General features: G+C 59.6%; 62 protein-coding genes and 3 pseudogenes (1 of these 65 cut by a window edge). 50 read left to right on the top strand and 15 right to left on the bottom strand.

Features of this window, described 5'->3' with window-relative positions:
• Window positions 1-182, top strand: a 182-nt coding sequence (locus SM754_RS15870; RefSeq protein ID WP_323677226.1) for a hypothetical protein, incomplete at its 5' end; no start/stop codon positions are given.
• 508 nt (window positions 183-690) lie between these two features.
• Here the strand turns inward: SM754_RS15870 and SM754_RS20565 are convergent.
• From SM754_RS20565 to SM754_RS15900, 7 genes and pseudogenes are all read right to left on the bottom strand, one after another.
• A pseudogene (locus tag SM754_RS20565) lies at window positions 691-786 on the bottom strand (IS1096 element passenger TnpR family protein); the annotation flags it as partial.
• A complete protein-coding gene (locus SM754_RS15875) occupies window positions 783-1,754 on the bottom strand; it encodes a DUF7983 family protein (protein WP_323677227.1) in 972 nt (323 codons plus the stop codon). The pseudogene SM754_RS20565 and the gene SM754_RS15875, both read right to left, overlap by 4 nt.
• A gap of 284 nt (window positions 1,755-2,038) precedes the next feature.
• Complete coding sequence (locus SM754_RS15880) at window positions 2,039-2,506, bottom strand: hypothetical protein (RefSeq protein WP_323677228.1); 468 nt, start codon at window positions 2,504-2,506, stop codon at window positions 2,039-2,041.
• A gap of 14 nt (window positions 2,507-2,520) precedes the next feature.
• Complete coding sequence (locus tag SM754_RS15885) at window positions 2,521-2,688, bottom strand: hypothetical protein (protein WP_230892466.1); 168 nt, start codon at window positions 2,686-2,688, stop codon at window positions 2,521-2,523.
• A gap of 302 nt (window positions 2,689-2,990) precedes the next feature.
• Window positions 2,991-3,254 carry an AbrB/MazE/SpoVT family DNA-binding domain-containing protein gene (locus SM754_RS15890; RefSeq protein WP_059059218.1) on the bottom strand — a complete coding sequence of 88 codons (264 nt, stop codon included), beginning with the start codon at window positions 3,252-3,254 and terminating at the stop codon, window positions 2,991-2,993.
• A 102-nt stretch (window positions 3,255-3,356) separates the two neighbouring features.
• Window positions 3,357-4,649, bottom strand: coding sequence for an RNA-guided endonuclease InsQ/TnpB family protein (locus tag SM754_RS15895; protein ID WP_323677292.1), 1,293 nt, complete (start codon window positions 4,647-4,649; stop codon window positions 3,357-3,359).
• A gap of 311 nt (window positions 4,650-4,960) precedes the next feature.
• Complete coding sequence (locus SM754_RS15900; RefSeq protein WP_230892468.1) at window positions 4,961-6,214, bottom strand: Cdc6/Cdc18 family protein; 1,254 nt, start codon at window positions 6,212-6,214, stop codon at window positions 4,961-4,963.
• A 607-nt stretch (window positions 6,215-6,821) separates the two neighbouring features.
• Between SM754_RS15900 and SM754_RS15905 the strand changes: the two genes are divergently transcribed.
• Window positions 6,822-7,250: a zinc ribbon domain-containing protein gene (locus tag SM754_RS15905; RefSeq protein WP_323677293.1), complete on the top strand. Its 429-nt coding sequence runs from the start codon at window positions 6,822-6,824 to the stop codon at window positions 7,248-7,250.
• Here SM754_RS15905 and SM754_RS15910 read toward each other — a convergent pair.
• Window positions 7,177-7,812 (bottom strand): annotated as a pseudogene (locus SM754_RS15910) (IS6 family transposase). The gene SM754_RS15905 and the pseudogene SM754_RS15910 sit on opposite strands and share 74 nt — an antisense overlap.
• Before the next feature lie 101 nt (window positions 7,813-7,913).
• Here SM754_RS15910 and SM754_RS15915 point away from each other — a divergent pair.
• The 16 genes and pseudogenes from SM754_RS15915 (at window position 7,914) to SM754_RS15985 (ending at window position 26,397) form a co-directional block, all read left to right on the top strand.
• Window positions 7,914-8,135 carry a hypothetical protein gene (locus tag SM754_RS15915; protein ID WP_230892469.1) on the top strand — a complete coding sequence of 74 codons (222 nt, stop codon included), beginning with the start codon at window positions 7,914-7,916 and terminating at the stop codon, window positions 8,133-8,135.
• 444 nt (window positions 8,136-8,579) lie between these two features.
• Window positions 8,580-9,065 carry a pilin gene (locus SM754_RS15920; RefSeq protein ID WP_501993807.1) on the top strand — a complete coding sequence of 162 codons (486 nt, stop codon included), beginning with the start codon at window positions 8,580-8,582 and terminating at the stop codon, window positions 9,063-9,065.
• Between the two features lie 53 nt (window positions 9,066-9,118).
• Window positions 9,119-10,876 (top strand): DUF8186 domain-containing protein, encoded by a 1,758-nt coding sequence (locus SM754_RS15925; protein WP_501993808.1) that lies wholly within the window; start codon window positions 9,119-9,121, stop codon window positions 10,874-10,876.
• A 182-nt stretch (window positions 10,877-11,058) separates the two neighbouring features.
• Window positions 11,059-11,760: a hypothetical protein gene (locus SM754_RS15930; RefSeq protein WP_230892472.1), complete on the top strand. Its 702-nt coding sequence runs from the start codon at window positions 11,059-11,061 to the stop codon at window positions 11,758-11,760.
• Complete coding sequence (locus tag SM754_RS15935) at window positions 11,760-12,956, top strand: TrbL/VirB6 family protein (protein WP_323677230.1); 1,197 nt, start codon at window positions 11,760-11,762, stop codon at window positions 12,954-12,956. The genes SM754_RS15930 and SM754_RS15935 overlap by 1 nt, the downstream gene beginning before the upstream one ends.
• A 6-nt stretch (window positions 12,957-12,962) precedes the next feature.
• Complete coding sequence (locus tag SM754_RS15940; protein WP_323677231.1) at window positions 12,963-16,310, top strand: VirB4 family type IV secretion system protein; 3,348 nt, start codon at window positions 12,963-12,965, stop codon at window positions 16,308-16,310.
• On the top strand, window positions 16,303-17,430 hold the full coding sequence (locus tag SM754_RS15945) for a DUF8128 domain-containing protein (protein ID WP_323677232.1): 1,128 nt from the start codon (window positions 16,303-16,305) through the stop codon (window positions 17,428-17,430). The genes SM754_RS15940 and SM754_RS15945 overlap by 8 nt, the downstream gene beginning before the upstream one ends.
• Entirely contained in the window at window positions 17,390-20,467 is a 3,078-nt protein-coding gene (locus tag SM754_RS15950) for a TraM recognition domain-containing protein (RefSeq protein ID WP_323677233.1), read from the top strand. Before SM754_RS15945 ends, SM754_RS15950 begins: the two co-directional genes overlap by 41 nt.
• Window positions 20,468-20,824: 357 nt before the next feature.
• Window positions 20,825-22,102: a phage NrS-1 polymerase family protein gene (locus SM754_RS15955; RefSeq protein ID WP_323677234.1), complete on the top strand. Its 1,278-nt coding sequence runs from the start codon at window positions 20,825-20,827 to the stop codon at window positions 22,100-22,102.
• 73 nt (window positions 22,103-22,175) lie between these two features.
• Window positions 22,176-22,679 (top strand): DUF8030 family protein, encoded by a 504-nt coding sequence (locus SM754_RS20570; protein ID WP_501993809.1) that lies wholly within the window; start codon window positions 22,176-22,178, stop codon window positions 22,677-22,679.
• Between the two features lie 119 nt (window positions 22,680-22,798).
• Window positions 22,799-23,089 carry a DUF8069 family protein gene (locus SM754_RS15960; protein ID WP_323677235.1) on the top strand — a complete coding sequence of 97 codons (291 nt, stop codon included), beginning with the start codon at window positions 22,799-22,801 and terminating at the stop codon, window positions 23,087-23,089.
• Window positions 23,089-23,378, top strand: a pseudogene (locus SM754_RS15965) (DUF7558 family protein). Before SM754_RS15960 ends, SM754_RS15965 begins: the two are co-directional and overlap by 1 nt.
• A gap of 107 nt (window positions 23,379-23,485) precedes the next feature.
• The gene (locus SM754_RS15970) at window positions 23,486-23,788 is read left to right on the top strand and encodes a hypothetical protein (RefSeq protein WP_323677236.1); all 303 of its coding nucleotides are present in this window, start codon (window positions 23,486-23,488) and stop codon (window positions 23,786-23,788) included.
• Window positions 23,789-24,301, top strand: a complete 513-nt coding sequence (locus SM754_RS15975; RefSeq protein ID WP_323677237.1) for a PIN domain-containing protein — start codon at window positions 23,789-23,791, stop codon at window positions 24,299-24,301.
• Between the two features lie 31 nt (window positions 24,302-24,332).
• Window positions 24,333-24,662 (top strand): DUF8158 family protein, encoded by a 330-nt coding sequence (locus SM754_RS15980; protein WP_323677238.1) that lies wholly within the window; start codon window positions 24,333-24,335, stop codon window positions 24,660-24,662.
• A gap of 250 nt (window positions 24,663-24,912) precedes the next feature.
• Complete coding sequence (locus SM754_RS15985; RefSeq protein WP_323677239.1) at window positions 24,913-26,397, top strand: PAS domain-containing sensor histidine kinase; 1,485 nt, start codon at window positions 24,913-24,915, stop codon at window positions 26,395-26,397.
• 525 nt (window positions 26,398-26,922) lie between these two features.
• Here the strand turns inward: SM754_RS15985 and SM754_RS15990 are convergent.
• A complete protein-coding gene (locus SM754_RS15990) occupies window positions 26,923-27,051 on the bottom strand; it encodes a hypothetical protein (RefSeq protein WP_323677240.1) in 129 nt (42 codons plus the stop codon).
• 156 nt (window positions 27,052-27,207) lie between these two features.
• Window positions 27,208-27,567 (bottom strand): hypothetical protein, encoded by a 360-nt coding sequence (locus SM754_RS15995; protein WP_323677241.1) that lies wholly within the window; start codon window positions 27,565-27,567, stop codon window positions 27,208-27,210.
• A gap of 195 nt (window positions 27,568-27,762) precedes the next feature.
• On the opposite strand from SM754_RS15995, the gene SM754_RS16000 reads away from it, so the two are divergent.
• The 8 genes from SM754_RS16000 (at window position 27,763) to SM754_RS16035 (ending at window position 34,697) form a co-directional block, all read left to right on the top strand.
• Window positions 27,763-28,017 (top strand): hypothetical protein, encoded by a 255-nt coding sequence (locus SM754_RS16000; protein WP_323677242.1) that lies wholly within the window; start codon window positions 27,763-27,765, stop codon window positions 28,015-28,017.
• Window positions 28,018-28,053: 36 nt separating this feature from the next.
• On the top strand, window positions 28,054-28,449 hold the full coding sequence (locus SM754_RS16005) for a hypothetical protein (protein WP_323677243.1): 396 nt from the start codon (window positions 28,054-28,056) through the stop codon (window positions 28,447-28,449).
• A gap of 996 nt (window positions 28,450-29,445) precedes the next feature.
• A complete protein-coding gene (locus SM754_RS16010; RefSeq protein WP_323677244.1) occupies window positions 29,446-30,345 on the top strand; it encodes a DNA-binding protein in 900 nt (299 codons plus the stop codon).
• 299 nt (window positions 30,346-30,644) lie between these two features.
• Complete coding sequence (locus SM754_RS16015; protein WP_323677245.1) at window positions 30,645-31,268, top strand: hypothetical protein; 624 nt, start codon at window positions 30,645-30,647, stop codon at window positions 31,266-31,268.
• A 20-nt stretch (window positions 31,269-31,288) separates the two neighbouring features.
• The gene (locus tag SM754_RS16020) at window positions 31,289-32,551 is read left to right on the top strand and encodes a hypothetical protein (RefSeq protein ID WP_501993812.1); all 1,263 of its coding nucleotides are present in this window, start codon (window positions 31,289-31,291) and stop codon (window positions 32,549-32,551) included.
• Between the two features lie 186 nt (window positions 32,552-32,737).
• Window positions 32,738-33,658 carry a transcription initiation factor IIB gene (locus SM754_RS16025; protein WP_323677247.1) on the top strand — a complete coding sequence of 307 codons (921 nt, stop codon included), beginning with the start codon at window positions 32,738-32,740 and terminating at the stop codon, window positions 33,656-33,658.
• Window positions 33,659-33,735: 77 nt separating this feature from the next.
• Complete coding sequence (locus SM754_RS16030; protein WP_323677248.1) at window positions 33,736-34,248, top strand: winged helix-turn-helix domain-containing protein; 513 nt, start codon at window positions 33,736-33,738, stop codon at window positions 34,246-34,248.
• Window positions 34,245-34,697 carry a toxin-antitoxin system TumE family protein gene (locus tag SM754_RS16035; protein ID WP_323677249.1) on the top strand — a complete coding sequence of 151 codons (453 nt, stop codon included), beginning with the start codon at window positions 34,245-34,247 and terminating at the stop codon, window positions 34,695-34,697. The genes SM754_RS16030 and SM754_RS16035 overlap by 4 nt, the downstream gene beginning before the upstream one ends.
• A 521-nt stretch (window positions 34,698-35,218) precedes the next feature.
• Here SM754_RS16035 and SM754_RS20575 read toward each other — a convergent pair.
• Window positions 35,219-35,392, bottom strand: coding sequence for a DUF7563 family protein (locus SM754_RS20575; protein WP_501993810.1), 174 nt, complete (start codon window positions 35,390-35,392; stop codon window positions 35,219-35,221).
• Window positions 35,393-35,989: 597 nt separating this feature from the next.
• Here SM754_RS20575 and SM754_RS16045 point away from each other — a divergent pair.
• The 17 genes from SM754_RS16045 (at window position 35,990) to SM754_RS16115 (ending at window position 48,098) form a co-directional block, all read left to right on the top strand.
• Window positions 35,990-36,202 carry a hypothetical protein gene (locus SM754_RS16045; protein ID WP_323677250.1) on the top strand — a complete coding sequence of 71 codons (213 nt, stop codon included), beginning with the start codon at window positions 35,990-35,992 and terminating at the stop codon, window positions 36,200-36,202.
• 421 nt (window positions 36,203-36,623) lie between these two features.
• Complete coding sequence (locus SM754_RS16050) at window positions 36,624-36,776, top strand: DUF7837 family putative zinc-binding protein (RefSeq protein WP_260173143.1); 153 nt, start codon at window positions 36,624-36,626, stop codon at window positions 36,774-36,776.
• A gap of 53 nt (window positions 36,777-36,829) precedes the next feature.
• Complete coding sequence (locus SM754_RS16055) at window positions 36,830-37,240, top strand: TRAM domain-containing protein (RefSeq protein WP_323677294.1); 411 nt, start codon at window positions 36,830-36,832, stop codon at window positions 37,238-37,240.
• A 666-nt stretch (window positions 37,241-37,906) separates the two neighbouring features.
• On the top strand, window positions 37,907-38,239 hold the full coding sequence (locus SM754_RS20580) for a DUF8153 family protein (protein ID WP_049912073.1): 333 nt from the start codon (window positions 37,907-37,909) through the stop codon (window positions 38,237-38,239).
• A gap of 200 nt (window positions 38,240-38,439) precedes the next feature.
• The gene (locus tag SM754_RS16060) at window positions 38,440-39,327 is read left to right on the top strand and encodes a biosurfactant protein 1 (RefSeq protein WP_096396480.1); all 888 of its coding nucleotides are present in this window, start codon (window positions 38,440-38,442) and stop codon (window positions 39,325-39,327) included.
• Window positions 39,328-39,471: 144 nt separating this feature from the next.
• The gene (locus SM754_RS20585) at window positions 39,472-39,660 is read left to right on the top strand and encodes a DUF8012 family protein (RefSeq protein WP_096396460.1); all 189 of its coding nucleotides are present in this window, start codon (window positions 39,472-39,474) and stop codon (window positions 39,658-39,660) included.
• A gap of 106 nt (window positions 39,661-39,766) precedes the next feature.
• Window positions 39,767-40,147 carry a hypothetical protein gene (locus SM754_RS16065; RefSeq protein WP_006183452.1) on the top strand — a complete coding sequence of 127 codons (381 nt, stop codon included), beginning with the start codon at window positions 39,767-39,769 and terminating at the stop codon, window positions 40,145-40,147.
• A 68-nt stretch (window positions 40,148-40,215) separates the two neighbouring features.
• Window positions 40,216-40,878, top strand: coding sequence for a DUF6735 family protein (locus tag SM754_RS16070; RefSeq protein ID WP_006183451.1), 663 nt, complete (start codon window positions 40,216-40,218; stop codon window positions 40,876-40,878).
• 37 nt (window positions 40,879-40,915) lie between these two features.
• Window positions 40,916-41,200: a DUF7967 family protein gene (locus tag SM754_RS16075; protein ID WP_006183450.1), complete on the top strand. Its 285-nt coding sequence runs from the start codon at window positions 40,916-40,918 to the stop codon at window positions 41,198-41,200.
• A 61-nt stretch (window positions 41,201-41,261) separates the two neighbouring features.
• A complete protein-coding gene (locus SM754_RS16080; RefSeq protein WP_006183449.1) occupies window positions 41,262-42,011 on the top strand; it encodes a helix-turn-helix domain-containing protein in 750 nt (249 codons plus the stop codon).
• 60 nt (window positions 42,012-42,071) lie between these two features.
• Window positions 42,072-44,444 carry a heavy metal translocating P-type ATPase gene (locus SM754_RS16085; RefSeq protein ID WP_323677251.1) on the top strand — a complete coding sequence of 791 codons (2,373 nt, stop codon included), beginning with the start codon at window positions 42,072-42,074 and terminating at the stop codon, window positions 44,442-44,444.
• Window positions 44,445-44,564: 120 nt separating this feature from the next.
• Window positions 44,565-44,987, top strand: a complete 423-nt coding sequence (locus SM754_RS16090; RefSeq protein ID WP_011222452.1) for a DUF8025 family protein — start codon at window positions 44,565-44,567, stop codon at window positions 44,985-44,987.
• Window positions 44,988-45,095: 108 nt separating this feature from the next.
• Window positions 45,096-45,596 carry a DUF7995 family protein gene (locus SM754_RS16095; RefSeq protein ID WP_011222453.1) on the top strand — a complete coding sequence of 167 codons (501 nt, stop codon included), beginning with the start codon at window positions 45,096-45,098 and terminating at the stop codon, window positions 45,594-45,596.
• 6 nt (window positions 45,597-45,602) lie between these two features.
• Window positions 45,603-45,968: a DUF7568 family protein gene (locus SM754_RS16100; protein WP_011222454.1), complete on the top strand. Its 366-nt coding sequence runs from the start codon at window positions 45,603-45,605 to the stop codon at window positions 45,966-45,968.
• A gap of 72 nt (window positions 45,969-46,040) precedes the next feature.
• Window positions 46,041-46,436: a DUF7567 family protein gene (locus SM754_RS16105; RefSeq protein ID WP_011222455.1), complete on the top strand. Its 396-nt coding sequence runs from the start codon at window positions 46,041-46,043 to the stop codon at window positions 46,434-46,436.
• 82 nt (window positions 46,437-46,518) lie between these two features.
• Window positions 46,519-47,103, top strand: coding sequence for a hypothetical protein (locus SM754_RS16110; protein ID WP_011222456.1), 585 nt, complete (start codon window positions 46,519-46,521; stop codon window positions 47,101-47,103).
• A gap of 44 nt (window positions 47,104-47,147) precedes the next feature.
• Window positions 47,148-48,098 carry a hypothetical protein gene (locus tag SM754_RS16115; RefSeq protein ID WP_011222457.1) on the top strand — a complete coding sequence of 317 codons (951 nt, stop codon included), beginning with the start codon at window positions 47,148-47,150 and terminating at the stop codon, window positions 48,096-48,098.
• Window positions 48,099-48,134: 36 nt separating this feature from the next.
• On the opposite strand, the gene SM754_RS16120 is transcribed toward SM754_RS16115, so the two are convergent.
• Window positions 48,135-49,499, bottom strand: a complete 1,365-nt coding sequence (locus SM754_RS16120) for a restriction endonuclease (RefSeq protein ID WP_135807367.1) — start codon at window positions 49,497-49,499, stop codon at window positions 48,135-48,137.
• Window positions 49,500-49,630: 131 nt separating this feature from the next.
• A complete protein-coding gene (locus tag SM754_RS16125) occupies window positions 49,631-49,888 on the bottom strand; it encodes a hypothetical protein (RefSeq protein WP_210425035.1) in 258 nt (85 codons plus the stop codon).
• A 191-nt stretch (window positions 49,889-50,079) separates the two neighbouring features.
• Here SM754_RS16125 and SM754_RS16130 point away from each other — a divergent pair, with 191 nt between their 5' ends.
• The 6 genes from SM754_RS16130 to SM754_RS16155 all read left to right on the top strand — a co-directional run bounded on the left by SM754_RS16130 (window position 50,080) and on the right by SM754_RS16155 (window position 54,058).
• Window positions 50,080-50,634, top strand: coding sequence for a DUF6166 domain-containing protein (locus SM754_RS16130; RefSeq protein WP_135807369.1), 555 nt, complete (start codon window positions 50,080-50,082; stop codon window positions 50,632-50,634).
• Window positions 50,635-50,712: 78 nt separating this feature from the next.
• A complete protein-coding gene (locus SM754_RS16135; RefSeq protein ID WP_103992924.1) occupies window positions 50,713-51,399 on the top strand; it encodes a DUF6166 domain-containing protein in 687 nt (228 codons plus the stop codon).
• A complete protein-coding gene (locus SM754_RS16140) occupies window positions 51,399-51,530 on the top strand; it encodes a hypothetical protein (RefSeq protein WP_280178011.1) in 132 nt (43 codons plus the stop codon). The genes SM754_RS16135 and SM754_RS16140 overlap by 1 nt, the downstream gene beginning before the upstream one ends.
• Window positions 51,527-52,192 carry a hypothetical protein gene (locus tag SM754_RS16145; protein ID WP_103992925.1) on the top strand — a complete coding sequence of 222 codons (666 nt, stop codon included), beginning with the start codon at window positions 51,527-51,529 and terminating at the stop codon, window positions 52,190-52,192. The genes SM754_RS16140 and SM754_RS16145 overlap by 4 nt, the downstream gene beginning before the upstream one ends.
• Window positions 52,189-52,731: a hypothetical protein gene (locus SM754_RS16150; RefSeq protein WP_323677252.1), complete on the top strand. Its 543-nt coding sequence runs from the start codon at window positions 52,189-52,191 to the stop codon at window positions 52,729-52,731. Before SM754_RS16145 ends, SM754_RS16150 begins: the two co-directional genes overlap by 4 nt.
• A gap of 166 nt (window positions 52,732-52,897) precedes the next feature.
• Window positions 52,898-54,058, top strand: a complete 1,161-nt coding sequence (locus SM754_RS16155) for a hypothetical protein (RefSeq protein WP_240728576.1) — start codon at window positions 52,898-52,900, stop codon at window positions 54,056-54,058.
• Between the two features lie 42 nt (window positions 54,059-54,100).
• Here SM754_RS16155 and SM754_RS16160 read toward each other — a convergent pair whose 3' ends face one another.
• Both SM754_RS16160 and SM754_RS16165 read right to left on the bottom strand, forming a co-directional pair.
• Window positions 54,101-54,655 (bottom strand): peroxiredoxin, encoded by a 555-nt coding sequence (locus tag SM754_RS16160; protein ID WP_089649945.1) that lies wholly within the window; start codon window positions 54,653-54,655, stop codon window positions 54,101-54,103.
• Between the two features lie 101 nt (window positions 54,656-54,756).
• Entirely contained in the window at window positions 54,757-55,101 is a 345-nt protein-coding gene (locus tag SM754_RS16165; RefSeq protein ID WP_089649946.1) for a winged helix-turn-helix transcriptional regulator, read from the bottom strand.
• 78 nt (window positions 55,102-55,179) lie between these two features.
• Between SM754_RS16165 and merA the strand changes: the two genes are divergently transcribed.
• Window positions 55,180-55,915, top strand: the 5' portion of a protein-coding gene (gene merA / locus SM754_RS16170; RefSeq protein ID WP_103992927.1) for a mercury(II) reductase. It continues 719 nt past the right edge of the window; 736 of the gene's 1,455 nt are visible here — the first part of the coding sequence; it begins with the start codon at window positions 55,180-55,182; its stop codon lies beyond the right edge, outside the window.

A 55,915-nucleotide genomic window follows, 5' to 3' on the forward strand; every position in this document is an offset into this window, starting at 1 on the left:
CTTGCAGGGTCGCTGAGGCCATACCATCTCAGCATTCACCCTGCTCTTTGGTGTGGGAATCGTTCTATGACACCCTCTCACAGCATCAAAGAAGAGTTTTTGAACTCAGAAAATGCAGTCAGCCGGCACTCGCCGAGTCTACTGAAAGGGCAAAACCATGGTATCTAGGAGAGGGTGACTGAAAGGATGTGTCGCCGACGGATGGGTGGATGACAGGTAATATGACGGCAGTGGTCTCATTTCTGACGCCGAACTGGCGACACACTCGGGTAGTAGCTACTAGGGTATCGTAGGTTTTCGGACTACTACAAGTGTTTCCACGAACTGCCAGTATCGGGCATCAATCCGGGTGACAAAGCGGGTGTCGCTGGAGGTTGGGGGTGACAGGCGATGCCGACGTCAGAGGTATGTCAGCCGTTAGCGTCCCTCCAGCGACACGATACACTGCACGGTCGCTGTATGTAGGCGTTATGGTAACAAACTACCCCACCGCGCCTCAAAGAGCGTCCACCGCCGACTCTCCACACTCACACATGGTGTCGAGAGTTCCGCAAACTCGTGGTGACCGCCGCAGTCTACAACCTCGAACAAGCACCCAAACAGTGAACCCCCGCCATCATCGGATTCAACAAAGCAGACGTATCAATATCCTCACTCCTTGAAGCCGGAGGCCCCGCCTCAAAACTGGTGAAATCCGGTGATCGTTCTGTCCGCCCCACCAACGATATCCTGCCACAGTAACGTCGGATCGGGGTCGAACTTGACGCGAAAGCGGTAGGCAGTCATCCCTGCAACTCCGCTCCCGTACGGAAGCTGGTGAGATCGTCGATACGCTGTTCGAGCTCCTCGATCTCCGCTCGGAGCTGGTTCGCCTCATCGTCCTCGCTGGCAGCGAGGCGGTCTTTCAACCCCTGCAATCGGGACTCTTTGACGTCTTCATCGACCTCCGCTTTACGAACGTATTCGCTTTCTTCGACCTCGTACACATCGGATTCCGAAAGCGTGGTGACTTCAAGGACTTCATCGACTTTCGAACGATCAACGCTCAGGACACGTTCACGGTCGATACCAGCGTTCTCAAGGTGGTCCAGCACCTCCTCGTCGTTTTTGAGCGAACGATTTCGGCGACTCGTCCGCTGGACGGAGCCATACTGTCCAGCGACCGGACGGTCGTGATGGAGTCGAGCAAGGAGGATATCCGCGACCTCCTGGCGGAACTCGTTGGCATCTCGCTGGACATCTGAAAGCAGGGTGTAGAGATTCACCAACGCATTCGTCTCCAGTTCAGAGAGATCAGTCATATCGTGACGTTCGAGTGCGTCAATAAGGAGGAGTGCATCCGAGTAGACATCAAGTCCGTCGGGCTCAGTCCGTTCCTCATCCGTGGCTTCCTGCTCTGCACCCAGCACCTGCGTTGCCGTCGCTACCTCTGATTGAGTGATAACGCCAGCGTCCTCATCAACCTCGAATCGGGGATGGACACTCCACACCGCTGGATATGGGTCGGCATCTGTCGGGAGACGATCAAGGTCAAACCCATTGGGGACGTCCTCAATTCGTCGATAGAGCGTTTCGAACTGGTCGCGCTGGAGCGGCCGCGTCTCGTTGCTGTCTTCGAACTGAATGATAACGCGAGCGTCCTGCACGTCAGTAATACGAAATCGGTGATGGGAGAGCGGCGTGATGAGCGTCGCACTCTCGGAAAGGCCGTCGAGTTCATCAAGGAGCGTGTGCCAGCTAGCGGTGAAAGACATATGCAGTAGTTGTGCGCCATCCCGATTAAAACCCGCTTGCTGTTCGAAACGTATCCGAAGTATCGTCGCCCATCTCGCACCGGACCGCCTACATCTCGCGGGCGTCGCGGTTTTCGGCCCGCACGCCGATTGTGCCACATTCGGTCAGCAGTGGTCAGAGTCACGGCGGCCGTGATCACAGTAGTTACGAACGACAGAGTTTATGAACTGCACCAGGCTGTCATATGTATTGAGAAGAGCGCCCTCAACTTCTGAGCGGTAGGATTTCCGATAGCAGCATTTGATTATTGGGGGATGTATTCAAGTTCGATGTCGGGGAGACCATAGGTTGGGGGATGAAGCTCTGCGAACGATTCATCGGCAGTGTAGATGGTCGGCTTTTGGTGCTGCCATCGATACGCCAAGCAAAACACGGGGACATCTTTCGGTTGGATATCGAGCAGATGTCCGAGCAGGTTTACTGGTGGGGCCTCTCGGATTTCCTGAAGGTCCATCTCTTCGACAGCTGCTTGATCGGGTTCCACAATTGATTGCGGTTTAGCAATTCGAACAGCGAAATTGGAGATCGTCTGTTCAACATCAGCCGCATCGACATGCTCAGATCGGTAGAAGGCTTCTCGCACCTCCTCAAAAATGTATGCGTCCAGCACGACTTGGCGGTCGCCGACTTCCGCACCGTTCACAAGCGCGGTAGCTTTTGGATGTGCTTCAGTGATTCCTAAAACCCAAATATTACTGTCGAAAACGTCCATCTAGGAGCCCGGCGTTACTCGTCGATGGATACGCGTCGCTCTTCGTCGCGCAGCTCGGGTAGCATCTGGTGAAGGTCCCACTCCACCCTCTCGTTGATCTGGCGCTGGGATCGCCGTGCTTCTTCAGTAGTACGGGTCGTCTGTTGCGCCGCCCGCAGTACTTCAGCGCCCTGTTCGGTCATAGTCATCTCATCCTATTAGGTCAAGATGCATTATTCTTGTGCAACCCGGCTTGACATCCTCCTCCGCGTGAACGCGCCACCCTTGCCCGCTACGACTTCCAGCTATTTCTGAGAACCCTTCAACAATCTGCTACCCAAGACCGTGCTGGTGGACTACCCCCTACCTACTCGCCGCCTTCGGCGGTTCCTTAAAGAAGGGGGGCTTACCGCCTGTAATTTGCTGAAGTATTTGACGACGTCGTCGTGTGGGACGCCGGTCGCGATAACGCTTGAGATGGGTACGTTCGTATCAAGAACCGGCTTCATTCACCAGATCCCCGCGCTTCATGCACTAACTCATCAACCTCCTCCATCGACAGTTCGACTGTTTCGGCTCGCTCTTCGACCCGCTGTTGGAACTCTTCGACCGATGGGAGCTCGAGTTTCTTCAAGACGAGCCCGTAGTCGGTTGGGACGACCATCAGCTTCGTGCCTCTTTCGAGGCCGAATTCCTCCCGTAGCCGGCTTGGAATCGTGATCTGGCCTTTCGATGTTACGGTGGTTACTTCAGGATCGTCAGTACTCATTAGATAGTTCTACGTAAGGATTTCTTACGCATTGGCTTGGATCCATCGGCCATCCACTACTACGAGCCACCACGGCCACGCACCGACAGACACCACCTGTAGTCAGCGACCCACCGCTGAAGGGGTGGGCTTGTCGGTGGACTCCCGTTCTGCCGACACCGGGGTGTCGGACGCCACTTCAGTAGCGCTCACGGTCATGATCCCCGACTTGAGGGCGTACTGACAGAACGCCCCTCCAGCAGGGGACTTCTGCCCCCGCTGGAGTTTGAGTGCGAGCTTCCGCGCCACATTCTTCGCCGCATTATAATCCGCATTCACCGAGTACGAGCAATCCAAGCACACGAACTGTTGGCCGTCACGATTCTCCTCCAGCGTACACCCGCACTTCGAGCACTGTTGGCTCGTATACGATGGCTCAACCTTTTCGACGACAAGTCCAGCAAGCTCAGCCTTGTTCTCGGTTTGTTCCTGCAGTTTGCGGAACGCCCACTGCTGGAACTTCTTCTCATCACTAATCCGGTCCCGTATCTGCTCGAGGCCCTCAAACGCGATGTGCGTACAGCCGTGGCGCTTGGCTTCTGCGACGAGTTCTTTGGAACATCGATGCAGGTAGTCCTCACTCCAGCGGCCGAACCGATCACCGATGCGCTGATACGTCAGGTGGGCGCTGCGTGTGCCAGTCTGTTGGAGGCTGGCACGACGCTTCTCGAATTCGCGGCGTTGGTGGTTGAGATAGTCGGCGTTCCCGATGAACGCACCCGTACTGGTGGCGGCGATGTGGTCGTCGACGTTGCAGTCCACGCCCAGGACTCTCGAATCCTGGGCTTTCTCAGGACTACTCGCGTCGAGTTCGCGTTCCATCGCCGCGTGCAGGTAGAACTCGTCGCCCTCACTATCGTAGTGGACGGTACTTGTTGAGAATGAGTAGTCGTCGTTCAGCAAGTACTGGCCGTGTGGTGTGCCTTCGGGGTCGTCGGGCAGGATGTAGTCGCATTCGACGCGGCCGTTGACGGTGGCGAGACTCACCTTCTCGCGGTAGTAGGTTGCCGCGCGCTTGTCGTAGACGATGCTGAACGTGTCGTATTCGGGCTGGCTGGTGTTCTCACCCTCGGCTAGTCTATCCACGCAGTTGCCAATATCGTCGGTGGCGCGTTTGATGGCCTTCTGGACGAGGTTGGCGTGGAGATAGTCAGTTTCTTCGCGGAGGTCGTCGTAGATGGCGGCTTCGGCTTTGTTTTTGCTGGTGATGCAGTCCTCGTCGGGATAGCGCCACGCCCACTCACTGGTGCGGTTGGCACAGTACTGGAATTTCTTGTTGGTGGCGTGGAGGTCGCTCTTACGGTCGTCGGGTACGTCAAGGCGAACGCGCACCGTTCGCGTTACCTCCCACACCATGTACGTCACAGAAATCGCTATACCTTATTACTAGCTTTGAATCCATTGGGGGAGTCGGCAATGCCGGTATCGGCGGGTTGTCGCACAAAGCGTACGCGCTTGCTCCCACCCCTGAAGGGGTGGGCTTCCGCGCTGCTACCGCTGTGAACCCCAACCCAAGCCATCACCAAAACGACAGCAAACTACACCCCTTCCTCGCTTACCGCTGTGGCGGTTCGCTCGCCGGGAGCTTCTTGCTTCGTGCGACACGATCCCGCCGCATTTATCGGATTCAACAGAGGGGAGGGGGTGTCGGAGTGTAACGAATCGGGCTACTCGAGTTGTGTGGTGATCTTACTCAGTCGGTCGTCTTCACCGACCTTATCAATGACTAGGTCTGGATCAACCGAGAGACTGTACATGTTCGTCATGCCACGTCCACGACCTCGGCCACGACGGTCGCCTTCGAGGATATTTCCATGGACAAGATCGTTGAGTTTCTCCCGGAAGGTTCCTTGTTGATACGTAGCCGCGCCGATCTGTTTCGTGAAACGCTTGTATCGACGATAGAGTTCTGTCGTTCCTTCGGGGGCGTCTCCGGCGCGCTCTGCTTCGAGAACAGTAAGAAGAGCAATCTTCCGCTGCGTCGTCTCACCGCGAATGCCTTTCCCGATGGTTTCTTCTTGGATTTCTTCGCGGGCCTCACGGACGTGGGATTCCTCAACGGTGTCACTGCCGTTGTCCAGAGCGAGGTCACATGCGGTCGATAGGAGATGAATTGCTTGGCGGGCGTCACCGGTGTCTTGCCCAGCAAGCGCAGCACAAAGTGGTATCACATCGTCTGAGATTACGTCGCTACGGAGATACTCGGAGTCTCTAATGTCGTCCTCAAAGTACGTATCGCGAAGTGCACGGCATGCGCGTCGGGAAAGAATATCGCGAAGCTGATTAGCGTCGTACGGACTGAAGACGACTTCGCGACTGCCGAGCGATGACCGGATATCCGCGTCAAGGTTCTCGTGGAACTGGTAGTCATTCGTGATGCCAATCACACCGATCGAGATACCGTCTATCGACGCGCGAGGGAGCTCGTAGAGGACGTAGTTATCCTCTTGAATGCCGTCAATCTCGTCGAGGACGATGATGACCATGCCACCAATCGCCTGAAGGTCGTCCGAGAGCATCTCGAACAACTCGACTTTCGTTGGGCCGCGCGGTTTCTCGACCGTCTTGTCGTAGCGCGCTTCACGAGCCTGTTTGACGAGATCCGCGAGGACGTTCCACGATTTCCCCGCGCCCTTACAGCTAACCCGAAGGACGGTGAGCGTGACGTCACCCTCCGTGTCGGCCCATTCCTGAAGTTGTTCCGTCTTCAGGTTGACCCCTACTGTCTTCCCCTGTCCCGTTGGACCGTAGACGAGGATGTTCCGAGGCGATCCACCGAGAGTGATTGGTCGGAGAGCAGAATGAATGCGGGAGAGTTCGTCTTCTCGCTCCGGAAGCTCGGTCGGTTTGTATGTATCCGGCTCCGGGTCGAGGACGTCGACATCTTCGTAGATTCCCTGTTCGGCGCCGAACGGTTCCATGATATCGACCCAATACACTACATTATGATAAAACCATGGGAGTGAACAGAGTGATGAGAGTGAACAGAGTGATGGAGGGGGTATCGGAGTGTATCAGGATCTGCACGAAGACCGAAGGGACAAACGGGGAGGTGAGACTGATCCGACTGGATGTTTGAGATTGAAGGTATCGGAGGGGGAGGGGGTATCGGAGTGTAACTCTCACGAAGGTCTTTCCCAGTAAGGACGAAAGAACGAATACAATAGAAGCTGTGAAACGGCTCAAAAGAGCTATTTAGGGACTGTTCTCTACGGAACAGTCGTTTCTCCATGCATGGTAGCATGAGCACAGTTATATTATTATAACGTTTTCTATTAACGTTAAGTAAGTAAGTGATAGTGTGGAGTGATTATAGAGCCTAGAAGACCTATTCTAACCAGTATTAGAATATATACAATGTCCCTGTTTTCCCGCAATTCTACTGGTCTTTATATTATCCGATCATTCGGTCCGAATTCCCTCCACTCTCGCTTTGATTTACACTCCGATACCCCCTCCCCCTGTCACCGGGCTGATTAACCAACAAGCCTGTCTTTTCGCAGATCTGTTGGTTAATCCTGATCCGATATCGTATTCAGGAGTCACCGCCAGCTCGTTGACCGGCTGGAACTCACGCTCGGTGATATCGGCATCACCGTCGAGCAAGTGAATGAGTGTGAGTCGAGTAGCGAGTGCCCCGCGTGTGGCAGCGATAATGTCACTCGTGAGGGCGACGCGTTCCGCTGCCATGCGTGCGAGTTAGACGCGCATAGTGACGTTGTCGGGGGGTGGAATCTGCTAGAAGCAGAGGTTGGGCCGATGGCGCGGCCCGCTGCCCTCGCAGCTGAACGCCCGAGGGATGCACCCAATCCTGGGGCGTACTGGGAGTGGAATGGATACGACTGGACACCCATGAATTTTGGGGAACAGTCGAGCATCGTGTTTAGTTTAGTGAGTTCCACCAGACGGCGAAGGCTTGCAACCACGATTCCGCTGTTGTTGGCTCGACGTGGCTGAAACTATTACTGAACGAGGAAGTTCGACGTTTTATCTCTCGAAAAATACGTTCGACAGCATTCCGATTCCCATGCCGAACGGTCTGGAATCGAAGCCCGACTCGCTGGAGTGCTGTTTTGAGATGCTGGGCGTGATCAACTAGAAACACGGCATCTTCAACGTCGTGTTTCTCGCGTAACTCCTGCAGGAATCGTTCAGTCAACGCCGTTGTTGTCGTCGGAAACAGCCGTACGTGCAGGAATCTGTTTGATTCGGGATTGACGGCAGCGTACAGCCAGTACTGCTGGCCGTCGATGCGGATCACCGTTTCGTCAACCGCAATCTGATCCGGACTGGCATCGCTGGCGGGCTATAGATCAGCTTTCTGCACCCAGTCATGGATGGCTTTCCGCGAGCGTTGGACACCGAACTTCTCAAGTTCTTTGACGGTATTCGAAAGTGAGAGTCCAGCCAGATGGAGGCGAATACCAAGCTGCATCAGCTCGCTCGGTGTCCGCTCTCGCTCCACAAACTCTAACTCGATCCAGTCGCTACAGCCACTGAGGCGGGTGATTTCTGCCATGAACCAGCTGAAAATCACTCTCGCCTCACTTTTCAGCCTTAACTAAACACGACCGTGCTTCCCTACCCCACATTTTCCCCTCTGCGTGGTGATAATGTATTGTGAATCACCCGTCTCTCCGGGGTTATGGAGCGGTCCTCGTTGTTGGTGTCGCGGTCATCTGTATGGGCGTGATTGCGCTCGGCTTCATCATGCCCACCCGACTCTTCGAAAGTACGGTGGGATTAGTCGCCTTCTTCGCCGCCACCCTCCTGATGGTCATCTGCGCAGTTGTTGCGAACCTCTACAATCTACGGGAAATTCTCCACGAGGAATTCGGCTGAATCTGCTTATTTAGGCGGTGTGGTAGAGCCTTCTCGATAGTATTTCTTATATAAGCAAGCCCATATATTATTCACTAGAAAATAACTCGCACAAAAAGCATATATGGCAGCATGGAACAATCCCTGATATCGTTCAAACACACATACCCAACTAACGAATGTCACAGCATACCGTCAACGCCACTGTCCCAATCAAGCCCGCCGATGCCTTATTCCCCAGCTGGGCAACCAGCATCAACGCATCCGGGCTCTTCCGTGAAGCAGTGGCCGAGCAAATGATGTATCGAGACATCGACCGCGACGAACTCTCGACGCTCACCGAAGAGACACTCACTGAAACCAGTCGGGGACCTCGACAACCTCCTCGAACAGACCTCCAGTATCGAGGACTTGGACACCCTGCTCGAAACGGATCCCAACTCCGACTAACAGATACACCACCAGATGAACAATCCACCCTCTGACTCGGCGAGCGATGCACCGGCCACTCAGTCGCTCTCGGCCAATACCCAGTCGTCCCAGTCCCTAAGCAGTAACCGTTTCAAACCGACTCTCACACAGGCGCGTCCACGAGTTATATCCCTCACGATGGGGCTCGCGTTCTTGGTCGTTGCCGTCGGTCCAGCCGCCGCACAGAGTCAGATCGGCAATGTGTACTGCGACACTGGCGTCGCCACCGGTATCGATCTCGTATTTGGGGCGATCGCAGGCCTCGGCCTGCCCGCAACCGGCTTCTACACTGGGAAAGCTGGTCTTTCATATATGCGCGCCGGCGGTAACCCTGAGAAGAAGAACGATGCCAAAGAAAAACTCGTCATGTCCGGTATCGGTTTTGGCATCGTCGTCCTCGCATTGATCTCGCCCACGCTCATCGACAAGGTCGGCAGTCAGATGGGGTTCGGGTTCTCGGGCTGCGTGAAGCCCTTCTAGCCCCCATCTGAGATAGCTAGCGAACTGTCCCCGCTCCCCTCGCCCGGAATAGAATGCACGCCCGAACGACAGGCGCCGCACTTGCCCTACTCCTTGTGAGTGGCACTGTTGGGATTGGCGTTGCAGGAGGCATAAATGTCGAAATACCATCTGATCCCGGGGATACAGTTCCTGACGATGGACCCGACTACGGCGTGAACAACAGCACCTTCCAGCGGCTCTGGTCGGAAGACGTCGACAACGGTAATCTCTCGGCCGACGATTTCAATGGGGCAAACGTCTCATCACGCGCCGAATTCGCTCACCGACTTGCCCAGTCGACAGATGTCCCGTTCGCTCGTCCACCTCAAGCCGCTTCAAACTGGAATAGTGGCGACTTCAGCGATTACAATCCTGGCGGCCAAGATACGTCTGTCTACCCTGCTAGTGCCTCCCTCGAAGACGGCGTGTACATCAAAGATGCGTATGCCAGTATCTTCGCCGTTCAACCCTCAACAGTTCTCCATCAGACAAACGGGGCGACACAATATGTTCCCCCAGAGGGACAGGTCCGGGCACTCAGTGACTACCGCGTTGCTGTTCCTGAGGGAGACCAGACCGGCCCACACCGTGAACGCTGGTCGATCGACCGCACGAGTATCGAATCTATGGAACTCTCCACAGATGGTCGAACTATCGACACCGGAAGCGGCCATCAGACTACGCTGCAGTACACCGACCTCTCGGGATCACCGCAGCTGATCGTCGAGACCAATATCACGGTAACGCTTCGTCATGTCACACTGGATTGCCCATCCTGGAACTCCACGAGATCCAGTTGTGGCGGGGATTGGAATCGCGTTGTCGAAACCGTTGAAGCATCAAAAACGGTATCGGCATCACAGACCGTCGTCGTTAATCAACTCTCCGGCATTTCTGGAAACCGCGTCCAGTTTGAGGCACGCGAGAACCAGGTCGGTGCTGTCGTCCATCCGAATACGGAATGGTCGACGATTACGATCGACGGCGATGTTCGGGCCCGAAGCAATTGGTGGTTCTACACGGCCGGACGATCCGGCTGGCAGACGATGTTCACGGGCACCGCGACCAACACGTCACGTGCTGAGTCGTCGGTGCGTCCCGTCCAAGTTCACGCGTTCCCGAGCCAGCAAGCGCCGTACGTACCGACCGAACCGACTGACGACGGGAAGCGGCCACTCGTTATCGAGGAAACGTGGGGCACAAAGCAGTCAGGGCCGTCGCTGCCGGCGAATATTGACCTCGGGTCTGCCAATCCGTACGTGAATGCAGATTCGATTGCCCTGAGTTCCACAACCCTCGACGAGAGCGCCTTCCGCGAGGTTACGGTGCAAGGAATCGTCCGCGGGCAATCACGAACGGTGTCCCTATCCGAGCAGCAGACCGTCCGAGAGACGAATCTCACCCTATCCGTCACCGAAGCTAATGCAACCCAGGCGGTCGTTCGTGCGATGGTCACCGAGAACGCAACCGGCGATGCTGTCACGACTGGCCGCGTGACAATCGGCAACCAGACCACGGCGCTCAACAGCAGCGGAATGGCCGCCGTTACCATCTCGAATCCGTCCCTGCTCGTTCGAGGCCAGTACACCTCGGATGCTTGGTGGCGGACTGACCAGCCCTATGCAGCGTCGAAAGACGTCGCGAAAACTCCCGCTAACTTCCCCGAGTTCCAGACGCTCATCGACCTCGTCGTTGTGACGATGCTCTGGTTCATCCCCGTTACTGTCCTGGTCTTCGGCTTCGACTACATGTCCGGCGGCACGCTGCTCGGACTTACAAACCGATCATGAACGACAACACAAGCTCACTTAGTCACGACAGGTGTGTCGACCGTCGAACAGTTCTTAGTGGCCTCAGCGGCGTTCTCGTTGCTCTCGCTGGCTGTTCCTCCTCGCCATCCGATACCAATAGTCCTAGTTCCGGGACATCGACACCTCCCGAAGGTGAAAGCAATACCTTTGCGAGCGTCGCGATGAACGAAACCGACCTCGTCGTTGAACTCGCCAGCGACACCGACGTGAATTCGGTGAATCTCATCAACCCGAATGGTGAGATGAATTCGCTTCAGCGGGTCCAAGAGGGAGCGACACAGGTTACATTTCAGCTGCTCGGTGAAGCTGAAGACGGGTACACGCCTGGTGACTACCGCGTCGTCGCTGTCGCTGATGACGAGACAATTGGTGAGACGACAATCTCCCTCCAACCCGAGGTCACGATTACAGATATCATGTGGGCGCAGAACCACCCAGATCTAAACTGGGATAAAGACCGGTCAACGTGGCGGCAATTCGCCGCTCTTACGGTCGAGAACACAGGGAACGCGCCGACGTATCTCACGGCACTTCAGTGGGCAGATTCGCCGCATACCAAGGTATCTCCGTCGGAGACGCTGACGCACAATTCTACTACCCTTCTACCGCCTGGAGAGACAACTATCTACTCTGCTGCTCCGATATATCAGACGGAAGATCCTACTGGTGTTCACGGGGCCATCGATTGTGGCAATCTGGAGACGGATGCGCTCACCGTCACAGGAGTCGTCCAGGCCGGGACGAATCCGTCGTACTCACAGACAATCGAGTATGGTGGGGAGAAATACTCGTGTGAACTAACCATCGTGGACGGCAGCCCGGCTGGCTCGACTCAAACGTCGTCGAACGGGAGTGGTACCTGATGGGGTGGATGGAAGAGCAGGTTGAGGACGCTATTGAGAATGTACTTACGAGCATTAAAGAGGCGCTCCTCGGGTTCGTGAACGACATTTTCGAGGCGCTTCTCAACCCAATTGTCGGCGTCCCCGCGCCGAAATCCAGCTCCCGGTACATCGTCGCCGGTACTCCCGATAATGCACCATGGCAGAGCTTGTACGCAGATTTCTATCTTCAGTACATCCTGCCGTTGACAATCATGTTACTGGTCGTCGGACTCGCGTACATCGGCCTCCGGTCGGGATCGATCAGTAGCTACCGTCGCAAGCGGCTGCTCCGACGGATAGGGCTCGTGTTCATGGGGTCGTTCGTCTGGTTCCCACTTGTATCGATTCCACTCCAGTTTGTCAATGCGGTAGGCCTCACACTTGCCCCAATCGACAGTATGTCGGCCGGATTCGGGAGTCTCATCGAGTCAGCAGTCGGTGGCCTCTTCGTCGTTCTCGCCATGGTGACCATCTCGAACTTCCTGCTTATTGTCGCTGCCATCGTCTATGGTCTTCGGTGGCTTGGCATCCTCGTTCTGACGCCGTTAATGCCGTTACTCGGTGTCTTCTGGGCCCTCGACGTCTGGCCACTCAGCCCGGTCTCGGAGATCGCTCGCCGCGCTGCTGGCATCTATCCGGGTCTCGTTCTCGCGGGACTTCCTGCTGCAGTCCTCTTCCGAATCGGCTGGCAGATGGATCTCACAGCGAGCGCAAGTGGAATCTTCTCGCTGTTCCTCGGACTGGTACTCATTCCCGCAGCCTGTATCGCTTCGATTATGACTGTCTACTGGTCTACCCCTGCGGTCCAGACGATCGCCCGACAGGGAACGACCAAGACAAATCCAGCGGTTGCCGCCTCAGCCGCGAAGAAAGGGGCAGGGAAATCGGTTCGCGGTGCCCGAAACGTGCATCGAGGATACGCCCAGAACGGGCGCGGCCCGGTGACACAGAGTGGGCAGACCCAGATCGGGAACGGCGATTCAAAAGCCTACAAACTCGGCTCGTCCGCACAGTCAGCGAAAGACCACGCAGGCCGCTACAACAACCTCCGGAAATCAAGGACAGGCCGGATGCGCGATAAGACGAAAGAAGACGTGAGTCAGGCTACACAGGCAGCGAAAGCCCGGTCGAAGCAGGCGTTCAGGAATACGAAAAACAAGGTTTCGCGGTGGTGACGATTCATGAGTACAAACACTGACGATCACGAGTATAGCGCACGACGGATTCATCAGTCCCTCGGCGGGACGACCGCGTTCTTCCGGGGGTACACCATCGGCGAGATCATGCTGTTCGTCGGCGTGGCGTTCGTCACGCTCGTCGGTGCAGCCTTCGTCCCGGCGACCTTTACGATCCCAATCCTCGGGTTCGGCATCATGCTTGGACTCCTCCTGGGATTACTCCACAAGGTGAAGCCCTCCTACCTGTGGCTCACCGAGTGGCTGGCCGCCCGCCTCGGCTGGGCAGTCAAGAACAAAGAGTACACTCACGGTGAGGACAATCGCGAGGTCCGTTCCCTGACCCGCGTTGGGCAGGTCTTTCCGCACGCTATCGAGCGGTCGGACGGCGCGCTCGTCGGCGCAATAAAAGTCGAGCCAGCGAACATGGCCCTCGAAGACGACGAGGCGTGGGCGAAAGCCGTGGACTCGCTCTCGGAATTCGTCAATGCGACCATCGACTTCCCCGTGAAGTTCTATATCACTAGCCGGGAGGTCGACCAGGACGACGCCGTCCGCGACCACCAGCGTCGCCTCGGTGACGCCGACGTCCGCTCGCGACCCGTGCTCAAGCGATTGCTCGAAGAGTATATCACCACCAACACCGACCAGAACGGCGATATCGACTCCGAAAGCACGACCATCCGAGAATACTACATCATCACCGCCGTTCGCAACGCCGATGTCGAACAGCTCGACGAAACCGGTGATAGCGTCCTCGCCTACCTCGCCGACATCCCTGTCGTGGGGCGCGTGTTTGGCCGATTCCAGTCCGATGGTTTCCCCGAGGCCGAACGCGACCGACTCAAAGAAGACAAGCTGGAATCCCGACTTGGACAGATCCGCCGCGGCGGGTCCTCGCTGTACCGATGTTCGGTCAGCTCGGTCGACGCCTACGACCTCACCCGTGTGACCAAAGAATACTGGACCGGACGCACTGAGGAGTACGGCGACATCACTGACGCAATCGGTACGTTCCCGGTCGTTTCACACGGCATTAGCGACGACGTGCCGTCGACGCCCGACCCAGACGACGTCGTCGACGCGATGGACGATAGCCAGTACAGCAGGCATAGTCCTTCGACCAACGGTCACGACCAAGGGAGCGACGAGTCGGACGTCGTTGTCGATGACCTTGGCAGTGAAGACAGTGAGGCCGCAGAGACGGACGACGAGGCGGACGTCGACTATGAGGACCGTCTCGATGACACGTCGACGATCCACCAATCGATTATCGCGCCGTCGACAGTCGACTGGGAAACAACCTACGCCGTCATCAACGACGACACATACGTTCGGACGTTCTGGATTGAGCAGTTCCCGGAGGAACCTGCTGACGGGATGCTCGAGCGATTGCTGCTAGAGACCGAATTGCAGACGGACATTAGCATCCATCTCGACCCGTTCGACAATCAGTCGGCCGAGGACATGATGGCCGACTGGATATCGGACTTGAAGGTCAACCAGCACGACTCGAACAGCCTCAAAGCCGAGGATCTCCAGGACGATATTGACCGTGGAAAGTTCATGCGGTCGCTTGTCCGCGCGAACAAAGCGTCGTTCTACCGCGGCGGCGTGTTCATCCGACTATCCGCCGAGAGCAAGCAGGAACTAGACAACCAGTCGACGCGCCTGCGCTCGATTGTCAAGGACGCTCCCGCGAACTGTACGCTCAAAGTAGCGAACCGCTGGCAGGAGGAGGGGCTTGCGACTGTCTCACCCCTCGGTCGGAATGAACTTGGTCGCGACCGGATGTCGACGCTAACGAACCAGGCAGTCGGCGCGATGTTCCCGTTCAGTTCGAACTACATGATGATGGAGGAGGGTGTTGAGTACGGCTACCACGGACATAACGGCTCACCGGTCCAAATTAATCCATGGGAGCTCGAAACCGGCCACAGTGAACTCGTCGTCGGGATGCCCGGTGCGGGGAAGACGTTCGGCGACATCATGCGCCACTTGCGAATGATGAAGCGCCAACAGGAGACGATGCTCGTCATGATTGACCCGGTCGGCGGGTTCAAAGGCATCGCTGACGCTCTGGACGCGAAGACGATCACGGTGGGTGGCGACACCCAGCTGAATCCTCTGGAGATACGCGAGACACCACAGGAAGTTCTCAACGCCGAGGACGGCATCTCACCGCTGTCCGCGAAGAAAGACGAGGTGTACGCTGTGCTCGAAAACTTCCTGACCGCTCGCGATATCAATCTCGGAACCGAAACGGGCGTACTCTCGTACGTCATCGACGAGGCGTACCGGCAAGCGGGTGTCGTCGAGGACGACGTGTCGACGCACACGCCCGAGAACTCGCCGACGATGACGGATGTCCATCGCATCCTCGCGGATATAGCGGAAAACCCCGACGAACATAACATCGCTGCGTCCGACTCTGCTCGTGAACGCGCCGCAGAGTACGCGGACGAGTTGGCGATCGCGTTCCAGCCCTTCCGTGAGGGCGGATCGTACGACAACCTCGCGGAGCGCTCGGAGGTCGATATTCTCAAAGGCGACAACAAGGTCGTCTATATCGACCTCGGGCAGATCGAGGGGAGTGCGTCGGGGATCGACCGCCAGACATTCTTGATGCAGTTGCTGTTGTCTACGGTCTACCAGCAAGCGAAGAAGACTGACCGCAATGTCGAACTCGCTATCGACGAGGCGCACTACCTCTTCGAGGATCAGGCGAATCTCGATTTCCTCGAAACGGCGTTCCGGCATCAGCGCCACGCCGGTCTGCGCATGGTGCTGCTGTCCCAGACTGCCCAAGAGTTCTACGAGACTGACCAGGCCGAGAAGATTCTCGGCATGTGCCCCATCAAGGTTTTCCACAAACTACCCGATTTGGATGACGAGACGGCCGACAAGATTGGATTGACGCGTGAGCAGCGCCAGTACGTTCGCGGGGCCGACGCAGGCAAGGAGGACCTTGGCTACAGTCAGGCGCTCGTTCGCGTCGAAGAACACGGAACATACCCGCTGCACGTCGTCGCTGACGAGTTCGAGAAGCGCGTCATTGACTACGAACCCAACGACCGCGCGTTCATCCAGCAGGCGATTAGTGCCGAGCCCGAGGATCTTGTCGACTTCGAGGGCTTCGTGGAGGATCAGGCGCAGATGAACGCGCTCACCAACCGCTACGACCTCTGCGAGGAAGAGGCCACTCGCATTCTTGATGAGGGGTTCACCGAGGACGAGATCGTCGATGCGGTCGTCGCGAACGCACGGCAGAACGACACGGTGGAGGCATCCGCATTCACTGACGGCGGAGACGACGCTGTCCAGTCCGATGAGGAGGGTACTGACGATGTTTAGGCAACTCCTGGGCGGCAACCCGCAGTACGACGCCACACAGTTGGAATTCGAAGAGCCGTTCGTCCAGCACCCAGAGAGTGCGCCGGGTATCTTGCTCAGGATTCGCCCGTTCAAAGAGAATCAGGGAGTCGTCGATGGCGCCGGACTGCTCCAGTCTGTCCACGACGTGACGACGAACTATCGGGGGAAGAACACGAGCGACCACCATTCCTTCGAGGTCTGGTTCGACGAGGGCAAGATCAAGTTCTACGTGCACGCTGCGACCGAGGCTGCTGCCGACAAGTTCCGTCGCCGTGTCGGAAACAACTACGCCAACAGTGAGGTGTTCCCTGTCGAAAGCGGGAATGCATTCCCCGTGATCGATCCTGGCGAGTACGTCGCTGGTGCGTGGCTCGAAATGGAGAAACTCCCGTACTACCCGATTCGCCACCACAACAGCGACGAATGGGCGAACGACCCGTACGGCGAAATCACGAGCGAGATGCTCTCACTCGACGACAGCACGGTCGTCACGCAGGTCGTCTTCCGACCGGCAAAGCAGTCCTGGACTGACGGCGACCGGTTCAAGCACAACAGCGTCGACGACCTTGCCCACGCTCTCCGCCAGGGAACCTCTGTGGGCTGGTTGAATCCCCGCACGCGGCCAGCGAGCGAAAAGGACAAGCAGGCCGCCAAAACCATCGAACAGCAGCGCGGCCAGCAGGCGTTCCACGTCAACATCCGCGTTCTCGCAGCGTCCACGGACAAAGACGAAGCCGAGTCCCGTGCCCGCGGTGTCGCCGGAATGTTCAGAAAATACTATAATGCAATTACTGAGCAGGGCCTCAACGATACGCCAGTATGGCATCGCAAGGACGGCAAGCGTGCGAACCAGCTCCGGCAGCACGTCGACAAAATGGCTAACCGCGAATGGACTGACCGTCGCATGATTATGACCGTCGACGAACTTGCTGGCGTTGCCCACATCCCGAACAACGAGATTGAGACGCCGAACATCGACTGGCGCTACACCCAGCGCGGCGACCGCGTTCCCGCCGATACGGACCAGTACGAGCAATCTGGGACTAGAAGGTGGACTGATGAGCGACCGGACAGACAGGGAGGACAGGATAGTGTTTGACCGATTCTTCGGTCGCGACGACAACCAAGACGCTACCTCGGATGCCACATCAGAGAGCGACGACACGCCACGGGAGGAGGGGACTGACGGAAGCCTCGAGGTTGACGCAGGTACGATAGCTGATACAAGTCCGAATCAACAGTCACTGCTTGGCGAAGCGTACGATATCACCGAGCAAGACACGGACTACGTAGGGAGTAAGCCTGTCATCACTGAAACGCTAAACGAGGGTACCGTCGCCGGCCCACACATCCGCGAGATGCTCGAATCAGGCGTCGATACAGCTCCATCACCACTCTGGATTGGGTACGATGAGGATGCCCAACGAGGGTTCCGCGAAGCCCCGCTCCGCTTCGAGTCGCTCTTCCGCCACATCTGGATCACGGGGACCACCGGCTACGGGAAGACTACAGAGTTGCTGAACATGATGGTCCAGTGGGCGTATTCAGGGTATGGGTTCGTCTACTTCGACCCGAAAGGCCGCGACTCACGCGAACTCCTGCGGATGCTGCCCGAGGACCGGCTCGATGACGTCGTCTGGATCGAACCTGGTTCATCCGAGCACGACAAGACGGTCGGGCTGAACTTCCTGGAAGTCCCCGACTGCGAGACCGAGGAGGAGCGTGAGAACGAGATCGAGAATCGCATCGAGAACCTGAAAGCGATCTTCGATACGGACGAGTACTGGGGAATCAACATGGAGTCGATCACCGAATCGATGGGTCGGGCAATGATGCAGTCTGACCAGCCGTTCTCGGTGATCGATATGTACTTCACGCTGTTGCACGCCGAGCGCCGTGAAGAGTTCGCCCATGATGTCGAAGATCCCTATGTCAGGGAGTTCTGCCTCGAAATTGCGCGAATGGACGACGAGACGGTCCGCCCGCTGCTCAAGCGCATCAAGTCGTGGGTCGAAAACTCGGTCATCCGGCGGATCATCTCCCACCGCGAGAGCACTATTGACTTCCGCGACATTATCGACAACGACCGGATCGTCATCGTCCGGACGCCCGTCGAGAACACGGACATCAAGAAGATGGTCACACTCGGCGTGATGCGAAACCTCTGGAGTGCTATCCAACAACGCTCCTACGAACACGATACCGATCCAGACCCCTACTTCGTGCTCTGTGACGAGTTCGACGACATCGCGAGCGAAAACCTCGACATCGAGTCGATGCTCGCTCGCGCCCGGTCGATGCGACTCTCCGTGACCCTCTCCTCTCAGTATCCCTCGCAGTTCGGTGAGGACACGCGCAAGGCGATGCAGAACAACTGCGACAACCTCATCGCCTTCTCCGTGAACGACGTCGACGACGCCCAGCTCTTGATGAAGCGATTCCGCGACTACACTGCCGAAGACCTCATCTCGACCGATCAGTACCAGGCCTGGACGAAACTCCCACTAGAGGGCGGTCGGTACTCCGAACCTGTCCTCCTCCGGACGTTCCCACCGTATCCCCCACTACGGTCATCGGATGCAGTCGACGATATCATCGAGGCGAGTTTGGACCGGTATGGAACCGACCCGTTGACCGACGCGGAGATTATGCAGAATCTCATCTACAGCGACGCCAACGAAGCAGCGGACCCGACGAAAATCTTGGCCGAGACAATGGCCGACGCGATTCGCGCTGTCCAAATCCGGAAAGACGTGCGGGAAGCGAACGGCTGGGTGGATGTTACCGCCGTCGACGAGGAACTCTTGATCCGCCTCGAGAACGCCCATCCCGACATCGACTACGCGGATGACGATCTGCCGGAGATACGTGATGCATCGCGGTTGATCGACGTCGAGTTACAGGACGGCGATGTCATGACGCGGCTATCCGAAGCCGGCGAAGCAAAAGTCCAACCTGAGACGGGCGACGTCGAGTCGGCAGGCGGGTCTGACCACGATGCGGTGCTCGTGGAGACCGAGCGGGCACTCACCGAGCGCGGGTTCAGTGTCGATATCTTGGAACAGGACGGCAGCGAGCAACCCGACGCCATCGCGACGCACCCAGATCACGACGTCGTGTTTAATATCGAGGCCGAGACGACGACGCCGGATCGGCCCGCGAAAGTCTTGCAGAACCTCAAACGAGCGCACGACGCAGATCGCATCCCGATTTTCGTCGTTCGCCCAGGTGACCCCGAAACAGAGTGGGCATCACGCGTCGAGAACATCCTCTCGGTACCGTTGCGAGAGCGGGCGGACGGCACCGAACAGTTCTACAACTGCGACGAGGTCGTGACCTTCGGCGGTGGTGCAACAGCCCACGGTGGCGTCACCGCTGTTCGACCCTGTACGTCCGACACGAATCGGACAGTCTGGAGACGCAAGAACGGTGAGCGTGTGCTGTCAGATGGCGAGACGGAGTTCGCCCGCGTTCCAGATGATGGCCCGCTCTCGAAAGATGACGTGCCAGCCTACTACAGCCACGGCCGCGAATCCGGCCAGTACACCGTCCACCAACCCGGCGAAACGCGGACGTACGAGTCGAGCGAGGAGTTCGAGGCGGAGTGGACACCTATCAAACGGCCGTTCCTCCCTGACGTCGACCTGCCAGACGAGGAGTATTCACGCGACAGCTACCTCGTGCTGATTCTGCCAAACGACGGCAGTCCCACACTCTTCCAGCAGGGTACTACTCACGAACTGCCAAAATCCCCGGATGACGAGGAGTTATGGCCTGACGAGCACGGTCAGACTGCAGGCTCAGGGAAGGCTGCTGAGTCAGCCTCGTCGTCTGGGTCACGTTCATCAGCAGCGGAGGCAGTAGAAATCGAGCCAGATAGTGACGGCATCGAGGCGTTCGCAGCGATGTACATCAGAGAAACTGATGGAGCGCAGGTCCCGAAAGCAACACTGTTTGAGGCGTACTCGAGGTGGACTGATCAGCACGACATCGATGGGACAAACGCGAGCTGGTTCGGTCGGAAGCTTGCGAAGGTTGTTGAGTATGGGGATGATCGTGTCAGAGACGGCGACGATCTGGTGACGGTCTACACCGGTATCGACCTAACCACAGACGGATCACAGCTCCTTGAATGACCGCACCTACCAGAACTATGATTGAAATTCAGGGGAGTAGATCACTGGATGCCTCGGAGCCCGCACCACTATCCCAAACATCCCACGTTAGCCATTCAAATCACCAATATCGGGTTTGTTATCGAGTTTGTTCAGGGCAGAGCAACCGTTCAGGTCACGAATCTGAGGGATGTTCAGGGGAAAACCGCAGTACGGGGGCAATATTCAGGGCAAATCGAAGGTCAAAACCAACTAGTATAGAACGGGTTGCCCCCGTTGGACAGGATAGCGAACAGCCTCCCGGCTTGTGGAGTGTTTATCAACATCGTGATAGTGGATGTGCGATGTCTAGATGGACGCTCACCGCGAGGGGAATCGATGGTGTCTGAGTCGTCGCTTGCTGTCTCGGTGCTCCCCGAGGGGTTACGTGAGCGCGAGCAGTGGGTGTGCTGGCGCGAAGAGGAGCGAGACGGCAAGCCAACGAAGATTCCGGTGACGCCGGGGGCTGGTGGGTTCGCGTCGTCGACGGAATCCGATACCTGGAGTGATTTCGAGACGGCACTCGAGTACACCGAGACAGAGCACGCGGACGGCGTCGGGTTCGTGTTCACCGACGACGACCCCGTCGTCGGCGTTGATTTGGACGACTGTCGCGATCCCGAGACCGGGGACGTCGACGATGCCGCGCGGGACATCATCGAGCGACTCGACTCCTACACGGAGGTGTCGCCGTCCGGCACCGGCTTCCACGTCCTGATTACCGGCACACTCCCCGAGGGGCGGAACCGTCGCGGGAGCGTCGAACTGTACGACACGGCCCGCTTTTTCACCGTCACTGGCGACCGCGTCGAGCGGACCCCCACGCGCGTTGCACGCCGGCAGGACGCGCTCATAGCGATTCACCGCGAGTACGTCCAGGACACCGAGCGTGACACAGCATCCGAGTCCGAGCAGCGTGATGGCACTGACGACCAGTCAACGGAGACCGATACGGTCGACGCCGGCGTTGACGTCGACCTCGAGGATGAGGAACTCCTCGAGAAAGCCCGGAATGCGTCGAACGGCGAGAAGTTCGAGCGGCTCTGGAACGGAGACACGGGCGGCTACGACAGCCACTCCGAGGCAGATATGGCGCTGTGCTGTTTGCTGGCGTTCTGGACCGGCGGTGACCAGACGCAGATGGACCAACTGTTCCGCCAGTCGGAACTCCACCGCGAGAAATGGGACGAGGTCCACTACGCTGATGGGTCGACGTACGGCAAGAAGACCATCGAGCGAGCGATTGCGACCACTTCAGAGTTCTACGAGCCGGACGCCGGCGACGACACCGCGGACGCCCACGACCCCGCTGCCGGCTCGTCTCCAGGTGTCGACGTCGGTGACTCGGAGCGCAGCCGTGCGTATCTGGTCGAGAAGAACCGGCTCTTGGGCGAGCGTATCGACGAACTCGAGGCGACACTGGCGGAGAAAACCGAGCGAATCGACACCCTCGAAGCAGAAGTCGAGCGTCTCACCGAGGAACTCGCAACCCGTGACCGAGAGCCAGGCGATCCCCAAGAATCGACCCCTGCCGATACTGGTGGGGGCGATAACGAGTCCGAGCCAGCGTCCGTATGGGGCCGGACGAAACGGTTGTTCGGAAGTGACTCGAAGTAACGTCGAGACCGCGACGTAGCGTTTCTCACCCCCGAGAAGGGTGACGGGGTTTCGAACTACCCCGAAACAACGCATGCATTCTGAGCGACAGCACCACCGAGACCGTTGTATTGACCGAGAACCAGCTAAGCCGAACGCATCTACATCACCCTGGTCCGACCTCCATCTTTCAGTCCCGAACGACCGGATCAATGCGTCGATCGTCACCTTCGTCAAGTGTGTTCTCGTCGAGCTTACTCACGAACACGTCGGCGCCGAGGACCGCTCCTCGACCGTCTGGGGCGAGAAAAAGACACAGTACATCGCCACTGATACGGCCGGCGAGACATTCACGAAACGCCATTTCGACGAACGACTCGGATGGCACGAGCAGACGATTCCTCGTGAGAGGGTTCGTGACAACCTGGTCAACCGACTCACACGGGCCGTGTCACTGGCGACGAACCGACGTCATGCTGCTCCTGTCGATAAGCCCCGATACCGTCCGTGTGAAGCCCCTGCGGCAGCTGCAAAAGGACTCACAAACTGGCAGTCGTTAACCAACAGACGCCCGTGTTTCGGCCGTAGCGTTGGTTAATGATACTGCGATGGGGATCATCTTCTGTTGCCTCCCACCCAGACCGTGCTTCCAGCAGTACGTTTGTCGGCGCCGTGAGGCGCGAGGCGCGCCTGCGAGCGTGCCGGAGTATGAATTCCATGACTGGTCCAGACATCCGTGACGACACAACAGACGATCACGAGCGATTCGAAACCAAACTCGTCGCACAAGACCGGGATGCAGCCCGAGTCTCGACGGCGGACATCGACGAGACGACGGCACAACGAATCGTCAGTGAACTTGTCGACAGTGATGTCGTCACTCCCGTCCCCGACGAACGGGTTCTCGTCCACGAACCGAGCGGCGAGGCGTTCAACTCGATCCTCCAACTCGCTGTCTTTCATCGAGGCTGGACCGCCGCTCGTGACGCCGACGAAGGAGGAGAGTGATGCAACAGACGCTCTCCGGCTGTGCGTTCTGCGATGTGGTTCCCGGTGCGGACATGGGGAGGCCTACACCTGGGGAAAAGACGAGCGAGTCACGCACCCGATCTGCGTCGACTGCGCGATCCAGTCGAGTCTCGATCCCGATGACCGTGACCACCATGCTTGCGACGGGTGTGGACTCGTCGTCGACGCACTTGCAGCGCTCACGCGGTTCCGGGTCGAACTCGGGCATCTGGAAGGCCCACTGTAGCGGTGTGCACGATGTAGTCCCGGTGGGCCGGCGACGTACTGAACGCGTGACCTCACGGAGCACCTCGTGGCCGAGTGACGCTTGGCCGAGTGAGGCTCACATCGTACACACGAAAACGGCTAAGTACGTTGGCTCACAATGTACACATCATGAGCACCGATAAGAAGCGCGTGCAGTTTCGGGCCCCCAATCGGCTCATCGATCGGGCCGACGCACTGGCCGCAGTCCTCGGGGAAGACCGAACAGACGTCCTCGTGACCGCGCTTCGGGAGTACCTCCAAGACGCCGCTCACGACGACGCACTCACCCAGGAGATCGCTGCCGCCTATTACGACGATGAGATCAGCTTCGAGCAGCTCAAAGCGCTCGTCGGCGCCGAGGAGGCGGCAAACCTCCAAGTGTTGAAACAGCAGTTGGACGAGGACTTCATCGACGAGGTCGCCGACGCATAGATGTCGCGGCTTATCGCAGACGCCTCCGCCCTCGTGAGTCTCGGGATCGTTACTGACGACGATCCTGATCCACTCGCACTCTGTCTCTCCCAGTATGAGGTCATCGTCCCAACGGCGGTCATCGATGAGCTCCGAGAGATCGCCTCCTACGATGACGTCCATGGACACGCTGCGTCCGCCGTCCTCGACAGGGTGGATGCATTCACGACACAGTCGGTTGATCTTGATGCCGAGTTTCCGCTCGATGACGGTGAGAACGCGGCGGTCACGCTCGCGAACGATCTCGATGCTGCGCTCCTCCTCTGTGACGAGTTCAACCAACTTGGCTTGATCCACGCCTCACTTGCTGATACCCGACTCGTCACGACACCGACGCTGCTCTCGGTTCTCGTTCGAACTGAACACCTATCAGCTCCCGATGCGCGGCTGCTCCTCGATGCGATCAGCGACGCCCGTAGCTGGGGCGCGAACAGTTACGTGCAGCGAGCTCGCTCATTGCTCGAAGAGTCCTGACACCATGGAAGATACTTCGAAGTGATTTGGAATGCCCGATGACGACGCTCTCTACGACGTTCGTGAACGAACCAAGAATCCCGAGCACGCATCAGTAGATGACGTGGTCGAACTCGTCCTCGAACGAGCGCAGCATCCCCGGACGGAGCACCGGGATGCACATCTCGACGAGATGATGGCGGCTGTCGTCGACAGGTACGGGACCGGCCCTGTCCGAACCGTTATCCATCGCATCCTCGTCGACCACTACCCCTTTCGGACTGCCACGCACGACCTCGAGATGCGTAACGTCGACGGTGTTCGTATCGGGACAGCAGCCGGCCAGTTCCTGACAGAATTGAACGCGCAGCACGACGATTGAAATACAGTTTCTGAAAGCCCTCGGCCGCTCGGCATCCCGCGACCACCGCTGCGCGCCTCGTGCCTGCGGTGCTTGCGGGGTCGGGGGACGGCCGAGGCGGCCTCGCCCTTTCTGAGTCCGCCAGCACCCGGCTGTAATATTGGTACCCTCCAACCTCCAACTGACAATTTCGATCGACAGTCGCCACTCACTCGGTGGCACATATATCTCAGGCATCCAAGCCTTATACCTGCGGGACCAACTGGTTCGTATGACTAAATCGCTCTCTGCCCAGGCTCTCGAAGAACTTCTTGGGGTATCCCCCGATATGCTGACGGTGGTAGACGAATCGGGCGTCATCAAGTACAAAAACCCAACCATCGAAGAGTACCTCGGATACACCCCTGAGGTCCTTATCGGGGACACCGTGTTTGACTACATCCACCCTGATGACCGCCAGCATGTGGCCGATACCTTCTACGAAACCGTCGAGGCTACTGAGGGCTACACCACGAGCGGCGTCGAACTTCGCTTCCGACACGCTGACGGGTCCTGGGTTTGGCTGGAAGCGCAAATGAGCAACAAGAAGGCGACCGAAATCGCGGGCTATGTCGTCGCCACCCACGAAATCTCCGAACGCAAGCGACATGAAGGAACGCTCGAACGGCTCCACGAAGCCACACGGGACCTGATGGCAGCAACGACTACCGACGAGGTCGCAACCATCGCGTCTGAGACTGCGACAGAGGTTCTGGGCCTCCCGATGAACTCGATCCACCTCTACAGCCCGGAGCAGGATGCCCTCGTCCCCGTTGCCTGGTCCGACCGAACGGAAGAAGTGCTGGGCGGGCCACCGCCTTCGATTCCCGCTGGGGAGAGTTTGGCCGGGCGTGCATACGCGATGAACACACTCGAGATATATGCTGACGTGCGCGAGGCTGACAACGTCCTGAATCCGGAGACCCCGCTTCGGAGCGAACTACACCTTCCCTTGGGCGACCACGGTGTGTTGATGGCAGGCTCGACGACCGTCGGCGACTTCGATACTTCCGACGAACACCTCGCGCAGGTCTTTGCGGCGAACTTGGAGGCCGCACTCGACCGGGTCGAGCGCGAGCAGGCGCTCACCGAGCGGAACGAGCGGCTCGACGAGTTCGCCGCGATCGTCTCACATGATCTCCGGAATCCCCTCAACATTATTGGGGGGCACCTTCAGTTATTGCAGGAGGAGCATGATAGCGACCATCTCGAGACGATGGCCGAGGCACACGGTCGGATGGAGACGCTCATTGAAGACCTGTTGTCGTTGGCTCGACAGGGCGACGACGTTGACGACCTGAACCCGGTGCAGTTGGGGGCGCTGGTGGAGGCGTGCTGGGGGAACGTTGAGACGGCCGACGCCCGATTACGGGTCGAGACCGACCAGACCGTCTTGGCAGACGAGAACCGACTGAAGGAACTTGTTGAGAACCTCGTTCGGAACGCCATCGAACATGGCGGTGAGGATGTGACCATTACGGTCGGCGATCTTTCTGGTGATGAAGGGTTCTACATTGAAGACGATGGACGTGGCATCCAAGAAGCCGACCGAGAGGAGGTGTTTACCAGTGGATTTTCGACAAACGCCGAGGGGACGGGGTTCGGACTGGTCATCGTGAAGCGCATTGTCGATGCCCACGGTTGGACGGTCACCGTGACTGAGGGAAGCCAGGGGGGAGCGCGGTTTGAGTTTCGCGTTCCGAGCGACGCTCGGTAGAGAGCCGTAGTTCGGCCGATCGGGCTGGTTTCAGTGGGCGCACCTACGGGGCAACGTCCGCGATTGAGACGGAATTTTTCCACCTGGAGCTCAGACGGCCCGCCCCGCTCGCCGCTGCCGCCCTCCGCCTCGCTCGCGACCGACCAGTCCGGGCGTGCGGGCGCTCTCCACACCGCCCGCGCCCGTTCCGGGCTAAAATGAATCTGGTCTCGACGCCAACGGGTAAGCGCGAGGGGTTGCGCGGCGTCGCTGCTCACCACCTACTGTGAGGGATCTGATCAAGGTGCCAAAGAACTGCTTACGGAATGGTTACTTTTCGTCGTAGAAATCACCGAATCCGCTAGTAAGTAGATATGCGGAGTAACCACCATTTTCGTGAGTTTGAATATCGAAAAAAGAAGTTCAATAAGACATTCGGGTTCGATTTTCCGTTCAGCAACAGTTCGTAGTCAGTGCGAACATTCGAGCCTGAGAAAGAACGAGAAGCGGGTTGAATGTACGCTGGCTGGCCTGTTTTTGAGACTATTATGTGTCTGAGCGGAGCCAGTTAATGAGGTTACCAGTCTCTTTGATAATCGTGTAGTAGAACGCTGCAAAAACGAGGAATCCAACAACCATGGTGGCCATCCAAGGGAGTTGACTCAGGTCAATCATATTCGAAAACCATTATGATGAAGTCATAAGTACTTTCCCGGTACTTACCGAAGCTACGACCACATCGAGGCGGGTTCTCACCAGCCTGATCGGGAGTGAAACAGGCGGTCAGAAGGTGGGCCCTTCTAGTGCTCCCTGGTGAGAGAACGAACAGCGTTACTGCTGCTGACCTGAACGTGTTGCATCGGTTCGGTTGCGAAATTCGATGGCCAGACCGAAAATCCCGCTGAGGACAAACAGTATCGCGAGCAGGAACCATTCACCGTCTAGATACTGTAACGTCCCGATTGCGATGAACCCACCATACGCGAGCGGCTGGTAGAGTGGATGGCTTCGAACTCCAGTCACCGTCGACGCTAACAGCATCGGAACCACGATCATCCAGAGGACGACGGAATACAGCGTCGGTGGGCCGGAGTACACGAATTCGAAATAGGTAGCCGTCGCGATGAGGATGGACATAACCAGCAGCGCCGCCGGCCGGACCTGTTCCCGGAGAGTATGGAGGGCAGCCATTCAGAACTTGGTTGGTCGCTCTGTTGTAAATAGATTGTCTGTACTACCAACCCACGCCAGAATATGGTAACCGTTGAGAACTTCAGCAGAGCCTCAGTCAGTGACCCGCACCCAAAGCGGTTCGCATACCATATCCAGCGAAACCTGTTCGACTGAGACACCAATTTATAATACTTGGCGAGAATATCATTCGATATGGGAACCTCTAACGACCTCACTGAATCTGAAATCCGGCGGGCGGTCACGGAGGGGGTGTCGAAGGCGGGGTTGTCCCTGCTCTCGACAATCTTTTGGACGGTTTTGGCAGCATTCACGGTGCTTGTTGGCCTACAGGCAGTCCAGATCGCATTCTACACGACTGGGCTGGCTGCTGTCGCCTTTGCTGCCGTCGGGGTACTGATTACAGCCGCGAGCATCTATCTGCTCTATCTCCTTCACTGGGCCGAATAATAGCTGAAACTCACTCTCAAGAGGTCCAGTTTAGGTATGGCTATCCGCCAGCAATTACGTCGTCTCCTTACAGGGATTATTTACAGTGCTGCTATCGTTCTCGGGGCTGGGATTCTCGTGGCTGATCCAACGAGTCCGCTACTCGGTATCCCAGTCCTCGTGGGTGGCGGCCTCATCATCCACGCTTTGAACACAGCCCACCTCGACGAACTGGGGTACGCGATAATGGGACTCTGGGCGACACTGCTCGTGCTCTCCGTCAGTACTGGTATCGCCAAGACGTTCCTTTTCAGCCGTACTCATGCGCCAATAGCTGAAATTCCAGCTGCGCAAGTAATTGGAACACTCGGCTTGACAATCGTCCTCGTTGGTAGCTACGTCTATCTACTTGATCGTGGGCGTTCGGACGTCCGTGATCCACCGTCTGCGTGACCGGCCAACTGTGTGACTTGGGCTGTCAGCTTGTTCTTATAGGACGCGACCGACCAGCACGAAGCCACCAACGGCAAGCGCGGCAACAGCAAGCGCGCCACCGAAAACCAACAGATCTCCCCGAGTGCTGCCGTTCTGGCGAATGCGATGGCGAGTGACTGGAGCGAGGGCGAGTGCAGCCCCAAGGAGGACCACGCCACCAACAGCCGGGAGGACAGCTGTCGGCACCCCAGCAGCAGCGTGGATCGCGGCAACGCCGAGCAGGACGACTGCAAGGACCACATCGAGGCCGCTTCCAGTGTATCGAACCGCGGCTGCGGCGGCCATATTCGTTGATTCAGATCGAATACTGAACTAGATTTGGCTCAATCAGGTTCCTTGGGTAGGTAGTACGCAACGGCCCGCCCCGCTCGCCGCGTGCCGCCCTCCGCTTGCTCACGGCTCCCTGCGGTCGCCGTTCGCGTCGCGGCGCTCCTGGTGGTCGCGCCGCGCTTCGCTCGCGACCGACCATTCCGGGCGGGCTTCCGCTCCAGTCGGTGCGGTTCCTGCCGGGCTAAAGTGAATGTGCCCTCGACGCCAGGCGCTTCACCCGTTCGGGTCCTGCGGACCTCGGCTTCGCCGACCGCGACGGACGTGGTTGCGTCGCGGCGAACGGGGAATGCGCTGGCCGCTCGCTCCGGGCGGGTCGCTGGAAGACTCACTTCGTTCGTCTTCCAAGCCCTGCCTCGCTGCTCGCGGGTCGCGGTGCTCCCCGCTCGCGAGCCCGTGGCCTCCCTGTGGTCGGCCACGCAGCGCTCGGCAGGACGGCGCGCGCGGCTGGTTGGGTTCCTCCGTTCGGACGCGCTCTCGCTCGCGCCCGGGAGGGCGCTCGCGAAGGCGCGAGCGAGAGCGCGCAGCTGGTGCTGTCGGTCGTTGTCGTCGGAAAACCGCGATGTCAGAGCATCGCGGTGTCGGGCGCTGAGCGCCTTCGTGGAAATCACCCTGTAAGTGATTCCAATGTCTAGTAACAACGCTAGCGGAAAGGTCGTTTCGGTCGATGAACAGGCATTCGAGAAAGCGGGCGGTCAGGCGGTCGATGAGGACGGCTTCCCGGTCGTCGACGAGACGCCGGAGTTCGAGGCCGCGGTCGAGCAGGAGACGCAGGCGAAGGTGGATGCGAACCACCCGGACGGGATCGCGGACACGAGCAAGGATCGGATTCACGGCGTCACCCTCGAACAGGAGGAGCGCATTCGGGCGCGGGAAGCCGAACTGGAGCGCATCAGTGCCCAGGCCGAGCTGGGAACGCAGGACGGTCGGGAGGAACGGACGCGAGAGATGGCGGCGGAGCGGAGTGCGAACCGGCGCCGGGAGTTCCAGCAGCGGCGAGCGAGCGTGGACCCGATGGCGGCGCCGGACCGGGATGATCCGCGGGCGTTGCTCACGCAGACGGAGTTGGCGGCAGTAAACGAGCAGGCGGTGCGGCTGGCCGAGAAACTGGCTGGCTGGTCACGAGCAGCGATTGGCCGGCGGCTGGGTGAAGCCGTCGTCGGTGGGAAAGACCTGACGAGTGCAGTCGTCGGGGTGTTCGAGGCGTTGCAGACGGCGCCAACAGGCACCGTGCCCATCGATGCCCTCGAGGACGTCGATCGCAACGAAGTGAGTGTCGAAGGTCAGATCGAGGTGCTCTGGGAGAGTGACTCGCCAGCCATCGCTCAAGTTGGCCTCATCGTGGACGACAGTGGGCAAACGAAGGTGACGATTTGGGAGAAGTCGAATGCCCCATGGATCGAGGAAGGCGAACAGGTGCGCATCCACGGGGCGGCGAGAAATTGGTACGAAGGACGCGTCTCACTGGCCGTCACTGGCTGGTCGACCCTTCATTTCCCCGAGCGCGGGCAGTGGTGGGACGCATAGCCAGTTGACGCAGCCGTCTTTTTTTGCTTTATGCCGAACCGACCCAGACCCCGCCACCCCCACCCTCCGCTCCGTGCTCGCTTCGCTGCGCGCGCAGCCACAACCTTAGGAACTGAGAAATTATCGGGGAGCGCTAGGGAGGACAACCTCTGTGTATTTGCCCGGCCGTATACTCTCTAGTAGAAATCGCGGATTCGTACTGTGTGGCCGCATCGACACATATGGTGGGTTCTTGTACAGCCAGCACGACCGCAGTGTGACCACAGCTTTCTTAGCAGTCTGTGGGGTATTGTGGTGCGATGGTCCCGACACCCTCCACGCCCTCCCGACGGGCCCTCCTCGCCGGCATCGGTGCCGGGCTTGCGACCGCGCTTGCCGGCTGCAGCGCGTCAGAGCCCCATCAGTCGCCGCCCGAGGACGGCACGCTCGTTACCGACTACGTCGCCGCGAAAACCCACTCGCCGACCGACCGACCAGTCGTCGCGCCGCGCGACGACGAGGCAGTAGGCGGCGAAGCCACGACGACGGCTGATCCACTCTCATTCCACGTCATCGAGAGCGAGAGTGCGGCGGAAGCCCTCGAATTCGCCGAGGATGCGACCGGTGTTGCGGCTGTTCGGCGACTTGTCGCGGAAACGGCGTACTCAGACGAGTCTGTCCTGCTCTATCAAACACGGATCGGGGAGTGCTATCGGTTCCAGCTGAACTACGTCGCTAAGGATATCGATGGCGATCCACGTATCGACTTCTGCCGTGTCGTTCGTGACGCCACGTTCGACTGCGAGCGCGACGCCCGCGACTACGTCGCCGCATTCGTGCGGCTACCGTTCCCTGCAGACGAGTACAGTGGGTTCTCCGTCAGTAGCGGTGGGAGTTGTGACCCGATTCCCGACCGCTACCAGAACGAGAGTGAGTCAGCATGACTCGATTAACGCGTCGCGCGATGCTCGCGGCTACAGGAACTGCAGCCACGAGTGCGATCGCGGGCTGTAGCCGGTTCAACCCGCTCTCGAGTACGTCGAGCGTCGACTACGACGAGGCCGCACTCGCCGAGCTCCCCAGCGAGCTGCCCTCTATCCCCCCGCGAACGCCCGTCCAGCCACCGACGGCACACGTCGCGAGCGCTCGCGACCGGATTCGGTCCCTCCTCGACGCCGCGGAGCTCTCCCAGATCCCGAACGAGGTGGTACGTCGGACGCTCGCTCGCGAACGCGAGTACGCACGCGACGCGCTCCCTCAGGACGACAGTGGTAGTCGAGTCGACGCGCTGGCGGGGTTGACACATCCCCGATCGGAGGCGATGTTCGCTAACGCCGGGTTCGCCGCCTTCGAGGAGTCGCTGACGCCAAGCGATATCACTGCACGCCGTAAGCGCCACCGCCAGGACACCGAAGCGTTCCTCGCGGAGTACACGTACGTTGGTCCAGCCGACGATTCCGTGGCCGCACTCGCTGAACATATCAAGATTGCCGGCTGGGGCCAGACTGGCGCTCGTATCATCAGGACGAACGACTATGACGAGTACGAGAACACCGTCCTGCACGTCGCCGAACTCGCGAAAGATATTGAGTGGGGACGCGCATACGCTACCGATGCCCGCCGCCTCCACGACTACTACACGTCGACGCTCGACAACTCCCACGACTACGGGTCGCACTTTGCCAGCGTCGCGGATACCCTCGTCAACGATGTCGCCGCGTACGCAGACGAACCTGATTGGAAGGCATTGACGAGTGGGTTCGGTAGCGACATCGAGAACACTGCCGCTGAGAAACTTCTCCGGGAACTTTCGCGCTCGCGGTGGAATGCCGCGCAGACTGCCGTCCAGCGCCACGACAACGACCATCATGCACTCGTGGTTGCGCAGGCGATGCGCGCGCTCACAGCGGATCGCGCACTCGCTACCGCAACTGACGCCGTCTCGAATGGGGCGTACGGAATCCCCGAATCAGTCGAAGCGATCGCTACGGAACGGACTGCCGCCGTGGACGGACTTCAAAACCTCCTCGACAGTTCGCCTGCGGTGCTCGCACGTCGGCTCGCCCACCACGTCCACAACCCGATTCACAACGCCGACCGAAGCATCGACGACGGGACGATTGCTTCGCCTGGTCGCCACCTCTACGCAGAGTACGCCATCGCAAACCACTACGCTGCTGCCGTCCCTACCGTCCTCCGACGAGTCAGTGAAGCGCTCGAAGGCTGAGCTGTCGGCACGCTGTTTTCGACAGCGCGCTGTGTATCGCCGCACGCCTCTTCTTACGTGCGCCGTTCCGTTGTGAAGCAACGCGCAGCACCCGCTCCTGCACCGCAACTCGTGTTTCTCGACCCCCGGTGATCGGTGGGGGATCCGTCACGATGGCGGACACTCCAAACTCGGTGCGAACCAACGATGGCAAGTAGTGACAGCTACGAGCGCGGCTTCGACGAGGACGTACAGCACGACGGAAATCAGTGTCCCGAATGTGGGGGTCGCGTCACGACGAACGCGGTCGAAACAGTCTGCGAGGACTGTGGCCTGGTCATCGACGAACAGCGTATCGATCACGGGCCGGAGTGGCGGGCGTACGACGACGAGGAGTGCGAACGAACGGGTGCTCCACTCACTGCGGCCCGTCACGATCGCGGCCTGTCGACGGAGATCGGTCGCGGCACCGACGCGAAGGGGAACGAGATCTCTGGGCAGAAGCGACGGCGACTCGCGCGAATGCGCCGTGAGCAGACTCGGGGTCGCTGGCGGTCGAAAGCGGAACGGAACCTCGCCCACGGACTGGGCGAAGTGCGTCGGTTGGCGAGTGCCCTCGAACTCTCCAATTCGGTCCGCGACCAGGCGTGTCAGCTCTTCAGGAGCGCCCAAGACGAGGATCTGCTTCGTGGCAGATCCATCGAGGCCATCGCCGCGGCCAGCGTCTACGGGGCCTGCCGGTGCAACGGCCGCTCGCGGTTAGTGGACGACGTCAGCGAGATGGCCCGCGTCGCAGAGTCACGGGTCACGAACGCGTACAAAACGCTGAACGAAGAGCTGGGCCTCCCCGCTGAGCCCGTCTCCCCCAGCATGTTCGTGCCGCGACTCGCCTCAGACCTCGAGTGTCCGGACGAGATCCGACAGCGGGCCCGAGCGCTCGCGGAACAGGCCGAGGAGCGCGGCGTGACGACGGGCGTCCATCCGGCTGGGTTCGCCGCGGCCTGCCTCTACAAAGCGGGGCAGGAACAGGGAAAGTGGGTGACGCAAAGCGACGTTGCGGAGACAGGGAACGTCACGCCAACCACGGTTCGGGCGCATCACGAGACGTTAGAGGAGCATGTAGCCTGACAACGCTCCTGCACAGCTACTGGCGTTAGATAGTTTTCTCAGGAAATTATTTGTTCCTTGGCTGCGTAGCACCCAGTATGACCGAGACGTGGGACGACGTCAACGAGCAGGTCAAGGCGGACTGGAAGGACGACACCACGCCGTTCGAGCGGGTGTACGAAATCGTCGAACAAACCCACGACGGGCAGTCGGCCGCCGAGATCGCCGACCGGGCCCTCGTGAGCGAGCCGACGGCACGTCGCCACTGTAAGACGCTGGTGAACACAGGGTTCGCCGAGACGGAACAGGATGGCCAAACGACGCTGTACAAGCGCAACAGCGACCGGGTGTTGATGTCCCGGATCCGTGAGCTGCGTGAGGAAGTCGATCGCCCGGAGTTACTCGACAGCATCCGAGAGATGAAGGCGGAGATCCGGCGCTACGAGGACCACTACGACGTGGTGTCGCCGGAGGAACTCGCCCAGCAACTTGATGCCGGTGAGACGGAGGGCTGGGACGACCTGGCGGCGTGGCGGACGACGCGGCAGAATCTCGCCGTCGCACAAGCCGCGCTCGCCTACGACGAGGCCAGCCATCAGCTCGCGGTATGAACGGTGACGACCGTGCTGGCGAGTTCGGGCCGATATATCTCCCGGCGCTGCAGCGGATCCGAGATCTCTGGCTCGAGCTTGAGCCGCTCGTCGACGAAACAGGGTACGACGACGTTGTCGCACCCACGGAACTACAGATTAGTCTCAGCGACGGGCTCGCCGATGCCGAGAGCGCTCGGCTTGATATCCAGTGGAGCGAACTAGGGATGTACTCGTTTCACTACGTCGATAGCGACGACGTCAACTGGCGCTTCGACCGCCACCCGAACACGCACTCTCCCGAGATTCACTTCCATTCGCCGCCCGAGGCCACGACGACGGATGCCGAGCCGTCCTGTATCGACGTAACTGAAGTGTCACTCGTGACGCGTGCCGTTCACGCGATGTGGCGGGCAGCGTACGAGAATCGGGATCTGGATCGACTGAATAGCGCAGCAAATCCACCGTAAGGATACCCACCGGACGTGACCGCCCGGAGAACTTGGATGAGCTGTCCGGCCAGGAGGCACAGCGGTACCTTATCCGGTTCCTTGGTCGCCAGAATCTCGACGAACACAAGGAGATCTACGACGACCTCGCGACCGAATAAGTCTGTAGAATCGTCGACCACGCACAGCACTCGAGTTTGCCGGCTCTGGAGAACCACGCATCAGTTGATGGGTTTCTACCGTCAATTGCTCAGTACAGCCGGCCACCAACATCATCAGGACGCAAAAGAGTAGTTGGGATAATGCCCGTCAGTTCGTGCCCTGAGTGTAGCTCGACAGCGCACACGACCGGGAAAGGAACTGTGGACGGGGAGGCAGTCTATTTCTGGGAATGCACGGACTGCAAACATGAGTGGTCGGACACAATCCTATAACTCGAAACGCGCACAGTGCACAGTCCTACCGCCCGGCGATGGCCGCGACTTGGATAACGAACCAAGATGCGTTCAACAGCCCCGTTTTCCGTGGAGCGGGTTGGCCTGCTACGTGCGTTTCTCTCGGACGCCTTCACGGCCACGGGTCATATCCTCGCAGTTCGGGCACACCTGCGGTTCGTCGACCGAATCCGGTGTGAATACACGAACGTAGACCTCCGTGACATGGCCGCCGCAGTTCTGGCATTCCGCCATACCAGTAGCAGCCAGACCATCGACCATAGGCTTTCTGACAGCGACGACACGAACGAGTAGAGATAGCAAACAGCGCCCGCGACCCCTCCAGACCCAGTCTCGGGAACATCACAAATCAATACTTGTCGCAGAGATCGCCTGGCCATGGAGTAACCAATTTGCCGCTGTTGAAATCCTATTGATCAGATATTATGTACGGTGAAACAACCAGTAAGTGAGTGTGCGAATCCACCGGATGATTCAACGAGAGAGTGGTGGCAAAAAGATATACCACAAGGTGCAGTTGTTTCTACTATGAGCCCTCCTCTCTCACGTCGTCAGCTTCTCGCACTCGGTGGTTCAGTCGGGGCAACCTCCCTCGCCGGTTGCCTTGATTCCATTACAGGAAATGAACAGGAAGTCTGCTCTCCGGGGTACCGTGACGTCGGAGAAGTGTTCACAAAGCGGTCGATTGTAGACTATCTTCGGTATGCATCGTTGACGGTGCCACAATCTATTGCGCCAGGTGAGCAATTCGTGGCGACACTAACGAATCAATCCACTGACCCACTCACCACACTGGGGGAACCTCGATATATGATTCAGCGGTTAAGTCCTGACGGAACGTGGCGGAATACCATCGGCGTGCCCGAAGAGTACGAGTGGTCGCCGTCGCAACGAGTGCTGGAACCAGGCGAAGAACTCCGCTGGGAAATGGCACTTAGTGCCAACGAGCTTTCAGGCCCGTTCCAGCGGTGTACGATACACACACCAGCCACCTATCGGTTCATCTACTGGGGATTTTCCGAGCATGATGCAGGCATCGCACTCGCCGCTCCATTTGAGGTCGCTGAATAGCGGCGAGCATGATACACTCAGAGGCTGTACTTACCGTTTGTCGGGGTAGTCATAGACGGTGTGTGTGCCGTTTGATGACGCTCGCTGCCGAGGAGCACGATCAGTTACTCGGAAATCCTGTGGTGCCCGATCTCGTCTGATCCACAGTCAGGACATTGATCTGCGTCTGGTGGGAGCTTCGTTCCGCACTGGCGGCACTCAACGACGACCTCCGGCTCGTCACCGGGGAGTAGCCGAGCGAGTACCGCACGGACACTCATGAGTATCCGTTATTCCGGTAGCAGTGAGTTAATGGTACTGGTGCGGGATTTTCTCCGGAAATCCGGGGGTGTACAACCAGCAAATCCGCCAAAGGCTTATCTTCCAACCGGAGTGAACTCCACGTGAAAGGACCTGTCACACGCTCCTTTCACCCCTAGGCATGCCTACCGATGACTCGTCGCTTGGTCAGTGTCCGGACTGTGGCGACCCGATTACCTCTGCGTGGTTGCTTGTTGAATACAGCAAAGACGACGGGACTGACGGCGTTTGGGCAGAGTGTCCATCGTGTGGGGACGTTGTCGCGCCGGAGTAGCAAGACAGCACCATCAAGTGGCCTTCACAGCGTATCTCAATCAGAACACGAGAATGGAGATTCCCACCCAACTGCGGTGTCTATTCGCTGGCGCTGTCGAACAGCAAGACGGGACGTATCTCATTAAGATTCCCGAGCGCGAGATAGACCGTGGCGAGCTGCAGCAGGGCGAAACGTACCGCGTGGCTGTTCTCGGAGCAGCAGCCACCGACGACGCTGCCGAGACTCCCACCGACTCACAGCGCGGGCAGACGCCGAGCACGCCACCGGTTGCCGAAGGCGAGCAGCGTACCGTCGAAATCGAAGATATTGGCGATCAAGGAGACGGCATCACGCGTGTCGAGCGTGGCTTCGTCGTCATTGTCCCTGATACCGAGCGCGGCGAGCGTGTCACCGTCGAAATCACCGACGTCACTGAGAACGTTGCCTTTGCCGAGATCACCGAGCGCGAAAATCACGACTAACAATTCCCGGGTCTGATATCTGTCTGAGCGAGTGCTGGCCCGTGAGCTCGTCCTAGTAGACGATTGGTGTGGTGCAGCCAAACACTCAGTGACACTCTCGGGGAGAGGGCGTTCCATATACAGTAACTACTAGTAGACTCGGAGAGAGCGATATCAGTCGTATCACCGGCTCTTATTGGTGAAATCCCGGAGGTATAGTCTGCCGACGATTAACTTCTAGTGCCCTTCTCTTCACCAGTGTGTCCGGTGCAATAGCCGCTCAGTAGGTGGCGCATTTTGTATACTCACACTTAAAGAAGACAGTACAAGCTACACAAAGATAGGGCTACTCGGAGCGGAACGCTGTCACTCGTTCTACGGTAGCCGTACACTTTTTATGCGGTAGTACGTAGACTAATTCAGTATGTCACGGTCAAAGCTCATCGCAGGTGTCGCTATTGTTGCTTTCATTAGTATTCTTCTCCGTCGTCGTGGAGATGGAGCAGCGGAATCCGATAACTGATTCAACTGTACTTACCGAAGCTACGCATCACATCGAGACGGATTCTTACCAGCCTATTTGGAGTGAAACAGCCGCTTAGTCGGTGTGCACAATAACCGGAAAGCCAGTCGGCCAGTGTATGTAACACAGATGGTTTTTTAGCCGCAGTAACCACAGTTCGGGATATGCGTCGTGCCCTCCGGTACGCTGTGTCACTACTTGTTGGACTGTTAGTTACGGCATCCGTCGCAGAATTCGCTGCGACAGATCACTTGCTTACAATCTCACTATTACCGCTCTATGTGGCTGTGAGTTCAATGATGATAGCACATCGCCGAACGTTTATTTCTCTCTCTCGTGAGGCCGCCCCGGCAAGGAAGCGTGGAGCTATTGTTGGCGGTGTTAGTGCGTTCACCGGCGGATTCCTCCTACAGAGCTCGATCCCGGCAGGTGCCGCTGGGTTTGGGTTGATGTTTCTCGGCATGGCGACTACCGTTGCTGACTTCGACGACTTATAAGAAGTTGTGTAGGTTGATTCGGTCGCTGTACCGAACGATCTGTGGGTCGCCTGTACTTACCGACCTGCGTCAGAATATGTTATCCGTTGAGGATTTCAATAGAGCCGAACCGCTCTATGACACCCCCTGTCTGTAGGCTAATTAATGTGAGAGCCATTATTTAAACCCGAAGACGAAGCATGATACGGCCAGATCACTCTATGACCGACCAGTACGCCGACTACGAAGCCCTCCGACCGCTCGGCGAAGCGACCCACGTTCCCGACGATCAACTCGCCAGTAGTAGTGGCGAGCCCCGGCGGCAACGCTCTGGTGGCGTCGACGCGGGCTATCCAGACGACCCGACAGAAGGTGAGACCGAGTGCGATTCCTGTGGAGCGTCGATCCCCGCTGGCCAGTCGAAGTGCCGGTTCTGTCTCACGAACCATCTCGAAGCAGCCGACGATCAGGACACATCGACTGCCGAACAGACTCTCCTCCATATCATCCACATAGTCGTTGAGGCGTCGACGTTCTACGGCGCCGTCGGGAAGGGATCTGCTGCGGCCACCCTCCTCGCGAAGGCAGACGATGACCCAGTAGTCGATGACTGCAAGCTAATCTATGATCTCGACGAGGAACCGGCCCCACGGCTTGTCGATCAGTGGCCCTCGCTCCCCTCGGCGACACGGGTCACGTCTGAATGTGGTAATCAGCTGCTCGCGGCTGCTCGTGAGCGGACGGCGTGGACAGAGACGACGCAGTCCTGTCACGACGGCGAGCACACGACGTTCCTCTACGACGAAACCGGGAGCGAGGTTCGCACCGAAGCTCGTCTTGCAAGCCTACGTGAGGACGCAGACAACGACCTCTGGCTGGTGCCAGCGATTGCGCTCCAGAAATCCGTTGACAAGACCGATACCGAACAGCCACGACGCGAGCGCCCAAACAGAACTCACCTCGAGTGTCGAGAGTGTGATCGGGAGACTAAGCATCGATTCCGCGAATTCGAGGCTGTCCCCGATGACGAGTGGACCGGGCAGCCAATGTGGGGCTGTCAGCGGTGCGGCACGCCACGCTACGGGCCCGAACCCGAAGCCGATCAGTAAAGACGACGTCAAATTAACCAACAATTCTGGTGTCGGCTCGGAGTTGTTGGTTAACAGAAGCCAGCTCGCGACCACCCGACGATACCACACCTGCTGACTGCCCGCCGGTGTTTTTCGGCGCCGAGAATTGGCGGAGGCGCACACATGGATCCACGAGACACCCCCGGCTATCGACTCCACCGCGCGCTCAGTAGCCTCACCAGTATCGACAGCGACCAATTGGAGCCCGCTGATCGAGAGCGAATTAGCACCGCGACGACGCTCCTCGAGCAGGTAGATTTTCTCACCCAACCGAATACGACGAGGGACGGTGACATCAACAGAGAATCCTGACAGCTCGACGCATCGGCAGCGCAACGTCATGTGGCCGTCACAGCGTGAGCAGTTGCTCGCCCCCTGAAAGGGTGCGGGGGCGCGAGACCGCTCCCGAGAACAATCCATGGCAACATTGCAAGCCGCAACGACATCGACCGGCGCGCTCGTATCGGATCCACAGGCAGTCCGCGAGCTCTGTGAGAACCACTGCTTCGGGACGCTCAACTGGGAAGTGGACGACGACGGCGAACTCGTTATCTGGGGCTACGACAGCTTCGAAGTGTACGAGGCCCGTGAGAACGGTCTTCCTGACTACGACGGTGGCATCGTCACTCACGAGTTCCTCCGGTCGCTCGCGGAGTATCTCGAACCGAACGAAGAATTCGACATCCAGACAGCCGGATTTACCAAGTGCCGGTTTCCCGTGCTGGCGAAACGGTACGTCGTTCGCGACGGCGAAGTCCTCCACGCGGACCTCAGTTCCCCCGACCCGATCGACGAGTAGCGTTGTTCGTCCCCCGGGAGGGGTGCGGGGCGATCCAGTCGTGGGTCGTCCTGCAAGGAGATTGTTCAATGGGCCACCGCGCACTCGTTGCGTACGAACGCACAGACGGACAGTACACGCTCCACTACTCTCATTGGGGTGCAGCGAATCTCAAGCTCAAGCACCGAATCTCGGCCGAAACACCGTTCGGTGGCGACGACACCGACTCGAAGTGGGCGAAACAGCTGCTGGCGGAACTGGCCGATGGCCTCGAAGCAGATGGCGTCGACGGCTACCTCGCCGGCGAGGATCGTCCGTCGTCGGTCGTCAAGCCGAAGCCCCGTGCCACCGGGCTCACCCTCGACGAGATCGTCGCGGACCACCTCGACTATCTCCACCACGAGGCGATCTTCGTGGTGTCACCCACCTTCGAGGTGACCGCCTATCGGACGCTGTGGTTCGGGCTGCAGTACGACTCGGAGACGGTCGAACAGGGAGAGACCGTCGGGAACGGCGCGCTCGCGACGGTGCGCTGGTACGACGGCAAGCCGGTCGGCGACGGCCACCTACAGGGACAGTTCGCGGCCCTCAAAGACGTCGTCGGCGACATGCTCGATAAGGGCGTCTTCACGCCGTCAACGGCGATACAGTATCTGAAACGGAAGCTCGCTGAGCGGGTCGGAGACCGACAGGAGCTGCTCATTCCGACCGGAGAATCACCCTTCGAGACAGCGAGTCTCGGCAAGCCGTAACACCAATCCCTTAGTGGATATCGGGGGACGTCTAAGTATGTCAAATCAGTCTGAAGATGACGTTCGTGTTTGGCTTGTCGAACGGACGTACTCCGATGACGAGCAGAACCTGATCATCCTCACCTACGCAACACCCGATGGAGAACAGTACTATCGGAAGGAACGCGCACTCACGTCCTTCACCGACGTCCGAGATACGACAGCAGCAGTCGATGCTGAACCCGGCAATCTTGGCATGGTCGATGACCCCGACCTCCAGGAGCAATACGCGGCCGAAGCACAGCGAATGCAGGAGGTTCACGACCCGGACGACGTGATCTGATACCCGCCAGTAGACATCGCCCCAAGCCATGGGTTATGTCGTGGCAGGCCTTAGTCGGGGTATGCGCGAACTCGTCTTCGCTCTCGAATACGAGCCCGGCTGCAACAGGGTGGCGGACGCCCTCGCAGACCACCCCGACGCTCGCGTTCGTTCACTCTCGCTGCACGCCACTGCCGACCAGCTCTGGCGAGTCGACCATGCCACCGGCACTCCGGACGCACTCGACGCCATCGAGGACGCGTTTCGCAACAGCGACTACTACGCCGACTGTCTCGCCACCGAGGACTGCGGCGCAACCCAGACCACCCGTGTCCTCGACCGCACGGACGACACGCTCATCCTCTACTCCGACTGGGAGCGGACCCCTGCCTGTGCCTCAGTCCCCCACATCGCCCGCGACCACCTCGGCGACGGTGTGCTGTTCGAGACCCGTCACGAGGGCCGCCACTACACGTGGCGGCTCATTCACTCCGACGAGGGCGATGTGGCGGCGTTCTTCGATTCCCTCGGGGTTGCCGTCGGGGAATGCGCCCAGATGGAGATGCTCCGCACCGCGGATACGACGACATCAGCTGGGGGAGGCGACGGGACACCGAGCGGCCTGCCGCCAGCACAGGAGGCCGCACTCCAGGCCGCTGTCGAACACGGCTACTACGAGTCACCCCGCGAGGTCGACGTCGGCGAACTCGCCGAGCATCTCGACGTGCCACGGTCAACACTCACCTACCGACTCCGTCGGGCGGAAGAACATTTGGCGAAGCAACATGTCGCCGGCGAGCGGGTAGCGGAAGAACGGCTGGCATCGCACTGAGGGCCGCAGTTGGAATATTCCAACAAAGACATATGGAACTCCCACTCCTACCGTGAGGTAATGACAGAGAATCCGGACGCAGCAGGAGAAACGAGCGGCGGCGGACAGCGACGTGAGCTGACCGCCCGCCTCGCCGTTCCCGAGATGGACTGTCCCTCTTGCGCCCAAAAGGTGGACAAGAGCCTCCAGCGTGTCGACGGCATTACTGACGCCACGCTCCAGCCGACCACCGGCACGGCCAACGTCACGTACGACCCTGATCGGACTAGCGAAGCCGACGTAATCAAGGCGATTGAAGGCGCCGGCTACGAGGTCGTCGGGGGCTCGGACGCTGAGGGCGATGATGAGGACAACCAGGCGACCGACGGCGTCGACATCGCGCCACCATCGGAGGTCTGGACGAGTCCTCGCGCGAAGAAGACGTGGCTCGGCGCGGCGTTCGTCACGCTCGGCCTCCTCTTCGAATTCCTCCTCACCGGACAGAACGTCACGGTGGCGAGCGTCCTCGAGTACCCGCTACACATCGCAGATGTCCTGTTCCTCGGTGCCGTCGCGGCCAGTGGCATCCCGGTCGTCCGCAGCGGGTACTACTCCGCGAAGAACCGAAGCCTCGACATCGACCTCCTGATGGGGACAGCGATCATCGCCGCAACCGGCATCGGCTACTTCGTCGAGGCCGCGACGCTGGCCGTCCTATTCAGCATCGCCGAGCTGCTCGAGGACTACGCGATGGACAGGGCACGGGACTCCCTGCGCGAGCTGATGGAACTCTCGCCCGACGAGGCGACCGTCCGTCGCGACGGTGAGGAAGTGACCGTTCCCGCCGAGGAGGTCGACGTTGGCGAGACCGTCGTCGTCCGCCCCGGCGACAAGATTCCGCTCGACGGGACGGTCATCGAAGGCGAGAGTGCAGTCGACCAGTCGCCGATCACGGGCGAGAGCGTCCCCGTCGACAAGACCACCGGCGACGAGGTGTACGCCGGCGCGATCAACGAAGAGGGGTACCTCGAGGTAGAGGTCACCTCGACCGCTGGCGATTCGACGCTCTCGCGTATTATCGAAATGGTACAGGGCGCACAGGCGAAGAAGACCGAGTCTGAGCAGTTCGTCGACCGCTTCTCCGGCTACTACACACCCCTCGTCGTCGTGCTGGCAATCCTGACCGCCGCTATCCCGCCGCTGGTTATCGCTGATCCGGTGGCGGTGGACCTAGCCGGTTACGGGTTCACCTTCGCGGGCGACTGGCAGACGTGGTTCATCCGTGGGCTCACGCTGCTGGTGATCGCCTGCCCGTGTGCGTTCGTCATCTCCACACCCGTCTCGGTGGTGTCGGGCATCACGAGCGCCGCGAAGAACGGCGTCCTGATCAAGGGCGGAAATTACCTGGAAGCGATGGGCGAGGTCGACGCCGTCGCCGTCGACAAGACCGGGACGCTCACCAAGGGCGAACTCGCCGTCACCGACGTCGTTCCGGTGGGTGACACTACGGAGGACGATCTGCTCCGTCGCGCCGCTGGGCTGGAGCAGCGCAGTGAGCATCCCATTGCTACGGCGATTCTCGCCCGTGCTGAGGAGGCGGGCGTGGGCAACCTGCCCGACCCGACGGGTTTCGAGAGCCTCACTGGGAAGGGCATCCGCGGCGAGATCGGCGGCGAGACGTACTATGCGGGCAAGCCCGCGCTCTTCGAGGAACTGGGCTTCGACCTCGCTCGGGCACGCCGCGAGACGGACGGCGGCGTTATGACGGAAGAGGCGACCGAGGGCGAGAACGGGGCGTTCGCCGAGGATGCCCTCTCCGCGCTGGAGCGGGAGGGCAAGACTGTCGTTATCGTCGGGACGGAGTCGAAACTGCTGGGTGCGATCGCCATCGCCGACGAGGTTCGCCCGGCCTCGAAGCGGGCCGTCGAACGCCTGCACGAGCTGGGCGTCGAGCGCGTGGTGATGCTCACCGGCGACAACGAGGGCACCGCCCGCGCAATCGCCGAGCAGGTCGGGGTCGACGAGTATCGCGCAGAACTCCTGCCCGACGAGAAGGTCGACGCTGTCGAGGAGTTACAGGCAGAGTACGGTGATGTCGCGATGGTCGGTGACGGCATCAACGACGCGCCCGCGCTCGCCACCGCGGAGGTCGGCATCGCGATGGGCGCGGCCGGCACCGACACCGCTCTCGAGACGGCCGATATTGCGTTGATGGGCGACGACGTCGGGAAACTCCCGTACCTGTACGACCTGTCGCATACGGCCAACGGGGTGATCCGGCAGAACATCTGGGCGAGTCTCGGCGTGAAGTTCCTGCTCGCGCTGGGCGTGCCACTGGGGCTGGTCAGCGTTGCGTTGGCGGTCGTTGTCGGTGATATGGGGATGAGCCTCGGTGTCACCGGGAACGCGATGCGGTTGTCGCGAATCGAGCCCGATCGGTTCTCCGACACCTGACTCTGCGGCGGGAAGTGCGGGCAGGACGCTCCTCTTTCGCGACTTTCCTGCGCTCTATCGAGACAATTTGCAGTTTGTCTGGGGCAGTAGAGACTGAGCCCCACCGCAGGCTCTGATTTGATGCCCGAGAATCCAGACGACGATCCACTCCACGATTGCGAGTTAAGTCCCGACGCAGTCCTCGGGACGCGCACCTTCCACGATGTCCTGTTCACTGACGATACCGAGACGCCGGTAAACGTGCTCACCGGCGAGACACCCGCACATTCGCAGGCGACCGTCGAGGAAGCGAAGGCGTTCGCTACGAGTATCGATACGGACACACCACAAATCGCGCTCCCGGCCTCTGTCGAGACGCAGATCGAAACCCAGAGCCAACCCTACACGGCGGCCGCGTTCTTCCACTTCAAGGCGACCGGGTCGCTCGAACTGCACCGTGCCTACCACGCCGCCTACGACTCCGACGCGTTCAGCACCGACTTCGAGGCCGACTACGAGTCGGGCGACCTGACGATCACCGTCGAGCAGACTGCCGATTCCTGAACGCGGTCTCCCGAAGCGAGGTTTTTCGAGCGCCGGCGATGGGTGCCGGCGCACCGAGCAGACAGCGCCGAGCGGCGCCCGGTGAGTCGGCACTCCGAGGTGAACCAGATGCATATGGTCATCTACGCGCTGGTGGAAGCACCGACACAGCACGACGCCCTGGTCGAGGGGAAAGCAGTCTTCGACCGTCTCGTCGGCGCGAATCCCCACGGCTGCGCCGTGTTTGATTACTACGTCACGTTCGATGAAGACGACACGACGGTCGCCGGGAAGGCCCGCTGGGGTGACCTGCCGACGGCGGCCCCCATCAACTCAGAGGAGGGCGGTGAACTGCTCGACCGGGCTTGGAAGGCCACGAAAGAGGAGTTTCAGCGGAATCTCGACCGCGTGAAGGAGGCGCTCGACGAGCTCAGCGACGAGGCGATCATGCGCGACGAGGACCTCGCCCGCCACGCGTTCCACCAGGTCGGCGCGTACGAAGGGCCCTCAATCCCGATGTACGACCAGCACGCCCAGGGGATTCGGCATCGAGGCCAGCTCGACCGAGTCCTCGAGGAAGACGAGGACAGCCAGACGCTCTGGATCGTCCCCGCAGACGTTCATTTCTGACCAACGATGCCACGAATCACCAACTGGTCACGAGAGAGTCGCTCACCAACACTCGCGTATCGAAACACCGAGACTGGAGCGCGAGCTGTTCTACACCGGGCGCCGGATTCATACCGGTACAAGTGGCGCGGAGCGATCCTCGTCGACGGCTACCCGATCTGGTCGCGAGGCTTCGAGACGAAGGAGGCGACAACGTTCCGGGATGCGCTTCGGGAGCGGCCAGCGCCCGAACTGAACTGTCCGGAGTGTCCAAACGACGACGTCCTCGTCGGTGAGAAGACAGCTGATGGAGCGACGGTACAGCGCTGGTACGACTGTCCGGACTGTGGGTACGAAGCCCCCTCGCGCATCGTCTACGGCCCTGAACGCTGAGGACGTACACACGCAGGGTGTTTTTCGGCCGGGGCGGAGAGAGTGACCCGGTCGAACCGGGTCGGTCCAACAATGAGTCTCGAAGTACTCGACCGACACAGCGAGGCACTGTTCGAGTTCCTCTGGTGTCCCGTCTGCGGGCAGGAAGTGTTCACCCACATTCCCTTCGAGGGAGTGTTCTGCAAGAACTGTAACACGCAGGTCGTCCTCCAAGAGTCTCGAGAAGACCGTGGCTACGAGGAGGCTGTGCTCGCGTGCTTCGACACCGACTCAACGTGGAACCTTCACGTCGACGAGAAGCTCCGCCGCGACCTGCCTGACGGCTCGGCACGGGCAAAAATCCTCGGTGCACCGGGTGCCTATGAGATCGACTGGTGGAGTCCAGCACCTGGGGAGGATTGGGAGCCGGTCGAGCGTGGTGAATTCGACGACGTGGAGGAACCAGACGAGGTGTCACATCTCGCGTAGCGGATTGCAATCCCGCTACGACTGTGTGGTGTTGTTTCAGCGCCGGCGATGGGTGCCGGCGCACACGCGCCGGCGAGTACCGATGTCGACACGGAGCCAACTCCGATTCGTCCAACGAGTCGAACAGACCGGTGAGACAGATGGCAGCGCCGACCGCGTCGCGCAGGTGTACCGGCATTCGGACGGGTATCCCGGGAGCGTCCTCCGGGATCTCGCACAACTGAAAGAGCTGCTCGATGCGACCCGCGCAGAGCGTGGCCCGGGCTACACGGCGGCGACCTTCGTGTTCCTCGACAAGCTCTCGACGGTCGACCTCTACCTGGATGGCGACCCAGAGCGAACGATCGACGCGGCTCAGCCAGCGGATCTCCTCGAGCCGTCCAATATGGAGCACCTGGACCAGCCGCTGTTCCTGCTGGGCCACGGCGTCGAGAATCCGGCCGACGGCATCCACGGCGACGAGGAGTACCTCTACGTCGTCGAACTCCCGACGGAGAACCCGTTCGACGAGCCGACCGAGTGGACAGTCAAAGTGAGCGGTCACTCCGCGTTCCCCCGCTGGGACGGCCCGACCGACGAGGCCTTCGAGCAGGCGAGCTGGCAGTTCCACGGGTCGCTCGAGGACGCGCTCGCAGAACTGGTCCGGGACGAAGCAGTCGTCAAGTAAAATCCCAAATCGTATTTATACAGTTAGGGTTTAGAAAGACCCAGATGATTTCGAAGGCCGGACTCGCCGTGCTTGACGCGCTGAGTACCGGCCGTGAAGCAACACCGGCGGAACTCGCGGCCGAAACCGGATATTCACGAGACCATCTGTACGACGTACTCAACGAATTGCTCGCAGCGGGATTGCTCACAGAAACCCGTGGGTCCAGCAATCAGCGTCGTGTCCGCATCGCGGAACATCCAGTTACCGAAGCGTATCGAACGCTGCAGTCGGAGTTCAGCCACGTAGACTGGACGGAACTGCTCTCCCCAGCCACACTCCGCGTGTGTTGGTATCTCGATAGACCACGACACATCGCTGATATCGCAGACCGGCTCGGAATCACTCGACAAGGTGTCCACAGCGCGTTATCACCGCTCAAGCACCGAGCACTACTCTCCAGATCTGATTCGAAGTACGCCCTTCATGACGAAGTCTCGCCGCTGTTGGCGTTCGCCCGGGCTACTGTAGAGCACGAACATCGAGCCCGAGTCCGGGAAATCGCTCCCAGTGCCACGATCGCGTGGTGCGATCCGAAGCGAGCACTCGTTCGCCTGCAGACCGACGAGGATACGGACGCACTCCAAGCAGCTCCGGACTGGGAGATGACCGGACTGGGTCGGTTTACAGCGTATGGTCTACAGTTTTTCCTCGCCGGCGAGCCTCCGTTCTGGTATGCTCCGGACGAAGACCTAACGCCTGCTGAAGTCGTATGCCATACGCTCCTTCTGGATAGCGGATCTAGGCGGGTCAGCTATTCGATGCTGCTGATCGAGGCGGAGGATATCGATCAGGAGACACTCGTCGAGACCGCACAGTGGTACGACCTGGAACCCACTGTGAAAGCGTTGTATCGGCCACTTCAGGGCGACTTCGACAGAACAGATGATCTGCCAGTCATCCTCCCAAAAAAGAACGAATATATGGCACTCAAAGACCAGTACGGAGTCGCGTAACACCAACCACGCAGTCTGGCGGAAAATTGCGATGGGTTAGATGATGCCGCCGATCACGAGTAGTCCGACGACGAGCAGCAGCGTCGCAACCACGCTCCCTCCAGCAAGCAGCTTGTTCTCCATCGCCTTCTCGTGGAGGGGCATCTCGGCGTACTCCTTGCGGAACGCGTCGAGGTTCTCCTCGTCGTAGAAGTACTTCCTCTTCAGCGCGAACCGTTCGGTCACCGCACAGCCGGTACAGACCGGCTCCCCTTCGAGCCGTTCGGTCTTGATGTGGGTGTCGCAGGCGATCGCCCCGCAGTTCGGACAGTAGGTATACGTCTCGTCAACGCCGCTCGTCTCGCAGTGGACGCACCGATGGATGCCGTCCTCCAGAGTGACCCGTGAGGGGCCAGCAGAATAGTATTCGTACGGATACGAGTACTCCAGTATCTCTGTCGTCTGCCGAACCTCAGGTAGATACACCGGCTCAATCGATTGCACTGAGATGTCCGAGAGATTCGGCTCACACGTCTTGTTGTACGTGACGTTATTGTCGCCGGTGTAGGTCACCGTCGTCGTGTGGTAATCCTGGAGGCGGTCAACAGCCCACTCCTTGTACTCCGTTTGGGTCTGGCCGAACCGTCGTTCGTCGACGTCGTCGAATACCTCGGTAAACTGCCCGGTATCGAGGGGAACCGTCGCGTGGAAATTCTCGGTGACCAGCGTCGCGACTTCGTCGTCGGCCACCTTCGGATGGCCGCGCTCAGCGTGGACAACGAACTGTGTGCGGTCGTTGATCCGGTGGATGACACCGACGGAGGTCTCAAAGACAGCGTTCGTGTCGGCGGTGATCGCAACCACCGGTCGGAACGTCACTTGCGAGTGCGGCACCGGCAGATCCGCAGCCTCGATGTTCTCGATGTCGCGGAACGCCTCCTGGACAGGTGCGTCGACATCCGCCGCCGGGTCGTACGGCCGGAGCGTCTCGTCACAGAGGATCTCGATGCGGCCGTTGTAGAGATCGAGACCGATCTCGTCGGCGATCTCCCGGAGGTCCTCGCCGTCGATCAGCTCGATGGGAAAGGGATCATCGTTCCGCTGGAGCCGATCTGCGTACTCCTCGGCAGGGTTCGTAAATCGACCAGTGGTGGCGACCATCCCGCGCTTTGGACCGTCGAAGTCGAACGTCGCGATGGCCGAGTGTAGCTTCTGGACGACCGGCCGGCCGACCGTCCCGGTGTGCTTACACTCGACGATGATCGCACGCCGGGTGCCGTCGACGACCTCCTCCATGATGACGTCCCGTCCCTCGTCGGCCGTCCGCTCGGCCTGGCGGACGTTCTCGTAGCCGAGGTTGCGGAAGACGTCCTCCATCAAGTCCTCGAACTCGAATCCCGAGAGGTCGTCCAGTACAGCCATCCGAATGTAATTGGATAGTATCTTGCTATAACTAAATACGTTGCCGACGGTGGCGACGAAGTCCCGACGACGTGAGCGCTGGTGTTGTTGTTCGTCCCGCAAGGGGCGCGGGACGACACATTCGTCCCGGGTTACCGATGAGTTCTGAGAGCAACAGCGAGATCGCTCCCGACAACTGGTGGTTGCAACGCCGAACAGAAGACGACCATTTCGTGTTCGCCTACGAGTTCTCGAAATCCGTCCTCTGCCACGTCCAGCAATCCTCGGACTGGCTGGTCCGGGTCGATCGAGCCGATGGGACGATCCTCTTCAGCCAGCACGACCTCCGGTCCCGAGAGGCAGCATTCGCGCTCGCCGAGAGCGTCATGGAGCTCTGTACACTGCTCCATCGGGAGGTCGTCACGGAGCGGAGCCAAGCGCGAAAGCCGATGTACGTCGGGTCCCGACCAACCGGGACCGCGAGTGCGAGCAATCAGGAAGCCGGACGCGGTCCAGACACCGCCCGTCGACCGTTGGACTCCCGTCCCCGTCAGCCCCTAGAACGACCACGAGGTATGGGTCACTGGGAGGGTGGGTTTCGATGACCGGCGGCCGAGCGTACCGCGGTGAACGCTGTATGGGTGGACAGCTGGTGTACACGCCCGATGGCGACGTGCTGGACAAGCACCTCCACGTCCTACGCCGCGCCCCTGGCGGGTTCGACTGGGGACCACAGGCTGACGAGGCCCGCATCGATCAACTCGCGATCGCGCTGCTGGCCGATTCAGCGACGAAGAACATCGCGCTCGACCACTACAAGGAATTCGCGCGGTACCTGCGTGAACAGCTCGAGGGCGACGAGTGGCGACTCCCGACCAGCGACATTTCGGCCGATACCTGGTCGCGAGACATCGACGTGGCTGATGAGACGCCCTCACCGGAGGACGTCGACATCACGGCAGTCGATTTCGACGAGATGACCTTCGCGGTCGAGCGAGCGCTCTGCGAGAAACACGACATTAGCATCCACCAGAGCGTCGACGACCGCCGCGAGGAACTGGAAGACGCCCGCCAGGCAGTCCAATCAGAAACTACCGACTCGGAGGAGTCACAGACCGACACCGGCGGGTTCGAGTTCCCCGCAGCTAGCCAGTAGGGACGGTGAGGGCGTTTCCGGCTCTGTTTGTAGAACCCCCGAGAGGGGTGCGGGGGTCACCACTCCCGCAACGTACCGATGAACGGGAACGCCCGACGCACCACGTCGAACGTAGTCCAGACAGAAGCGCTCGCTAACCGTCGCGACGACTCCGTCGAATACGTCGGCTTTCGCATCGACGGCCAGGCCGTCGTTCTGAATCTCTCCGAACACCAGCGTCTCACCCCGGATCGAAGTCTCGATCTGGTCAACCACAGCCCGACAGGCTTCGAGTGGGGATACGCTGGAAGCGGGCCCGCACAGCTCGCCTGTGGGCTCCTCCTCGACTACTACAACGACGCCCAGATCGCGAGAGAACACTACATTGGGTTCCGGAATTGCGTGATCAGCCAGCTCGAGTGTGACGGCCCGGCGGCGTGCTGGCACCTCACCGGCGAAGAAATCGACGCGGCGATGGCGACGATCGCCGACGACGTCGTCGCCCTTCCCGACGGCGGGGGGCCGTCACCGACACTCCCCGAGAACTGGCGAACGGTCACTCGCCCTGACCGGCGAGTCTTCCAGCGGGCTGATCGCGACCACTACATCGTGCTTGGGGAGGGAACCGACGGCTGGCTGGCCGTCCTCTGTAATCAGGGCGATCGCGCCTATCCGGCACCCCTGGCGAGCCGGACGGTTTCGGACGATGCCGATGTCGAGCAGGCCATCCGGGCCCTGGTCGACGAGAGCAACAACCTCATCGAGCCACCGGAGGGGGAGTGCTGATGGAGACAATTCGGCTGTTACGAGCCACCCACCAGCTGCTCGAACGCGGGGTCGAGGCGCTCGAGAAAATCGGTCGCGAACTGGAGCGGTACAACGACTGGCAAGAGCAGACTGACGGCACCGACTCGTGACTCAGACACGTTCTCCCGGCCAGCGGCGGAGTACCGGGTTCCAGTACACGCGCACTCCCGAGGGGTGCTCGTGTCCCATTCATCGCGACGGCCAGCCGGTCACGGCGCCGCTCGGCCTGCGGTTCGCAGAGCGCGTCCATATCGAATCGATCCCACGGCACGTCGCCGGCGCGATCTACGAAGCCCATCATTCCTATATGGACAGTGTCCCGCGGACGAACCTCGTTCATCACGGGCTCTGTTACCAGGACCAGCTACTGGGTGCGATTACGTGGCGCTATCCACTGATTCGCTCGCTGGACTACGACGGCACGCGATACGAGGGTGACGAGATCGTCGAGGCAGCACGGATCTGCATCGGCGTCGACTTCCCGAATCTCGCCTCCGCCGCCCTCGCCCGGTCGATGGAACGATTCGTGCGTCGGCACGGTCGGCGGCGAGGCGTTCGCCTTCTGCTGACGTTCGTGCGAGCTGACTTCGACGGCTCGATGATTAAAGCGCTCAGAGACAAGGGCTGGCACTGCGCCGGGAAAACGGAACCCGGACAGGCAGGTAACCGGCCCGACAAGCAAATCCGAGAGCGGCCGAAGTGGCGGTTCCTCTGTGAAGTTCCTGATGAGTCTGAGCGGGAACAGTCCTCACTCGGACGGTGGGCTCCGTGACTACGAATGCTCGTCTCGATGAGTTTGCAGCAGAGGAAGACTCGGACAACCAGCCGGAGCGCGATCCATCTGTAGTCGAGCGACTGTTGGGCCCGATATCACCGGCCCAGGGGCTGCGACTCATCCCCGGCCAAGGTGACCCGGTGTACCTCCAAAACAGGGGAACTGAACGCTACCTGTTCCGGGATGCCCACGAGCGGTGGTTCATCCTCCAGCCCTCGGCCAAGGAGTCGGTCGACGACTTCGTTCGCTGGGTGTATCTCCCCGACGGCAAACCCGCCGAGATTGCCCGGACAGCGATCCGTCAACGGACGGTTCGCGGCTACCGGTACGTTCAGCGAAGCGGAGCTCCCGAGCCGGTTGGGACGACGGTGACAGCGATGTACGTCAGTGAGCCCTGGCCCGACGATGTCTACGAGTGTGGATCCTGCGGAGCCGAGTTCGAGTCGCCCCATGCTCACGCCCTTCACTGCTGGGAGGACCATCCCTGGGTTCCGAACCCGGAGCAGGTTCGGCTACGCCGCTCCAGCACCGAGTAACGACAGTGCGACAGTTTCCCGACGGTGGTTCGATTAACCAACAGACAGCCGCTTCCTAGGTTAGTGTTGGTTAACGTGGTGTTGTTGTTGCGCCCGGCAGAGGGGCGCAGGGCGCGAGACGATGCAGGCAGCCGTCGATGAGCGTTCCTGCGTCGAGGTGACTACGATGAAAGACCCAGAGTCGAGAACCATCTTCGCAGGCGTCGATGGACGTACCGACACCGAACTACCCGAGTGGTATCGTCAGCGTCACGGCGGCAAAGACACCGTGAGCTTCGCTGAGGCGATCCGCGACCTCCCGCAGGCCGTCGAGACGACCGTGGCGTACCAGAATCCGTACACCGACGAGTGGGTCGAGACGGAGCGGTTCAACGCGCTCGTCGAGCCGAGTCGCGCTCGAGAGCAGGCCCGTGAGGAGGACGCCGAAACGGATTCTTTGTTCCATATTCCGACCGACTCGTACTCGATCATCAACCCGGTCGACGTCTACGGCCCTCTGGAGGAGGTCCTTCGGGAGGAGACTATCGACCGAACGCCGCTGGGTGACGTGATGTTCGGCGAGATTCGTCGCTACCGGGGCGGCGGCGAGGTCCATATGGACATCATGTTCGACGGCCTCGAAGTGCGCCTTCCCGGCCGGTCGGACCCGATCACGATGGGCGTCACGTCGGGCTACGACTTCTTCGGTGAGCACGCCGTCTACGTCGAGGGGTTCGCCCAGGACGGGTACTGTTCAAATACGATGCGTTCGCTCACCGACAAGGAGGTCATCAAACACGTCGGCGACGTGCGGAACTTCCGCACCTGGTGGGAGGAGCTTCTCGCACAGGTCGAACTCGTCGCCGACGACCTATTCGAGTTCATCCGGGACGCCCAGGACATCGACCTCGACTTCTCGGAGCTCCCGTTCACCGTCACGGAGTTTTACAGTCTTCTGGGCTTCCCGGACTACCTGGCCGAGCGCGCTGCGAGTGATGCGGAGGCCAACGCGACCTCCCCCGTCGAGATCGATATGTGGACGCTGCATTCCGGCGCCACGTACGCGCTCACCCACTTCTTCCAAGGCAAGGAGGGTGCGTCGCTGGACGGCTACGTTCGCACGGCCAACGACATCCTGTTCAACCCGGAGGGCACCATCGAGCGCGTCGAACGCGCTTACGAGGAGGAGCTGGAGACAGACGGCGATGACGGGTCGCAGGCGTCGCTCGCCGGCGAGCGCGCGCTCGCGAGCATCGAGCGCATCAGCGACGATCTGCAAGAGAAGGTCAACCAGTTCGAGGAGCGCGAGGACGCGCTTCGTGAGCGGTTCCAAGATGCCATGAGCTGATTGTCGGAGCGGCGTTCACTGATACAATCCTAAAATAGCAGTCTACGTTAGAGATTCCGGTTCCTCGTTATATTCGACTACTAATTCGACATCCTCAGGACCGAATTCATCACGTTCCGCTTCAAGCGTATCAAGAGCGTCTTTAACCGGGAAGAAATCCGGCTTCTCGAGTGCATCTTCTGTCGCCCAGGCGTATCGAATCGTTTGCTCGGAATCAATGAGAAACACGGCACGCTGCGGGACGCGCTCGTGGTTCTCCCATTCATCATAACAGATGTCATATGACTCGGCAACCCGCCCGGAACTATCACTAAGTAACGGGAAATTGAGGCCGTATTCCTCGGCGAATGCTCGATGGGCGTAGACGCTGTCACCAGAAATTGCCCAGACATCGAGAGCGGGCGTTAGCTGAAACCACTCTGCATCGCGAATCGCACACAGTTCGTTTGTACAAATAGGACTGAAATCAAACGGGTAAAATACCAGCAACGCAGCCCGATCATTGGCTGTTGACTCATCCAAGCAGTACCCGGTTTGTTCTCCGTCACGGAGACCCGGAAGAGTAAATGACGGTGCAGACGCTCCCTCGTTTATCATACGACATAGTAGCACACGAAGACAGGATAGTCATTGGGTCAGCACTCCGATCTGAATTGCTCACCACTTGATGTGGGATGAAATTCACTAAAGTCCGTACGTCAGGAGTTCGCCGTCGCCCACTCAAGAAGCGGTTCTAATCTCGAACGAATCTCATCACCCTCGTCAGTTAGCGCGTATTCGACGCGTGGTGGAATTTCGTTGTACTGCGTCCGTGAGACGAGTCCTGCCTCCTCGAACTCGTCGAGTCGTTTCGAGATTGTCGAGGTACTCGCCGTCGGGAGGTGCTCCTCAATCTCCGCGAACCGCAGCGAATCGTGTGCGCCGATGATGCTGACGAGTTGCATCGCGTATTTCCGGCTCAACGTGTCGATGACACCCGTGAGCGGACAGTAGCACGTCCCCTCGACATCGCACGCGGGCGCCGATGACGTAGTGTCTGCCATAGCTTCGTGGCCTCCAACCTACTCCATAGCTTCGGACTCTGGAGTACAAGAACTTCCCGTCGTAAAGTATAGGCACAGATGACTCAGACAGCCGACTACGATCTCGTGATTCTCGGTGGCGGCGCCGCAGCCTTCGCCGCAATCACCGAAGCGAGTCGACGCGATCTCTCGACAGCGATGGTGAATACCGGCTTGCCCATCGGCGGGACGTGCGTGAACGTCGGCTGTGTTCCGAGTAAGCATCTCCTTGCCGTCGCCGAGAGCGGAGCTGCAGCGTCGGAGAACCCCTTCGACGCCGTTCGATACCCCGAGGAGCCGACCGTCGATTGGGCCGCCGCCCTCAACGACACCGACGAACTCGTCGAGCGGTTCCGGCAGGAGAACTACGTCGACGTCGCCGAGCACTTCGAGATCGACATCTACGAGGGGTACGGCCAGCTGGTCGACGATACTACCATCGAGGTCGTCGACGGCGCCGACGAGGGCGCACACATTACTGGGAAGAAGGCCCTCGTCGCGACCGGCAGTTCACCGTGGGCGCCGCCCATCGACGGCCTCTACGACGTCGACTACTACACGAGTGAGACCATCCTCGAGGAGCGCGACCTTCCCGAGAGTATCCTAATGCTCGGTGGGGGATACATCGCGCTGGAGTGGGGACAGATCCTGCACCGTGTCGGCATCGACGTGACGGTTCTCCAGCGCTCCGACCGCGTCCTCTCGGACATGGAAGGCCAACTTGGTCGCGAGATGCAGCGTGCATTCGAGGAGGAGGGCATCGAGGTGATCACCGGCAACGACTTCCAGCGCGTCC

Origin of the sequence: Halorubellus amylolyticus, assembly GCF_034808145.1 — an archaeon.
GTDB lineage: Archaea > Halobacteriota > Halobacteria > Halobacteriales > Natrialbaceae > Halorubellus.

Bases quoted from the DNA above. Each gene is read 5' to 3' on its own strand.
- SM754_RS16030 (WP_323677248.1), top strand. From the start codon at position 33,736: ATGACCGAGACGTGGGACGACGTCAACGAGCAGGTCAAGGCGGACTGG.
- SM754_RS16085 (WP_323677251.1), top strand. From the start codon at position 42,072: ATGACAGAGAATCCGGACGCAGCAGGAGAAACGAGCGGCGGCGGACAG.
- SM754_RS15900 (WP_230892468.1), bottom strand. From the start codon at position 6,214: ATGGAACCGTTCGGCGCCGAACAGGGAATCTACGAAGATGTCGACGTC.
- SM754_RS16130 (WP_135807369.1), top strand. From the start codon at position 50,080: ATGACCGGCGGCCGAGCGTACCGCGGTGAACGCTGTATGGGTGGACAG.
- SM754_RS16120 (WP_135807367.1), bottom strand. From the start codon at position 49,499: ATGGCTGTACTGGACGACCTCTCGGGATTCGAGTTCGAGGACTTGATG.
- SM754_RS16020 (WP_501993812.1), top strand. From the start codon at position 31,289: ATGCTCGCGGCTACAGGAACTGCAGCCACGAGTGCGATCGCGGGCTGT.
- SM754_RS15930 (WP_230892472.1), top strand. From the start codon at position 11,059: ATGAACGAAACCGACCTCGTCGTTGAACTCGCCAGCGACACCGACGTG.
- SM754_RS15925 (WP_501993808.1), top strand. From the start codon at position 9,119: ATGCACGCCCGAACGACAGGCGCCGCACTTGCCCTACTCCTTGTGAGT.
- SM754_RS20570 (WP_501993809.1), top strand. From the start codon at position 22,176: ATGCATTCTGAGCGACAGCACCACCGAGACCGTTGTATTGACCGAGAA.
- SM754_RS15990 (WP_323677240.1), bottom strand. From the start codon at position 27,051: ATGATTGACCTGAGTCAACTCCCTTGGATGGCCACCATGGTTGTTGGA.
- SM754_RS16110 (WP_011222456.1), top strand. From the start codon at position 46,519: ATGTCGACACGGAGCCAACTCCGATTCGTCCAACGAGTCGAACAGACC.
- SM754_RS15995 (WP_323677241.1), bottom strand. From the start codon at position 27,567: ATGGCTGCCCTCCATACTCTCCGGGAACAGGTCCGGCCGGCGGCGCTG.
- SM754_RS15935 (WP_323677230.1), top strand. From the start codon at position 11,760: ATGGGGTGGATGGAAGAGCAGGTTGAGGACGCTATTGAGAATGTACTT.
- SM754_RS16125 (WP_210425035.1), bottom strand. From the start codon at position 49,888: ATGGAGCAGTGTACAGAGCTCCATGACGCTCTCGGCGAGCGCGAATGC.
- SM754_RS16160 (WP_089649945.1), bottom strand. From the start codon at position 54,655: ATGATAAACGAGGGAGCGTCTGCACCGTCATTTACTCTTCCGGGTCTC.
- SM754_RS16060 (WP_096396480.1), top strand. From the start codon at position 38,440: ATGACCGACCAGTACGCCGACTACGAAGCCCTCCGACCGCTCGGCGAA.
- SM754_RS16105 (WP_011222455.1), top strand. From the start codon at position 46,041: ATGAGTCTCGAAGTACTCGACCGACACAGCGAGGCACTGTTCGAGTTC.
- SM754_RS15960 (WP_323677235.1), top strand. From the start codon at position 22,799: ATGACTGGTCCAGACATCCGTGACGACACAACAGACGATCACGAGCGA.
- SM754_RS16050 (WP_260173143.1), top strand. From the start codon at position 36,624: ATGCCTACCGATGACTCGTCGCTTGGTCAGTGTCCGGACTGTGGCGAC.
- SM754_RS20585 (WP_096396460.1), top strand. From the start codon at position 39,472: ATGGATCCACGAGACACCCCCGGCTATCGACTCCACCGCGCGCTCAGT.
- SM754_RS15885 (WP_230892466.1), bottom strand. From the start codon at position 2,688: ATGACCGAACAGGGCGCTGAAGTACTGCGGGCGGCGCAACAGACGACC.
- SM754_RS16135 (WP_103992924.1), top strand. From the start codon at position 50,713: ATGAACGGGAACGCCCGACGCACCACGTCGAACGTAGTCCAGACAGAA.
- SM754_RS16055 (WP_323677294.1), top strand. From the start codon at position 36,830: ATGGAGATTCCCACCCAACTGCGGTGTCTATTCGCTGGCGCTGTCGAA.
- SM754_RS16000 (WP_323677242.1), top strand. From the start codon at position 27,763: ATGGGAACCTCTAACGACCTCACTGAATCTGAAATCCGGCGGGCGGTC.
- SM754_RS16165 (WP_089649946.1), bottom strand. From the start codon at position 55,101: ATGGCAGACACTACGTCATCGGCGCCCGCGTGCGATGTCGAGGGGACG.
- SM754_RS16075 (WP_006183450.1), top strand. From the start codon at position 40,916: ATGTCAAATCAGTCTGAAGATGACGTTCGTGTTTGGCTTGTCGAACGG.
- SM754_RS20575 (WP_501993810.1), bottom strand. From the start codon at position 35,392: ATGGTCGATGGTCTGGCTGCTACTGGTATGGCGGAATGCCAGAACTGC.
- SM754_RS16080 (WP_006183449.1), top strand. From the start codon at position 41,262: ATGCGCGAACTCGTCTTCGCTCTCGAATACGAGCCCGGCTGCAACAGG.
- SM754_RS15980 (WP_323677238.1), top strand. From the start codon at position 24,333: ATGCCCGATGACGACGCTCTCTACGACGTTCGTGAACGAACCAAGAAT.
- SM754_RS15945 (WP_323677232.1), top strand. From the start codon at position 16,303: ATGTTTAGGCAACTCCTGGGCGGCAACCCGCAGTACGACGCCACACAG.
- SM754_RS15895 (WP_323677292.1), bottom strand. From the start codon at position 4,649: ATGGTGTGGGAGGTAACGCGAACGGTGCGCGTTCGCCTTGACGTACCC.
- SM754_RS15970 (WP_323677236.1), top strand. From the start codon at position 23,486: ATGAGCACCGATAAGAAGCGCGTGCAGTTTCGGGCCCCCAATCGGCTC.
- SM754_RS16090 (WP_011222452.1), top strand. From the start codon at position 44,565: ATGCCCGAGAATCCAGACGACGATCCACTCCACGATTGCGAGTTAAGT.
- SM754_RS15955 (WP_323677234.1), top strand. From the start codon at position 20,825: ATGGTGTCTGAGTCGTCGCTTGCTGTCTCGGTGCTCCCCGAGGGGTTA.
- SM754_RS16155 (WP_240728576.1), top strand. From the start codon at position 52,898: ATGAAAGACCCAGAGTCGAGAACCATCTTCGCAGGCGTCGATGGACGT.
- SM754_RS16100 (WP_011222454.1), top strand. From the start codon at position 45,603: ATGCCACGAATCACCAACTGGTCACGAGAGAGTCGCTCACCAACACTC.
- SM754_RS15920 (WP_501993807.1), top strand. From the start codon at position 8,580: ATGAACAATCCACCCTCTGACTCGGCGAGCGATGCACCGGCCACTCAG.
- SM754_RS15875 (WP_323677227.1), bottom strand. From the start codon at position 1,754: ATGTCTTTCACCGCTAGCTGGCACACGCTCCTTGATGAACTCGACGGC.
- SM754_RS15975 (WP_323677237.1), top strand. From the start codon at position 23,789: ATGTCGCGGCTTATCGCAGACGCCTCCGCCCTCGTGAGTCTCGGGATC.
- SM754_RS15950 (WP_323677233.1), top strand. From the start codon at position 17,390: ATGAGCGACCGGACAGACAGGGAGGACAGGATAGTGTTTGACCGATTC.
- SM754_RS16025 (WP_323677247.1), top strand. From the start codon at position 32,738: ATGGCAAGTAGTGACAGCTACGAGCGCGGCTTCGACGAGGACGTACAG.
- SM754_RS16015 (WP_323677245.1), top strand. From the start codon at position 30,645: ATGGTCCCGACACCCTCCACGCCCTCCCGACGGGCCCTCCTCGCCGGC.
- SM754_RS16070 (WP_006183451.1), top strand. From the start codon at position 40,216: ATGGGCCACCGCGCACTCGTTGCGTACGAACGCACAGACGGACAGTAC.
- SM754_RS15880 (WP_323677228.1), bottom strand. From the start codon at position 2,506: ATGGACGTTTTCGACAGTAATATTTGGGTTTTAGGAATCACTGAAGCA.
- SM754_RS16140 (WP_280178011.1), top strand. From the start codon at position 51,399: ATGGAGACAATTCGGCTGTTACGAGCCACCCACCAGCTGCTCGAACGC.
- SM754_RS16065 (WP_006183452.1), top strand. From the start codon at position 39,767: ATGGCAACATTGCAAGCCGCAACGACATCGACCGGCGCGCTCGTATCG.
- SM754_RS16010 (WP_323677244.1), top strand. From the start codon at position 29,446: ATGTCTAGTAACAACGCTAGCGGAAAGGTCGTTTCGGTCGATGAACAG.
- SM754_RS15985 (WP_323677239.1), top strand. From the start codon at position 24,913: ATGACTAAATCGCTCTCTGCCCAGGCTCTCGAAGAACTTCTTGGGGTA.
- SM754_RS15940 (WP_323677231.1), top strand. From the start codon at position 12,963: ATGAGTACAAACACTGACGATCACGAGTATAGCGCACGACGGATTCAT.
- SM754_RS16095 (WP_011222453.1), top strand. From the start codon at position 45,096: ATGCATATGGTCATCTACGCGCTGGTGGAAGCACCGACACAGCACGAC.
- SM754_RS20580 (WP_049912073.1), top strand. From the start codon at position 37,907: ATGCGTCGTGCCCTCCGGTACGCTGTGTCACTACTTGTTGGACTGTTA.
- SM754_RS16035 (WP_323677249.1), top strand. From the start codon at position 34,245: ATGAACGGTGACGACCGTGCTGGCGAGTTCGGGCCGATATATCTCCCG.
- SM754_RS15890 (WP_059059218.1), bottom strand. From the start codon at position 3,254: ATGAGTACTGACGATCCTGAAGTAACCACCGTAACATCGAAAGGCCAG.
- SM754_RS16115 (WP_011222457.1), top strand. From the start codon at position 47,148: ATGATTTCGAAGGCCGGACTCGCCGTGCTTGACGCGCTGAGTACCGGC.
- SM754_RS16005 (WP_323677243.1), top strand. From the start codon at position 28,054: ATGGCTATCCGCCAGCAATTACGTCGTCTCCTTACAGGGATTATTTAC.